52 protein-coding genes, 2 tRNA genes and 1 other RNA gene (2 of these 55 running past the window's edge) are annotated in these 57,671 nt (G+C 45.5%); 42 read left to right on the forward strand and 13 right to left on the reverse strand.

The window, feature by feature from the left end; all coding sequences use genetic code 11:
* Together BMZ78_RS02145 and BMZ78_RS02150 are read left to right on the forward strand one after the other, a co-directional pair.
* Positions 1–362, forward strand: partial view of a hydantoinase B/oxoprolinase family protein gene (locus BMZ78_RS02145; RefSeq protein WP_093227558.1) — the 3' portion only. 1,927 nt of this gene lie to the left of the window's left edge; the window shows 362 of its 2,289 coding nt (coding positions 1,928–2,289); its start codon lies beyond the left edge, outside the window; its stop codon occupies positions 360–362.
* A 16-nt stretch (positions 363–378) separates the two neighbouring features.
* Positions 379–879, forward strand: a complete 501-nt coding sequence (locus BMZ78_RS02150; RefSeq protein ID WP_093227560.1) for an acetone carboxylase subunit gamma — start codon at positions 379–381, stop codon at positions 877–879.
* Positions 880–1,036: 157 nt separating this feature from the next.
* Here BMZ78_RS02150 and mog read toward each other — a convergent pair whose 3' ends face one another.
* Complete coding sequence (gene mog / locus BMZ78_RS02155) at positions 1,037–1,513, reverse strand: molybdopterin adenylyltransferase (protein WP_093227562.1); 477 nt, start codon at positions 1,511–1,513, stop codon at positions 1,037–1,039.
* A 1,300-nt stretch (positions 1,514–2,813) separates the two neighbouring features.
* On the opposite strand from mog, the gene BMZ78_RS02160 reads away from it, so the two are divergent.
* The 12 genes from BMZ78_RS02160 (at position 2,814) to BMZ78_RS02215 (ending at position 14,384) form a co-directional block, all read left to right on the forward strand.
* Positions 2,814–3,698, forward strand: a complete 885-nt coding sequence (locus BMZ78_RS02160) for an FAD binding domain-containing protein (RefSeq protein WP_093227564.1) — start codon at positions 2,814–2,816, stop codon at positions 3,696–3,698.
* Positions 3,695–4,219, forward strand: a complete 525-nt coding sequence (locus BMZ78_RS02165; protein ID WP_093227566.1) for a (2Fe-2S)-binding protein — start codon at positions 3,695–3,697, stop codon at positions 4,217–4,219. The genes BMZ78_RS02160 and BMZ78_RS02165 overlap by 4 nt, the downstream gene beginning before the upstream one ends.
* On the forward strand, positions 4,200–6,551 hold the full coding sequence (locus BMZ78_RS02170; RefSeq protein ID WP_217644980.1) for an aerobic carbon-monoxide dehydrogenase large subunit: 2,352 nt from the start codon (positions 4,200–4,202) through the stop codon (positions 6,549–6,551). The genes BMZ78_RS02165 and BMZ78_RS02170 overlap by 20 nt, the downstream gene beginning before the upstream one ends.
* A gap of 154 nt (positions 6,552–6,705) precedes the next feature.
* On the forward strand, positions 6,706–7,764 hold the full coding sequence (locus BMZ78_RS02175) for an XdhC family protein (protein ID WP_245739696.1): 1,059 nt from the start codon (positions 6,706–6,708) through the stop codon (positions 7,762–7,764).
* Positions 7,765–7,810: 46 nt separating this feature from the next.
* A complete protein-coding gene (locus BMZ78_RS02180) occupies positions 7,811–8,311 on the forward strand; it encodes an SRPBCC family protein (protein ID WP_093227570.1) in 501 nt (166 codons plus the stop codon).
* A 34-nt stretch (positions 8,312–8,345) separates the two neighbouring features.
* Positions 8,346–9,209 (forward strand): AAA family ATPase, encoded by an 864-nt coding sequence (locus tag BMZ78_RS02185; protein WP_245739697.1) that lies wholly within the window; start codon positions 8,346–8,348, stop codon positions 9,207–9,209.
* Entirely contained in the window at positions 9,197–10,396 is a 1,200-nt protein-coding gene (locus tag BMZ78_RS02190) for a vWA domain-containing protein (RefSeq protein ID WP_245739698.1), read from the forward strand. The genes BMZ78_RS02185 and BMZ78_RS02190 overlap by 13 nt, the downstream gene beginning before the upstream one ends.
* A 393-nt stretch (positions 10,397–10,789) precedes the next feature.
* On the forward strand, positions 10,790–11,173 hold the full coding sequence (locus tag BMZ78_RS02195) for an XdhC family protein (RefSeq protein ID WP_093227729.1): 384 nt from the start codon (positions 10,790–10,792) through the stop codon (positions 11,171–11,173).
* Positions 11,170–12,006 (forward strand): XdhC family protein, encoded by an 837-nt coding sequence (locus BMZ78_RS02200; RefSeq protein ID WP_093227572.1) that lies wholly within the window; start codon positions 11,170–11,172, stop codon positions 12,004–12,006. The genes BMZ78_RS02195 and BMZ78_RS02200 overlap by 4 nt, the downstream gene beginning before the upstream one ends.
* Positions 12,007–12,363: 357 nt before the next feature.
* Positions 12,364–13,050: a nucleotidyltransferase family protein gene (locus BMZ78_RS02205; protein WP_093227574.1), complete on the forward strand. Its 687-nt coding sequence runs from the start codon at positions 12,364–12,366 to the stop codon at positions 13,048–13,050.
* 232 nt (positions 13,051–13,282) lie between these two features.
* Positions 13,283–13,687: a cbb3-type cytochrome c oxidase subunit I gene (locus BMZ78_RS02210; protein ID WP_245739711.1), complete on the forward strand. Its 405-nt coding sequence runs from the start codon at positions 13,283–13,285 to the stop codon at positions 13,685–13,687.
* A gap of 469 nt (positions 13,688–14,156) precedes the next feature.
* Positions 14,157–14,384, forward strand: a complete 228-nt coding sequence (locus BMZ78_RS02215; RefSeq protein ID WP_245739699.1) for a helix-turn-helix domain-containing protein — start codon at positions 14,157–14,159, stop codon at positions 14,382–14,384.
* Positions 14,385–14,578: 194 nt separating this feature from the next.
* Here the strand turns inward: BMZ78_RS02215 and hemQ are convergent, their stop codons facing one another.
* From hemQ to BMZ78_RS18470, 8 genes are all read right to left on the reverse strand, one after another.
* Complete coding sequence (hemQ, locus tag BMZ78_RS02220; protein ID WP_093227578.1) at positions 14,579–15,337, reverse strand: hydrogen peroxide-dependent heme synthase; 759 nt, start codon at positions 15,335–15,337, stop codon at positions 14,579–14,581.
* A 451-nt stretch (positions 15,338–15,788) separates the two neighbouring features.
* A complete protein-coding gene (locus BMZ78_RS02225; protein ID WP_093227580.1) occupies positions 15,789–16,709 on the reverse strand; it encodes a heme o synthase in 921 nt (306 codons plus the stop codon).
* Positions 16,710–16,733: 24 nt separating this feature from the next.
* Positions 16,734–17,054 (reverse strand): cytochrome o ubiquinol oxidase subunit IV, encoded by a 321-nt coding sequence (locus tag BMZ78_RS02230; protein WP_175482240.1) that lies wholly within the window; start codon positions 17,052–17,054, stop codon positions 16,734–16,736.
* Positions 17,051–17,665 carry a cytochrome (ubi)quinol oxidase subunit III gene (locus tag BMZ78_RS02235; protein WP_093227584.1) on the reverse strand — a complete coding sequence of 205 codons (615 nt, stop codon included), beginning with the start codon at positions 17,663–17,665 and terminating at the stop codon, positions 17,051–17,053. The genes BMZ78_RS02230 and BMZ78_RS02235 overlap by 4 nt, the downstream gene beginning before the upstream one ends.
* A gap of 4 nt (positions 17,666–17,669) precedes the next feature.
* On the reverse strand, positions 17,670–19,622 hold the full coding sequence (gene qoxB / locus BMZ78_RS02240) for a cytochrome aa3 quinol oxidase subunit I (RefSeq protein ID WP_093227586.1): 1,953 nt from the start codon (positions 19,620–19,622) through the stop codon (positions 17,670–17,672).
* Positions 19,623–19,660: 38 nt separating this feature from the next.
* On the reverse strand, positions 19,661–20,533 hold the full coding sequence (gene coxB, locus BMZ78_RS02245) for a cytochrome c oxidase subunit II (protein ID WP_245739700.1): 873 nt from the start codon (positions 20,531–20,533) through the stop codon (positions 19,661–19,663).
* Positions 20,534–21,178: 645 nt separating this feature from the next.
* The gene (locus BMZ78_RS02250; protein ID WP_093227590.1) at positions 21,179–21,859 is read right to left on the reverse strand and encodes a Crp/Fnr family transcriptional regulator; all 681 of its coding nucleotides are present in this window, start codon (positions 21,857–21,859) and stop codon (positions 21,179–21,181) included.
* Positions 21,860–22,092: 233 nt separating this feature from the next.
* Positions 22,093–22,296: a hypothetical protein gene (locus BMZ78_RS18470; protein WP_139203249.1), complete on the reverse strand. Its 204-nt coding sequence runs from the start codon at positions 22,294–22,296 to the stop codon at positions 22,093–22,095.
* 38 nt (positions 22,297–22,334) lie between these two features.
* On the opposite strand from BMZ78_RS18470, the gene BMZ78_RS02255 reads away from it, so the two are divergent.
* Positions 22,335–23,375, forward strand: coding sequence for a zinc-dependent alcohol dehydrogenase family protein (locus tag BMZ78_RS02255; protein WP_093227592.1), 1,041 nt, complete (start codon positions 22,335–22,337; stop codon positions 23,373–23,375).
* A 194-nt stretch (positions 23,376–23,569) separates the two neighbouring features.
* On the opposite strand, the gene BMZ78_RS02260 is transcribed toward BMZ78_RS02255, so the two are convergent.
* Positions 23,570–24,526 (reverse strand): carbon-nitrogen hydrolase family protein, encoded by a 957-nt coding sequence (locus BMZ78_RS02260; RefSeq protein ID WP_093227594.1) that lies wholly within the window; start codon positions 24,524–24,526, stop codon positions 23,570–23,572.
* Between the two features lie 333 nt (positions 24,527–24,859).
* Complete coding sequence (locus tag BMZ78_RS02265) at positions 24,860–25,612, reverse strand: arginase family protein (protein ID WP_245739701.1); 753 nt, start codon at positions 25,610–25,612, stop codon at positions 24,860–24,862.
* 809 nt (positions 25,613–26,421) lie between these two features.
* Between BMZ78_RS02265 and BMZ78_RS02270 the strand changes: the two genes are divergently transcribed.
* The 6 genes from BMZ78_RS02270 to BMZ78_RS02290 all read left to right on the forward strand — a co-directional run bounded on the left by BMZ78_RS02270 (position 26,422) and on the right by BMZ78_RS02290 (position 33,308).
* Positions 26,422–28,119 carry a protein kinase domain-containing protein gene (locus BMZ78_RS02270; protein WP_093227596.1) on the forward strand — a complete coding sequence of 566 codons (1,698 nt, stop codon included), beginning with the start codon at positions 26,422–26,424 and terminating at the stop codon, positions 28,117–28,119.
* 20 nt (positions 28,120–28,139) lie between these two features.
* Complete coding sequence (locus BMZ78_RS02275) at positions 28,140–29,852, forward strand: protein kinase domain-containing protein (protein ID WP_093227598.1); 1,713 nt, start codon at positions 28,140–28,142, stop codon at positions 29,850–29,852.
* 281 nt (positions 29,853–30,133) lie between these two features.
* A complete protein-coding gene (gene asnB / locus BMZ78_RS02280) occupies positions 30,134–31,978 on the forward strand; it encodes an asparagine synthase (glutamine-hydrolyzing) (RefSeq protein WP_093227600.1) in 1,845 nt (614 codons plus the stop codon).
* Positions 31,979–32,346: 368 nt separating this feature from the next.
* Positions 32,347–32,423, forward strand: a tRNA-Arg gene (locus BMZ78_RS02285).
* A 152-nt stretch (positions 32,424–32,575) separates the two neighbouring features.
* Entirely contained in the window at positions 32,576–32,734 is a 159-nt protein-coding gene (locus tag BMZ78_RS18670; RefSeq protein ID WP_175482241.1) for a hypothetical protein, read from the forward strand.
* Positions 32,735–32,744: 10 nt separating this feature from the next.
* Entirely contained in the window at positions 32,745–33,308 is a 564-nt protein-coding gene (locus BMZ78_RS02290; protein WP_093227602.1) for a class I SAM-dependent methyltransferase, read from the forward strand.
* A 60-nt stretch (positions 33,309–33,368) separates the two neighbouring features.
* On the opposite strand, the gene BMZ78_RS02295 is transcribed toward BMZ78_RS02290, so the two are convergent.
* Positions 33,369–34,565, reverse strand: coding sequence for a cytochrome P450 (locus tag BMZ78_RS02295; RefSeq protein ID WP_093227604.1), 1,197 nt, complete (start codon positions 34,563–34,565; stop codon positions 33,369–33,371).
* A 400-nt stretch (positions 34,566–34,965) separates the two neighbouring features.
* The gene (locus BMZ78_RS02300) at positions 34,966–35,355 is read right to left on the reverse strand and encodes a hypothetical protein (RefSeq protein ID WP_093227606.1); all 390 of its coding nucleotides are present in this window, start codon (positions 35,353–35,355) and stop codon (positions 34,966–34,968) included.
* 249 nt (positions 35,356–35,604) lie between these two features.
* Between BMZ78_RS02300 and BMZ78_RS02305 the strand changes: the two genes are divergently transcribed.
* From BMZ78_RS02305 to BMZ78_RS02405, 21 genes are all read left to right on the forward strand, one after another.
* Positions 35,605–36,060, forward strand: a complete 456-nt coding sequence (locus BMZ78_RS02305) for a MarR family winged helix-turn-helix transcriptional regulator (protein ID WP_093227608.1) — start codon at positions 35,605–35,607, stop codon at positions 36,058–36,060.
* The gene (locus BMZ78_RS02310) at positions 36,061–36,738 is read left to right on the forward strand and encodes an efflux RND transporter periplasmic adaptor subunit (protein ID WP_093227610.1); all 678 of its coding nucleotides are present in this window, start codon (positions 36,061–36,063) and stop codon (positions 36,736–36,738) included.
* 24 nt (positions 36,739–36,762) lie between these two features.
* A complete protein-coding gene (locus BMZ78_RS02315) occupies positions 36,763–37,398 on the forward strand; it encodes an HlyD family secretion protein (protein ID WP_093227612.1) in 636 nt (211 codons plus the stop codon).
* Positions 37,399–37,430: 32 nt separating this feature from the next.
* Entirely contained in the window at positions 37,431–39,071 is a 1,641-nt protein-coding gene (locus BMZ78_RS02320; protein WP_093227614.1) for a DHA2 family efflux MFS transporter permease subunit, read from the forward strand.
* Positions 39,072–39,322: 251 nt separating this feature from the next.
* On the forward strand, positions 39,323–40,192 hold the full coding sequence (locus tag BMZ78_RS02325) for a metal-dependent hydrolase (RefSeq protein WP_093227616.1): 870 nt from the start codon (positions 39,323–39,325) through the stop codon (positions 40,190–40,192).
* A gap of 294 nt (positions 40,193–40,486) precedes the next feature.
* On the forward strand, positions 40,487–41,077 hold the full coding sequence (locus BMZ78_RS02330) for a TetR/AcrR family transcriptional regulator (RefSeq protein ID WP_175482242.1): 591 nt from the start codon (positions 40,487–40,489) through the stop codon (positions 41,075–41,077).
* 86 nt (positions 41,078–41,163) lie between these two features.
* The gene (locus BMZ78_RS02335) at positions 41,164–43,236 is read left to right on the forward strand and encodes a YhgE/Pip domain-containing protein (RefSeq protein WP_093227620.1); all 2,073 of its coding nucleotides are present in this window, start codon (positions 41,164–41,166) and stop codon (positions 43,234–43,236) included.
* A gap of 157 nt (positions 43,237–43,393) precedes the next feature.
* Positions 43,394–44,353 carry a metal ABC transporter substrate-binding protein gene (locus BMZ78_RS02340; protein WP_093227622.1) on the forward strand — a complete coding sequence of 320 codons (960 nt, stop codon included), beginning with the start codon at positions 43,394–43,396 and terminating at the stop codon, positions 44,351–44,353.
* Positions 44,350–45,129, forward strand: a complete 780-nt coding sequence (locus BMZ78_RS02345; RefSeq protein ID WP_093227624.1) for a metal ABC transporter ATP-binding protein — start codon at positions 44,350–44,352, stop codon at positions 45,127–45,129. The genes BMZ78_RS02340 and BMZ78_RS02345 overlap by 4 nt, the downstream gene beginning before the upstream one ends.
* 74 nt (positions 45,130–45,203) lie before the next feature.
* Complete coding sequence (locus BMZ78_RS02350) at positions 45,204–46,052, forward strand: metal ABC transporter permease (RefSeq protein ID WP_245739702.1); 849 nt, start codon at positions 45,204–45,206, stop codon at positions 46,050–46,052.
* A gap of 1 nt (position 46,053) precedes the next feature.
* The gene (locus BMZ78_RS02355; protein WP_093227629.1) at positions 46,054–46,485 is read left to right on the forward strand and encodes a Fur family transcriptional regulator; all 432 of its coding nucleotides are present in this window, start codon (positions 46,054–46,056) and stop codon (positions 46,483–46,485) included.
* A gap of 65 nt (positions 46,486–46,550) precedes the next feature.
* Positions 46,551–47,039, forward strand: coding sequence for a tRNA adenosine(34) deaminase TadA (tadA, locus tag BMZ78_RS02360; RefSeq protein ID WP_093227631.1), 489 nt, complete (start codon positions 46,551–46,553; stop codon positions 47,037–47,039).
* A gap of 75 nt (positions 47,040–47,114) precedes the next feature.
* Positions 47,115–47,207: transfer RNA gene (locus BMZ78_RS02365), tRNA-Ser, on the forward strand.
* A 177-nt stretch (positions 47,208–47,384) separates the two neighbouring features.
* The gene (locus BMZ78_RS02370) at positions 47,385–48,908 is read left to right on the forward strand and encodes a spore germination protein (RefSeq protein ID WP_093227633.1); all 1,524 of its coding nucleotides are present in this window, start codon (positions 47,385–47,387) and stop codon (positions 48,906–48,908) included.
* Positions 48,886–49,983: a GerAB/ArcD/ProY family transporter gene (locus BMZ78_RS02375; protein WP_093227635.1), complete on the forward strand. Its 1,098-nt coding sequence runs from the start codon at positions 48,886–48,888 to the stop codon at positions 49,981–49,983. The genes BMZ78_RS02370 and BMZ78_RS02375 overlap by 23 nt, the downstream gene beginning before the upstream one ends.
* On the forward strand, positions 49,980–51,116 hold the full coding sequence (locus tag BMZ78_RS02380; RefSeq protein WP_093227637.1) for a Ger(x)C family spore germination protein: 1,137 nt from the start codon (positions 49,980–49,982) through the stop codon (positions 51,114–51,116). Before BMZ78_RS02375 ends, BMZ78_RS02380 begins: the two co-directional genes overlap by 4 nt.
* 479 nt (positions 51,117–51,595) lie before the next feature.
* Positions 51,596–53,794, forward strand: a complete 2,199-nt coding sequence (locus tag BMZ78_RS02385) for a transglycosylase domain-containing protein (protein WP_093227639.1) — start codon at positions 51,596–51,598, stop codon at positions 53,792–53,794.
* Between the two features lie 79 nt (positions 53,795–53,873).
* An RNA gene (ffs, locus tag BMZ78_RS02390) (signal recognition particle sRNA large type) lies at positions 53,874–54,139 on the forward strand.
* Positions 54,140–54,644: 505 nt separating this feature from the next.
* Positions 54,645–55,787: a two-component system sensor histidine kinase NtrB gene (locus BMZ78_RS02395; protein WP_175482243.1), complete on the forward strand. Its 1,143-nt coding sequence runs from the start codon at positions 54,645–54,647 to the stop codon at positions 55,785–55,787.
* 127 nt (positions 55,788–55,914) lie between these two features.
* The gene (dnaX, locus tag BMZ78_RS02400; protein WP_175482244.1) at positions 55,915–57,645 is read left to right on the forward strand and encodes a DNA polymerase III subunit gamma/tau; all 1,731 of its coding nucleotides are present in this window, start codon (positions 55,915–55,917) and stop codon (positions 57,643–57,645) included.
* A 20-nt stretch (positions 57,646–57,665) separates the two neighbouring features.
* Positions 57,666–57,671 carry the beginning of a YbaB/EbfC family nucleoid-associated protein gene (locus tag BMZ78_RS02405; RefSeq protein WP_093227644.1) on the forward strand. Its footprint extends 306 nt past the window's final position, so the window shows 6 of its 312 coding nt (coding positions 1–6); its start codon is at positions 57,666–57,668; its stop codon lies beyond the right edge, outside the window.

A 57,671-nucleotide genomic window follows, 5' to 3' on the forward strand; every position in this document is an offset into this window, starting at 1 on the left:
GTGGCTACCTCTTGCCTGAGTACGCTGAAAAAGTGTACGGGGCCGTGTTCACCCGCGATGAAAAAGGGCGCTATCACGTTGATCCGAAGAAGACGGAGGAACGACGCAAGCAAATCCGTCAGGAGCGACTCAAGCGAGGCAAGCCAACGCGTGAGTGGATGAAGAAAGAACGTGAGCGCATTCTGCGCAAGGAAGCTGCTGTGCAAGTTCAGCATATGTACGCCTCCAGCTTTTCCTTGAGCGAAAAGTTCTTAAATGAATTCCGCACTTTCTGGAACTTGCCGGAAAGCTGGGTGGTAACGGAAGAGGAGTTGGAAGTTCCTACATTCGGGTCCAAGTTGAAACTTACTGAAAGCATTTGATGGGGGGGAGACGTATATGGCACAGGAATATGACCGTCGGACAATCGAAGAGTTGGTCGACGGGACTATCGGATTCCCGAAGCTGAAGGAGATGCTGTCGTCCTTTAAGGATCCTGGCCGGTTTGACACCTACGTGAGCATTCTGCAGGAGCGGGTGCCGTGGGACGACAAGATTTTGCTCCCATACGGCGAGCACTTGTACGTGGTGCTGAAAAAAGACGGCTCTCGTGTAATCAAGTGCGATTGCGGACACGAGTTCGGCGATTACCGGCAGAATTGGAAGCTAAATGCCCTTGTGTACGTACGCGATGATGAACAAAAGATGGCGGAACTGTATCCCAAACTTCTGGCACCCGATCCGCAATGGCAAGTCATCCGCGAATACTACTGTCCGGGTTGCGGCACACAGCTGGAGGTAGAAGCCGTTACTCCATGGTATCCGGTTATTCACGATTACGAGCCTGACATTGATGCGTTTTATGAACAATGGCTAGGTCGACCTGTTCCGAAACCCTAAATCTTCCTAGCACAGTAGAAAAACCCGCCGCTATTGGGCGGGGTTTTTCATTGCGGTTTGTCATCTGATTCAAACATGGGGGTCCGGGTTTTTTCCGTTTGCGTCATAACGTGGTGCGGGCGATCTCAACTTCAGCCATGATCGCGGTGATGACAGTTCAGTGACGGGTATCTCCGGCGATGAGAGCCAAAGCATGCGGCAGGACATCCTCAATGACCCTAAAACATTCTTCCACTCCTTTGGGACTGCCCGGAAGGTTGATGATCAGTGTTTGATTGCGGATGCCTGCAACTGCTCGGGACAAGATGGCGTATTTTGTATATTTCCATGTGGCAGCCCGCATCGCTTCACATAGCCCGGGCGCCTCTTTGTCGATGACAGCTTTCGTCGCTTCTGGTGTGACGTCACGAGGACCAAAACCGGTTCCGCCTGTAGTCAGAATCAGGTTGCATCCCACTTCGTCGGCCAGTGTGGTGAGAGTTTCTTCGATGAGTTCCCGCTCGTCAGGGATGACTCGATGTGCGACGATATCCCATTTTGCGCACAATTTTTTAAGCAGGGCCCCGCTGGTATCCTCCCGTACACCTCTGGCAGAACCATCACTGATCGTGACAATGCCCACTTTTATTTGCATCCAGTTTCCCTCCTCTCAAATTTAAAATAATTAAGGGGAATTTCCATATTTATCTATATTTGAGTATATTTCCAGAGACGGTTAACTGCCTCCTTTCTGCCCGTCAAAACAAAAATGGCCGCTTTCGCTTCCGGATTTTTTTGCCAAAAACGTGAGGTCGATTGCTTTTCACATGTTATGGATTTTCAGTGCCGCAATGCTGGAGACTGTCAAGACTGTCAACGCTTGGCACGATGTTATTCATTGAAATGGGTTCGTATGTATTCCCTCGATAGCATGATTGGACCAGAAGAGGGGCTTTTTTCGTGCATGATTCGTACATAAAGAGTAATCGTTTGATTAGGAAATATCAATCGGAGTTTTCAGTGCTAGACAGTATTGTATTAAATTTTTGAAAAACCTATTTATACAATAACCCAAAAATAATGATAAAATCAATTGATAATGGAGCGAATCCAAGAAAAGGATGGAAAAAGTGGAGGGAATTCATTGGAAAGAAAAGCTGATCCAATGTGTTCTGGAATATTGGCAAGCGTTGAGACTTCTCTTTCGCTTTGAATTATCGAATGATTTAATATAATAAAAATATGATGTTGAAAAAAGAATAGGAGGAAAAATCATAGAAAGGGGAACCTTTAGGAATTCCCGAAATCTGGCATAAGGATTCGAAATTGGAAATTATTGATGGAGCAAGTCATGGCTTCATGGATCATTTACCAGTTGTTGAGAAGATGTAAATGAATTGGTTTTTAAGGCATTTTCTGCTTTAACATCATGAACATGGTAAAGGGAAAGGAATGCAACCTTCACTGAGGTATGTGAAATTTTTGGATGTCGGCTTTCGATTTAACTAAAACTGTAGTGTTAACCAATGATTTTTTTACTTTGTTTTTCTATAATTACAAATAGGATAAACTAATTGATCTTGGTATTTATTCGTGATATTATACATTATAGGAAAAATTCCTTATGCGTAGGGGGTGTGGTTGATTCTCCAGTGTTTGGATGGAGATAGGGATGATTGGCAGTCAGGATATGGGATGTAGGCAAAAAGAACGAGTAAGCGCTTTCTATGAGTCGAGTCCAAGGGAGATCACCTGATCTTCCTGTTTGACGTTTAGCCGCGGAAGACCCTTTGGCGGTAGTACGGGCTGGGTCATCCAAGTTGCTGTATATCATTGCGACTGGACTTTGCCCACATGGCAAGGTATCGGGGTATCCGCCAGGGCTTAGGCAATCCGATTGTCGCGGAAGTCTGATTGATGCAAAACGCAAGTTAAAATGCAAAGGAGGTTCCGCGTTGTTTCCGAACTCATTTGAGTACATAGCCCCAAAGACACTGATGGAGGCTATCGAACTGTTGAAGCAGCACGGCTACGACGCGAAAGTGGTCGCAGGTGGACAAAGTCTGTTGCCGATGATGAAATTGCGCGTGGCTGCACCATCGATCCTGATCGACATCAACAACATTGATGAACTAAAAGGTTGGCGAAATGAAAGCGGTTACCTTCGGATCGGAGCTCTGACCCGGCACGCGGATCTGGAGCATTCGGAGGAATTGCGGGAACAGTATCCGCTGTTGGCTGAGACCGCTGTATGGATTGCTGATCCTCTTGTGCGCAACCTGGGTACAGTCTGCGGGTCGTTGGCGCACGCTGATCCTGGCTCCGACTGGGGAGCAGCCATGTTGGCGTTGCATGCCCAGGTCGAGGTGGCTGGGCCTGAAGGGAAACGGCAGGTTCCTATTGACGACTTTTTCGTGGACACATTCACTCCGGCGCTTGAGGAGACCGAGATCGTCACGGCAGTACTTGTTCCGACGCCGGTGGGCCGGGTTGGCGGACGATATCTGAAGATTGAACGGAAAGCTGGCGACTTCGCGATTGCCGGACTGGCAGTCCATGTTTCACTGGCATCCGATGGAACCGTGGCTGAAGCAGGGTTTGGCATTTGTGCGTGCGGTCCGATTCCGCTGCGTGGGAAGCGGGCGGAAGAGTACTTGTTGGGCAAGAAGCTGACCCCAGAGACGATTGAAGCTGCCTCCCGCTTGGTCCCGGAAGATGCTGAACCGGCGGATGATCTGCGCGGCAGTGCGGAGTACAAACGGGATGTCCTGCGCGTGTTTGCCAAACGGGGATTGTCTGATATCGCAAAAGAATTGCAGGGAGAGGTGGTACTGCGATGAAGATCCGGGTTCGCGTCAACGGGCAGTCATACGAATCTGATGTGGAGCCGCGGAAGTTGCTGGCCTATTACTTGCGGGAGGACTTGGGGCTTACCGGTACCCATATTGGATGCGACACGACCACCTGCGGTGCCTGTACGGTACTGCTTGACGGAAAGGCGGTCAAATCGTGTACGGTGTTGGCTGTTCAAGCCAACGGACGTGATGTGATGACTGTGGAAGGTCTGGAGCAGGATGGCCAGTTGCATCCGTTGCAAACGGCGTTTTGGGAGGAGCATGGTCTACAGTGCGGTTATTGTACCCCTGGCATGCTGATGTCCGGTTACGCTCTGTTGCAAGACAATCCAAATCCATCGGAAGAGGAGATCCGGAGAGGAATTTCTGGAAACATCTGCCGTTGTACGGGATATGTGAATATCGTGAAAGCCATCCAATCGGCTGCGAATAAATTGGCTGATGCGGCCGAAGAATCTGGAGACTCTGCCAAGGAGGTGTCGACCAGTGGCTCTTCATCAGACTGAGTTGCGCCCATTGGGAAAATGCGTTGGACGTAAGGAAGACCCGCGTTTCATTCGTGGAAAGGGTCGTTATGTCGACGATATCATGTTGCCAGGCATGTTGTACATGTATTTGGTTCGCAGCCCGTACGCTCATGCACGAATCAAGAGCATTGATACGTCGGCGGCACTGCAGGCGCCAGGAGTCAAACTGGTGATCACCGGTGAAGATCTGGAGGCCATGAACTTGGCCTGGATTCCGACCATGGCCAACGACCAACAAATGGTACTGGCGACCGGGAAGGTGCTGTATCAGTACCAGGAGGTGGCTGCGGTTATCGCCGAGACACGCGAACAGGCAGTAGATGCCGCACAACTGATCGATATCGAGTATGAACCGCTTCCTGTCGTCGTCGACCCATTCAAGGCGCTTGAACCGGATGCCCCGATTTTGCGTGAAGACAGGGAGAAGAAGTCCAACCACGTTTTCCACTGGGAAGCGGGCGATCGGGAGGCCACGGAAGAGCTGTTCCGGAATGCGCCAGTAGTGGTCAAGAAAGATGTGCGATTCCAACGTGTTCATCCAGCTCCGCTCGAACCGTGCGGCTGTATCGCCGACTACAATCCGTCAACCGGAAAACTGACGTGGTATGTGACGTCCCAGGCTCCGCATGCGCATCGCACAGTCCTGGCAATGGTCAGCGGCCTGCCGGAGCATCAGATTCGCGTGATTTCACCGGATGTTGGAGGAGGATTCGGTAACAAGGTTCCGATTTATCCGGGATATGTTGCTGCCGTTGTGGCCTCGCTCAAGCTGGGCAAACCGGTCAAGTGGATCGAAACCCGCACCGAAAATATTACCAGTACCGGCTTTGCACGCGATTATCACATGACCTGCGAGATCGCTGCCGAGGAAGACGGTCGGGTGTTGGCGCTGCGGGTGAAGACGATTGCTGATCATGGGGCCTTTGACGCTGCGGCTGATCCGTCCAAGTTCCCGGCAGGTCTGTTCAGCATTGTAACCGGTTCCTACGACTTCAAGGAGGCATTGGTCGAGGTCGATGGCGTGTATACGAACAAGGCACCTGGAGGAGTAGCCTACCGCTGTTCGTTCCGCGTGACAGAGGCTGCGTATTTGATCGAGCGTGTAATGGATGTGCTTGCTCGCCGTGTGGGCGTTGATCCAGCCGAGTTACGCAAGCGCAACTTCATCCGTAAGGAACAGTTCCCGTACAAGTCGCCGACGGGTTGGACCTACGACAGTGGCGACTATGAAAAAACCCTGGCTCTGGCACTGGAGAAAATCGGCTACGAAGAGTTGCGCAAGGAACAGGCAGAAAAGCGGGCCCGTGGGGAGTTCATGGGCATTGGTATTTCCACCTTTACCGAGGTTGTCGGTGCAGGACCGAGCCACACCTTTGACATCATGGGTATCAAAATGTTTGACAGTGCGCAAATTCGCATCCATCCGACAGGCAAGGTAATCGCCCGTTTGGGGGTTCGTCACCAGGGGCAGGGGCATGAGACAACGTTTGCCCAAATCATTGCTGAGGAGTTGGGTCTGAGTACGGACGATGTCTTGATCGAGGAAGGGGATACCGACAACGCTCCGTACGGACTGGGAACCTATGCCAGCCGCTCTACCCCGACTGCCGGTGGTGCCGCAGCACTCTGCGCTCGACGGATCCGCGACAAGGCAAAGAAAATCGCGGCACATCTGCTGGAAGTGGGAGAGGAAGACGTGGTTTGGGATGGCGTGTCATTTTCAGCCAAAGGACTCCCAGGCAAGAGCGTGACAATGAAAGATGTCGCATTTGCGGCGTACACCAATTTGCCGGAAGGCATGGAACCTGGACTGGAAGCCACGTACTATTATGATCCTCCAAACCTCACCTTCCCTCATGGAGCATACATCGCGGTCGTTGACATCGACAAAGGAACGGGTGCGGTCAAAGTTCGCCGTTTTCTCGCTGTTGACGATTGCGGAACCGTGATCAACCCGATGATCGTCGATGGACAGGTGCACGGCGGATTGACGGAAGGCTTTGCGATTGCGTTCATGCAGGACATCCCCTTCGATGATGAAGGAAACTGCCTGGCGCCGAACTGGATGGATTACTTGGTTCCGACCGCGCTAGACACCCCACACTGGGAAACCGACCGGACCGTGACGCCCTCACCGCATCATCCGATCGGGGCTAAGGGGGTAGGCGAGTCGCCAAACGTCGGTTCGCCAGCGGCGTTTGTCAATGCTGTAGTGGACGCTCTGGCACCGCTGGGAGTCGAACACATTGACATGCCTATTTTTCCATGGAAGGTATGGCAGATCCTGCGCGAGCACGGAGTGACCGAGTGACGGTTAAAAAGAGGGAGGACGGCGCTGAAGAAAGGGATTCTCCCAACAGAACCGCGTGTTAGGAGCGGACGCCCTCCGGGATGTTTTCCTGCATCAATCGGTGTTGGTTAGGAGGGTGATCCGGTACAGGCAAGCGCGGAGTTCACAGAAAAAGATGGGTAAGGAGGTGGTTCCGGCGGAGATTTTCCTCTGCCGGATCACGCGAATGAACACGATAAGGGACGAGGTTCGTTTGTTGGAAGAGCGCCGGGAACCTTATGTCGTGGTGACCGTGGTTCGTCGGGTCAGACCCAGTTCGGCCACCGTGGGAGACAAGGCTGTTGTCGCTCCTGATGGCCGGATGATTGGTTTCGTCGGAGGTCACTGTACTCGAAGATTGGTGATAGAGCAAGCTCGGCAGTGTTTGGAAACGGGTCAGAGCCAATTGTTGCTCATTACCACACGTCAGACCGCTGAAGAGGTCGAGGGGGTGACGGTTTTACCGATGACCTGCCAGTCAGAGGGCGAGGTGGAACTGTTCATCGAACCCAAGATTCCGGATCCGCTCCTGCTCATAATCGGTGAATCTCCCATCGCCCTGGCGCTGGAGGAGCTGGCCCCAAGGTTTGGTTGGTTTCCTCGTCGGCTGGCGTTGGAAGAAATGAAGGTAAATGACGGCGATCCGGCAGAACTCTTAAAACGGGACGTGTTGAAGATGTGTGAGCCCGGCATGTACGCAGTGGTGGCGACAATGGGAATGTACGACAGTGAAAGCCTGCTGGCACTTCGGGAGTGCCCGTTGGCTTACGCTGGACTGGTCATCAGTCCGAAACGCTGGGGCTCTCTGCGGGAGGAGTTGTTTAGCGCAGGAGTTTCGGCAGAGTTTTGCGATTTCGTCACTGCTCCGGCCGGCCACGATATTGGAGCCGTTGGACCTCAGGAGATCGCAGTCAGTATCTTTGCACAAATGATCGAGCGGCGGCGCCGGCAGGCGGAAGTTCGCTACCATCCGCCATCAGGTACGGTATTGAAGGAGGCGACTGCCGAGGAGACCGTGACTGCGTCCACGGCACAGAAGTTGGGGACGGGTGTTGACCCGGTTTGCGGAATGCTTGTTGATCTAGACAGCACGCCTTACCGTACAATGCATGAAGGAACGATGTATGGTTTTTGCTGTCCTCATTGTATGCGAAAATTTCAACACAACCCGGAAGCGTACTTGACACCCCACTAAAAAGGGGAGGGTGTGTCAAGCCGTTTCCGGTAGGGAGGGATTACAGATGCGTACGTATCAAGGAGACTTTGTTATCGATTTGCCACGTTCGTCCGTGTGGGCGTTCATTACGGATCCAGAGCGGGTAGGGCCGTGTATTCCGGATCTTTTGAAGCTGGATGTAGAGAGCGAGACCCGCTTTCATGCGGTTGTCCGCGTCGGTGTCGGACCCGTTCGGGGCAAGTTCAAATTGTCGACTGAATTGACTGTGACCGAGCCGGAAGTGTCTGCTGAGCTCTCCATTCGTGGTGGAGGCATGGGCAGTGGCGTTGATATGAAGGCGAAACTGACGCTCAGTGATACGGAAAACGGCGGAACGAAACTGGATTGGCGCTGTGATGCCGCAATCAGTGGGCCAGTTGCCAGCCTGGGCGGCCGATTGATTGACAATGAAGCCAAGAAGATTACGGAAAAGATGTTCAACAATTTGAGCAAGGCGCTCTCGTCCGTGTCGGAGCAAGTGGCTGCGACATCGGAGGAGACGGCGGAACCCGGATTGAAGGAGTGACTGCCCGGGACCGCTTTCGCGGAGGGACAGAATCGTGAACAATCATGTGGAGAAGTTGAAGAAAAACTTACGTGAAGCCAATTACGTGGCCGATGAGGGACTGGCCATGGTTCTCTACCTGGCACAACGGCTGGGCCGACCACTGCTTTTGGAGGGCCCGGCCGGTGTCGGTAAAACCGCACTGGCCAAGGCAGTGTCGGCAGTTCGTGGCGTCGAGTTGATTCGTCTGCAGTGCTACGAGGGATTGGATGCTGCTCACGCTCTGTACGATTGGGATTATCCCAAACAGCTATTGATGACCAGAGCCACGTTATCCGGCGAGGCCGGGAATACGGCACCGGACATCTACACTGACCGTTTCTTGATTGAACGGCCTTTATTGCGTGCTTTGAAGACAAAACCCGCCCCCGTTCTGTTAATCGACGAGGTGGATCGGGCCGACGAAGAATTTGAAGCCCTGTTGCTGGAATTCCTGTCAGAGTTCCAGATTACGATTCCGGAACGGGGCTCGTTTCGTGCTGCAGAGCCGCCGACGGTGATCCTGACGTCCAATCGCACACGCGATTTATCGGATGCGCTCAGGAGGCGTTGTCTCTACTATTGGTTAGACTATCCGAGCGTGGAGCAGGAAGCAGCCATCATTGCCCTTCACGTGCCTGATGTGGCTCCGGCCATTGCCCGCCAGATTGCGCGTGCGGTGCGCCGGTTGCGCAAATGGTCATTGCTCAAGCCTCCAGGAATGGCGGAAACAATCGATTGGGCGCGTGCTGTCGCTGAACTGGCGGCGGGAGAATTGGACGAGACAGTAACCCAACTGACGCTCGGGTGCCTGTTAAAGACGCAGGAAGACATGGAACTGGTACGAGAGAAAGGACTGGCCCAATTGTGGAACGCATAGATCTGTCCGGACTGACGAAGATGACTGCAACGCTGATTCGTCAGGTGCAGGATTTTGCCCCTTTTCTGCGCAAATACGGGTTTCGTGTGGGGACACCGGAGACATTGGCTGCGCTCAAGTGTTTGGAAGAGGCGGACTTGTCGATGCCGGAGCAACTTTTTTTTGCACTGCGTTCGGTCTATGCACGCTCACCGGTCGAGTGGGCTTCGTTTCCACATCTGTTTGAGCGTCATTTTTTGAATCGGGGAACCCGGCTGGAAGAAAAGAAACGGGTTCAGTTGGAGGATCGGTCCGGGCATTCAAGGGGGCCGGCTGTGACACAAGATCACTCGTCCACTGTGAGTTTTGCCATGCAACCGGGATCCAGTCCGAATCAGGGAGAACGCTACGCCCTGCAAGCTGACTCGAATCAGTTGCAGGCGGTGTTGGCCGTCACCAAGCGGGCTTTGCGACAATTCGACAGCCCGCCGGGGAGACGGTTTCGTCGTGGCGGGCGCGATCGGGTGAATCTGCGTGCGACGATGCGTGAGAGCGTCCGTTATGCGGGTGAGCCGCTCCGACTGCGTTGGCAACAGTATCGTCCAGATCGACCGTCGGTTGTACTTTTGATCGACATTTCCGGATCGATGAAGGAGTATGCCCCGTTCATGACTGCCCTCGCATGGTCGTTTACACGCCTGCGTCTGCGCAGCGAGGTGTTCGTCTTCTCGACCCGGCTCAAGCGTGTCACGCATCTGGTGGCGCGTAAAGCCGTGAAAGGGATCACGGTGTCGGAACTGACAGAGCTCAAGGGAGGAACACGCATTGGGGAAGCGCTTGAGGAGTTGCAGCACAGGTACGGCGGTCTGCTGCGGCGACACACTTTTGTGATCATCGTGTCGGACGGGTTTGACGCCGGCCATCCCGAACGCTTGCGCTCCGCTTTGCAGTCGCTTTCCGAACGCGTGCGGCACATGGTATGGATCAATCCCCTGCTCGGTGATCCAGGCTATGAACCAATCTCATCTGGCATGACAATAGCGCGGCCGTACATCCATCGACTGGTCGACGTACATGACCTGGACAGCTGGCGGGAAGCAGTGGAAAGTCAGATTTTCCGGCCGATTTCCGATCCTGTGACACCACTGCCTCTCATTTTGGATTCCGCATCTCCATCTGGAGAGGGAGATACGAATCCTGAAGTTTGAAGCGATCCTCCACGTTCCGTTATCCCGATCATCTTATGGAGCATCTGCTCCTGTTTTTCCATGTTCTCGCTATTCCGGTTTTCTGTTGGTTCTGGGAGGAGAACGATATCGTGAGTCAGGTGGATTTCACCACAGTCCTAGGGCTCATCATGTAAACCAGTTGAGAGGATTAGCGATTTTGGACACGAATTTCGAGCATTTCCACCTCATCGTCAAATCGGATGACGACGGCCAGGAGTGATCTGGTTCAACCCGTTCTGGCCGTCTGGAGATATTGGCCTGAAGCCAGGGAGGATGAAGGCAACTCTTCCCTGCATCGACACGTTTTCGGAGGCCTGCGATTCGGCCTCCTTTCAACTGACCAAACGCATCCATGAATTGGAGGTGACGGATGTGAGAGAGAATCGGGAAATCGCCTTGGCAATGGAAGAAGCGAAGCGGGCTGGCCGGAAGATGGCACTGGCCACTGTTGTCCGCGTGAAAGGATCTGCCTATCGTCGGGAGGGCGCCAACGGTGTGATTTCCGGCGGTTGCCTGGAGCCAGACGTGACGGAAGTGGCCAAACAGGTGATGGCAGATGGTCGCCCTGTCCTCAAGCGTTATGATTTGGACGAAGATTTTGTGTGGGGTTTGGGGCTAGGCTGTCCGGGAACTGTCGACATATGGATCGAGCCAGTTTCGGACGATGGAACAGAGAAGGTTACTGACACTTCGCGGTCATCCGTCGAAGAGAATGCAGAGGGACAGGGTTTCGCAGGAAAGGAGGGGCTCTCATGAGTGGACAGAAAGAAAACAGTTCCCGTGACTTGGTAAAAGAACCTCTTGCCGCGTGGACTGTTTGCCTTAAGGAAGAGCGGGCAGCCGTGTTGAGCACGCTCTTGGAGTCTTCTTCCCCGGCTCTTCCCGTTGGAGCTCGTCTCTTTGTCCCTGAGGATGGCGAACCCTTGGGGGATTTGGGCGACGCATCCCTGAACCGGTTGGTTGTCGAGTTGGCAAGGAAAAAACTGGACACCCTTTATCCCAAGTCGGAGACGTGTCAGTTTTCCTTGCCTGGTGGCGGGCAAGCACAGGTTTTCGTCGATGTCAACCTTCCGCCGTTTGAACTGATTATTTTCGGTGCTGGTCATGATGCCATCCCTCTGGCGAAATTCGCCGTCCAGTTGGGCTTCAAAACAACGGTGGTGGATCCACGCCCGGCTTACGCTACGGAGGAGCGTTTTCCGGGAGCACGGATCATTCTGGCCGATGTGAATTCCTGGGAGGAACGGGTGAACATCGGAAGGCGGACGCATGTCGTCGTGATGAACCACCACTTGGAGCGTGACCGGGCAACCCTCCGCTTTGTACTGAACTCCCCTGCTCCCTACGTGGGTGTGCTCGGACCGCGATCCCGCTGCCAGCGGATGCTGGAGGCACTGGAAAAGGAAGGGGTCATCTTCCGAGAGGAGCAGCTGGCCCGAATGTATAATCCTGTCGGCCTTGACATCGGTGCCGAAACCTCGGAGGAAGTGGCGATCAGTATTCTGTCGGAGATCCTGGCATTTAGAAATGGCCATGCGGGCGGATTTTTGCGGGGACGGGAAAGTGTTCATCAACCCGCCCGGAGATGATCGCAACCGGGTGTACTCTCGGTTGCGATCGATTCGTTATGTAGACAGGGAGATGTCAGTATGCTGCGGTCATTTCTAAGAGAGAAATGCATCCGATTCAATGGAGAAATGATAGCGTTTTGGTTATGCTGTCTTCAGGCGGTGACATCTGACCTCATCTAACTTGAATGATCACATCCACTCCTGTTCATGTGGATGCACATTGGTTTGTGACGTCAACGGACAGATCATTGCTTGACCAAACCTATATATGGAACGAGTCATCAAAGGGAGAACCGCATAAACAGGCTCAATGAATCGAGAAGCTCGTCAACTTATTGTCAAGCAGTTCACAACTAATGCCGAAAGGTGTTGACCATGGAGACTGGCGTGTTTGCCCTAATCCTCGCTGCGGGGACATCATCGCGGATGGGGACACCGAAACAACTCCTCGACTGGGGAGGCAAGCCCTTGTTGGAGCAGGTCATCCGGAAGACGCTGACATTCCACTTCCCAGAGGTGGTTACGGTAGTCGGTCACCAGGCGGAAGAGATTCAGCAGTTGATCCGGATCAAGGACGATCGCTTCCGTTGGGTGGTCAACCAAAATTACGCCGCCGGACAGAGTACATCCCTTTTGACCGGTTTAGCAAATGTGGAAGGTCGCTACCATTCAGCAATGGTGTTTTTGGGCGATCAACCTCTGATTGCAGAAGATACGATCCGACGGGTCCTCGAAAGAGGTCTTGAAAAGCTCCATACCCTTGGGAAGCCCGAGCCCTTTGTCGTCCGGCCTTCTTTTCAGGGCATTCCCGGCCATCCTGTTTTTCTGGGAAATATCCGGTCGTTAGATTTGACGGGACTGAAGGGGGATGAGGGAGCGAAAGGGGTAATTTGCACCATACCGAACCGGACCATTTTGTCTGTGGAAGACTCCGGTGCCGTGCTGGATATCGACACCCCCGAAGCTTATGAAAGAGTCCGGCGGCTTGCCTTCCATTCGAATGACGGAAGTTCTAACGCGGGAGGAGATCTGAAAACAGAACGGCTTGAATCAGCGGAATGAACCGGGATTTCCCCGGCGTTAGTCTTACTATAATACATTGGATAAAAATTAAGGAAAGTGGAAGGAGTGTTAAACTTCCACTATAAAATTTATATCCTTGCGTGCAAGAGAACTCCTTAGCCTCAGTTATAGGGATGAGAGCGAGCGTCGGACAAGGGGGGTTTTAACCCAGGGGGTTAATCCTCTCGCAAGTCCGACATTGGTACTCATCGGATTCGAAGCGTACGAAAATTTGACCCTTACCCGTGCCCGGCCTTGGGTATCAGCTTACAAGTGGCCGATTTACTATTTTATTGCTGTTGTTTTTTGGAACCTTGTAGGCGCCGGATTGTTCGGATTCTTCATCAATCCTCCGATTGCACTTTATTACATGCAAGGACTTAACACCACATCCGTGCATGGGCATACGGCGCTATTCGGAGTGTACGGGATGTTGGGAATTGGGCTCATGCTTTTTTGCTTGCGGGGTTTGACCAAAAAACACATATGGAAAACGAAGGCACTCGCTTTCTCGTTTTGGGCGATCAATATCGGACGACTCAAACATGGGCAAGTGTGGAACACGGCACTTGGTTTGCACGTTCGGCTGAATTCATGTCGCAGGGAATCATTCACAACTTTGTATGGCTCAGGGTAATTGGCGACACCATTTTTGCGATTGGTGCGCTCGTGCTTGGCTGGTTTATCCTCGGCCTGAAAACCGGCTGGTCGCTCACTGGTGAACGACTGCCCTATGCGAGGAAGGAAAGGCCCATGCAAAATGAATATCTGCAGATCAGCCTTTAAGGGGAAAATTTGAGTTCGGAATACTCTATTGCTATTTCTTATCCTTTATTCATTCACCAGACCGTAAAGCAGTTCAACGCTTAAACGGTCTGAATCTTTTTCGCCAGAAGATCTTTTTCTTCAGAAGATAGCATGCGTTCTGCCATCGGGAACAGAACATTTTCTTCTTTCATCAAGTGATGTGATAAGATATGGTAAGCTTCAATTATAAATGAGGCGATTACTTTTGCTTTTTCGGCATTGACAGTGCGGTCACCTGATCAATCTTGGCGATAAAGGTTTGCAGATTCCCCTTTCCTTGTTATGTGCAAAATCGCGGCTTGTCCTTTCTGCTAAAGCTGGCCGAAAAATATGGAGAAAATATAAATGGCACTGTTTATATCGACATCCCTATGACTCACCAGGAGTTTGCCTGCGCCATCGGCACTACGCGTGAAACGGTCAATCGCTTGTTGAATCGATTGCGCAAGGAAGGGATTATGGAGATGGGACGGAACAAGTTTATCATTCGCGACTACAATGCACTCAAACAACATTGTCACAAGTGACTTCAGGTAACTACATTGATGACGTCCTGCCCTAAAGGGTCGGATAAAAATGTACCAAGAGCTGTTAAAGAATTTTTTGTAGAGATGATTTGTACCCGGCGTGCGCCTTGTAAAGGATCTGGGCGGCGTAAATATTCAAACCCTCGGCCTTTTCTTTCGAAAAAGTCGAGGGTTTGTCTCTTCTCATTTCAAATTTATCCCTTGATGTTTTTGCTGAGCAAATCGCTTAACCCCTCATCTGTCAATCTGCAACCGACATAAAAGGGGCCAAATTCTCCAAATCGCGCACTTACCTCATCAAACCTCATTTCATATACCAGCTTTTTAAAATTCAATGGGTCGTCTGAAAACAGGGAAACTCCCCATTCCCAATCATCGAAGCCGACCGAGCCTGTAATGATCTGCCGAACCTTCCCCGCATAAGAGCGACCGATCAATCCGTGGCTTCTCATCATTCTCCGCCGCTCTTCCGATGAGAGCATATACCAGTTATCGTCTCCGAGTCTCCGTTTGTTCATGGGATAGAAACATACATATTGCGTTTTTGGCAGGATCGGTTGGAGACGTTCCCGGAAAGCAGGATCACTTAAGGGATCTACATCCGGTGGTATCGTGTAAGAACTGAGCTCGACGACAGAAATATAGGAATATGGCGTGGAAGTTACATCTGCGAAACCTGTTTTATCAAATTGCAATTTTACTTCATTTAATTCGTCCATGGTGGGGCGAAGATGGATAAACAGGAGATCTGCTTTATGACCAAGGATGGCATATTGACCAAAACTGCCTTGACGGTCATCTTCCACTGTTGAAAATTCTCGGATCGTTTCAAGCAATTCCTTAATCATTTGTTGCCTTTCCGAGGGGTTGAGTGATTTCCATTTGTTCCAATCGATCTTGCGGAAATCATGATATGCATACCATCCTTCGTAGGTTTTTGCAGCTTCGCTCATTTTTTCACTTCCTCTTTTATTATTGATTGTCCATTATGAAGCAGGGGTTGTATCGCTCAAATTTCGTTGTAACATCAAATGCACTTTTGGTGCAACCCCATTTTTCCTATTGTTTTTCATTCTTCTGAAGTTGCCTAGGGAAAAACGGTTTCATTGTCACTTTTCCATTTTCTGTCGCAAGATCATTGAATCATTTTTCCCAGAAAACCAGATGACCAGACATTTGGTCTTCCCTTTAAAAGACCCATCCTCCCGGTGTTATGACCGTGGTCCTTTGTAATCACTTCTAGTATTTGCTTTTCATTCAATTTGTTTCCCATTTGTCTCGGGCATTCACTTTGACGACTTGTCAGTTGAAGCCGAAGGCGATTTATTTCCGGTTAGGGAAGATGTGTCTTTCGCCGGGGAAGGTGTTCACGATCGAGGACATGTCCGATCAATGTATCGAGAACTAAAATAACGAATCGATAACCATAAAGATAAACAAAACTGGCAAGTATACCAAAGAAGCAAAAAATGCTCGTTTTGCCCACATGGTGTGATCGTCTTGTTCGTACCACATGCGAATCTGAAAGTAGAAAAATGCCAATCCGGATAGAATCGCTCCCGCCAAGTAGAAACCGCCTACAGCACCAGTGAAATACAGTCCGAAAGAAATGAGCAAAAGAACAAAGGTGTAAAAGATACACTGTCTTTTTGTATTTCTTTGGCCTGAGACTACCGGCATCATTGGAATACCTGCACGTACATAGTCGTCATTTTTCACAATCACAAGCGGCCAGAAATGGGGAGGGGTCCAAAAGAAAATGATGGCAAACATGATCACGGCCGGCCATCCAAGCTCTCCTGTCATCGCCGACCAGCCAATCATAGGGGGAATGGCACCCGCACCTCCCCCTATCACAATATTTTGCGGTGTCCTTCTTTTTAGCCACATGGTATAAATCACAGTGTAATACAAAAAACCGGCAAGCGACAAAATGGCTGTAAGACCGTTAACAAACACCCAAAACCAGATCAGGGACAACAGTTCCAATCCAATACCAAAGATCAAGGCTGATTGCGGCCGAAGCTGTCCGGTGGGAAGCGGTCGCTCCATCGTTCGCTTCATGATTTTGTCGATGTCACGATCATACCACATATTGATCGACGCCGCCCCGCCTGCGGACAAAGCAAGACCGATCGTCACCAAAGCCATGGCCCAAACATCGGGCCATTCTCCTTTGGCTACGATTGCTGCGCAAATCGCCGTAAAAATCATAAAGATCGTGATTCCTGGTTTGGTAAGTGTGAAGTATGCTTTCAACTTCTTCATCGCCATCAAAAAGGTTCGATGCGATGATTGAACAGAATGTAACGATGGAGCTGACATTTTTCCCACCTCTTTCATTGTGGATCATTGAACCTGGGAATTAAAAGTCATGATCCATATTGATCCGGCAACAACGGCAAATGTAAACAGAAACCCAAGTACGATTGCAAGTGTATGAAAGGCCGGGCCACGACTTTCTGTGATATGCATAAAGAAGATCAATTGGATCAGGATCTGAAGGACGGCAAGCACCAATAAGATGGTAATGATGCCCCCCTGGGAAAAGGGGGGATTTACCGCTAACCACAATGCAACAAGAGTCAGCAGAATCGATCCCATATAGCCGATAACATGCCCCCATGGGAAACCTGTGTACTTACCAGATAATGGTTCTTTCGTTTTCATCCCATCACCCCCATCAGATACACGACTGTAAAAATCATCACCCATACTACATCCAGGAAGTGCCAGTACAGTCCAGCGTTAATAAATTTTCGGGCTGTGGTTGGCTGGATCGATTTGCGCATCAGCTGGATGGCTACAGAGATCAACCAGACAATTCCCAAAGACACGTGAAGTCCATGTGTTCCCACCAGAGCGTAGAAAGCGGACAGGAATGCACTGCGTTGCATCGTGGCTCCTTCCGACGAATAGGTGATAAATTCGTTGATCTCGATCCCGACAAATGCAAGACCCAGCAACACGGTAACCGCTATCCACCCGATCAATCTTCTTGCATGTCCATTTTTTAGTGCATGCATAGCCAGCCCACAGGTATAACTGCTGGTTAACAACAGGAAGGTTTCCAGCATGAACACCGGGATTTCAAACAGCTGTGCTTCTGTCGGCCCCCCATCCGTATGCGTGCGCAGTACGAGATAGGTAGCAAACAGACTGGCAAATAACACGAGGTCCGAAGCCAGGAAAAGCCAGAAACCAAGGACATATTTTTCTTCTTCTTCCATGCCATGTTCTTGTGGCTTCTGATCGCTAATCGTTTTTTCAGTTGCTTCCATCCTGTTATGCCCCCCTTACTGAAGCTTCTGTTTGCTTAATTTCGTCAACGGAAAGATAGTAGCCCCTATCATCTTCTAGCGAACGCCAAAGCATGCATACGATCACACCGATCAGCCCTACTGTAGCGATCGTGAATTGGTTAAATACCAGACCGAATCCGCTGACAAAGAACGCCAGGGACATCAAGAAAGGCAGAGGTGTACGATTCGGCATGTGAATCGGTTTTAACTCATTTTCCGATACCAGGCTGCCTGCTTTCCGTTGTTGTTTCATTTCCCACCAGGCATCACGTCCATTGATTGTGGGGATTTGGGCAAAGTTATAGTGTGGGGCAGGTGATGGAAGAGACCATTCCAATGTACGTCCATCCCATGGGTCTCCTGTCGTATCACGTTCCCCGTAGCGAATGCTGTAAAGAACTTGAACGACGATAAAGAGAAACCCAATACCCATCAAATACGCACCAACGGTTGAAATGAAATTGAGTGATCCCCATCCTGTTTCAGCAGGATACGTATACACTCGTCGGGTCATTCCCATGAATCCCAGCGCATATTGCGGCATGAAGCAAACATAAAATCCAATGTTGAAGAACCAGAACGCCCATTTGCCAAGGGTTTCATTCAGTTTAAAGCCAAACATTTTCGGCCACCAGTAATACATCCCTGCAAGTAATCCAAATACCGCGCCTCCAATCAATGTCTGATGGAAGTGAGCGATCACAAAGTAACTATTGTGAAGCTGGTAATCGGAAGGTGCAGATGCAAGCGTGATCCCAGTCGCTCCACCGATGACAAAACAGGGGATAAAAGCAAGCGCCCAGAGCATCGGCAATGTGACTCGGATCCGACCTCTAAACATTGTGAACAGCCAGTTAAAAACCTTTACACCTGTTGGGATTCCAACAGCCATGGAAGCAACCGCAAAGAAACTGTTTACGCCTGGACCAGCCCCCATCGTAAAGAAATGGTGTACCCAGACAAAATAGCTGATGACACTGATCAACATGAGAGAAGCAACCATGGATTTGTAACCGAAAATGTATTTCTTGGAAAACGTGCTGACAATCTCAGAAAGAATACCGTATACAGGAAGAATGGCAATATACACTTCCGGATGTCCCCAAATCCAGAAGAGGTTGACGTACATCATTGGATTTCCGCCATGTAGCATCGTAAAGAAGTGGGTTCCGAAAATTCGGTCCAGTCCCAAAAGCGCAAGTGCGACTGTTAAAGGCGGAAAGGCAAAGATAATGACAATACAGGATGCAAGAACGGACCAGGCAAATAACGGCATCTTCATGAGTGTCATACCGGGGGCACGCATCTTGAGAATCGTAACGATAAAGTTGATCCCTGTCGCAATGCTTCCAATCCCGGAGATTTGAAGAGAGAGAACATAGTAATTGATTCCGGGGCCTGGGCTATGCGACAACTCCGCCAATGGCGGATAGCTCACCCATCCAGCATCGGGAGAACCCCCAAGTACGAAGGAAAGGTTAAACAGCAATGCACCAAAGAAAAACAGCCAAAAACTTACGGCGTTCAAGAAAGGAAAGGCTACGTCACGTGCCCCGATCTGCAAAGGAACCACAATATTCATCATGGCAAAAATCAAAGGCATGGCCACGAACAGAATCATGATGGTTCCATGTGTGGAAAAGATTTCATTGTAGTGTTGTGAGTCCAAAAAATTCATATTAGGAAAAGCGAGTTGGGTGCGCATCAGTAGAGCGTCTACGCCGCCACGAAACAGCATCAACAAGGCGCAAATCAGATACATGATCCCGATCTTTTTGTGATCAACTGTAGTGATCCACTCACGCCACAGCCATCTCCATTTCTTGTAGTATGTTAAAGCGAATATGATGCCGAGGAGCGTCAAAACAATGGCTGCCGCTGACATCTGGATCAAAGGGTCAGCGTTCCGCAAGTACTCAACAATCTGATGGACCATCCTATCACTCCCACCTTTCTCATCTTTTCTATAAGGCATCAGTGGTGCCCGTGATGCGTGTAGTACATTCCACCGTTTTTGTTGACAATATCTTTATAAAGTGATGTTGGATAAGAGGAATAAAGTTGTTTGTTCGCGATGCTTGGCTTGACTAACTGGTTGTATTTTTCATTCGTTAATGGAGGTGCAGATCTCTTGACACTTTTTACCCACGCCTCAAATTCAGACTTCGGTTTGGCGACCACTTGGAAGTTCATGTGTGCAAAACCTTTTCCAGTGAAGTTGGCTCCTTTACCTTCGTATACTCCGGAGCGATCTGCCTGCAACCATAGGTACATCTCCATTCCCGGCATTGTGTACACTTGTCCACCCAACTGTGGAACCCAGAAAGAGTTCATGGGTGCGTCTGCGGTTAACACAAATTGCACCGGTACTCCAGTAGGAATTTCGACGTAATTGACAGTGGAGATGTTCGATTCTGGATAGAAAAACATCCACTTCCAATCCAATGAAACCACTTGTATAGTGACTGGCTTTTGATCTGATGGTGGACGAGTCAGGGAGAATGTGTCACGAACGGTATAAACACCAAGAATAGCAACAATGAGTATAGGGATTCCCCACCAAATCACTTCCAAAATTTTGCTATCATCCCAATTCGGCGTGTAAGGCGCCTGATTTTCAGGACGATCCCGGTAACGATAGACCACATATACCATGATGGCAAGGACGGGAATCGCTACTATCGCGGATAAAACCATTGTAAGCATAATGTTTCGATATTCGGTTTGTGCTACAGGTCCAGCAGGATCAAGAAGGACAAATCGATCACTGCATCCAGGCAATAGAAATAAAAGAACAAAACCGAAAAGAAACTTTTTTAGCTTGTCTGATACCCCCGTTTTCTTCAAATTTCTCACTCCCATCATCAACCTGGAATGTTGTCTTTGTTATCAGTAAGCAATATGGGACAAGATATGTGATGGATTTCACAAATAAGAGGTCGTTCACAGCAAATGACATGATGGTTATCATTTGGTCATTGGTCTACTTTGAAATGTTTCACACTCCCATCGTCAAACTGAAATATTGTCTTTGTTATCAGTATAAAAGAATACGGAATGAAAAAATGTGATCTATTTCACAAATAAGAGGTTGTTCACATAAAATACACAAATTACAGCTTCGTCAGAACGTTGGCGATTCCTGGGCTTATATTCTTTGAACTTATTTTCAGGATTTCCATCATGATCACCTTTTTGGCTTTCTTCCCCTAGTTCCGGCCTGTTCACCAAAGCTCAACGTGAACGGTAATAATGTCATGCATTCAGAGGTTTGTGCGGCTGATTCAAAAGCGTGTGTCATTAAATGCATATATTCCAATGTGATGTTTTTCACAAAAAATATGTTTTCTTCTTCACAATTCTATACGGCTCGACATCTTATACTGAAAGTGAGGAACGTTCCTTCAATCAGCAATAAGGAGGCGAATCTTGCGAAAAAGCAGATACATGCACTTCTGCCCGTAGTTGGAAAAAAGAGACGGGAGATGCATGTCAGACTGCAAAAAATGCGGGATCGATAATGGTAATGATTTTTGATTTGATCGCCAGTTTGCCAGAAGCCTTGTATTCCTGAAGGACATGGCTGACTGTCTCCCGGCTGGTTCCGGCCATTCTGGCCAGGTCAGTGGTGGTTAGCGGACAGGGAATGCGGATACCTCCACCATCCGTTTTCTCCCCGATGTCCTTGATGAGAAGGCTGATCAGTTGCCGCACCCGATCAGTGGCGTGTACTTGAGTCAACTTCTGGATCCGTATTTCAAGTTCATACATCTTGTCACCCATGATACGAATCAAATGAATCAGCATATGGGGGTCATTCTGGATCAGCCGTTCAAATTGGGTTGCCGGGAGATAGAGAAGTTCAACATCGGTTACGGCTTCTCCGGAAAAACGATAATGCTTGTCCTGGAACAGTCCGACATATGGGAAAATGCTATAGGGCTTAAGATACAAGAAAAATTGGCTGGAACCATCATCGTCCATGCTGACCAGTTTGATATAGCCATTTAGCAAAAAATAGATCCGATCCCGCGGATCTCCTTCCATGAACAAGATCTGTCCCTTACGATACTTCCGAAAAAAAGCGTATTCCATGATCTTCTGCATGTGTTGCCCAGAGAGTGTGTGAAAGAGTGGAAATTTGTGAAGGCAATTTTTCAGTACTGATGACATTGCATCTACCTCCAAGGATGAATGGACTGTTTGTTTATTTTAGGTTAGTGACATAAAAATAAATTCGCTTCGTCCTATCCAGTGTTAAAGCTATAAACCTTACTGTGAACACTCCTTTTTTTGTGAAATCTATCACATTTTCTTTACACAGACAATATTTCAGTTTGGCTACAGGAGTATGAAACCTTTGAAAAAAGTTGACACTCACAATGGATTTGTTTTTGTGTATGGCATTATATGTCCGGGATTAAACCATACTTAAAATGAAAACCCATGACAAACAAGGAGAGATGGCGATGGGGTGTCTGTAAATTTGCTCCCATTGATCGTTTCATGTTCGCTATGAGTTGAACCGGACATGCCACACCGGATTGGTTCCAGATGGAGCGACTTTTCGTTTGGTAACCGAAGGAAACTTCTGGGGCGACAATCTTCATCAATGTCGTCCAGGACTAAAAGCTTAGGAGGAATATTCATGAAAGCGCTTGTATTTCGTGGACCAGGAAAGATCGAGTGGATAGAGAAGGACAAGCCGAAGATTCAGAAACCGACGGATGCGATCGTTAGAATCACTAAAACGACGATTTGCGGCACGGATTTGCATATTTTGGGCGGTGACGTACCAACGGTAACCGACGGGCGAATTCTCGGACACGAAGGTGTTGGAATTGTAGAAGAAGTCGGCTCCGGTATCAATAATTTCAAGCCTGGCGACAGAGTCCTGATTTCTTGTGTCACTTCCTGTGGAAGATGTGATTATTGCAAAAAAGCGATGTACGCCCACTGTGAAGACGGTGGTTGGATTCTGGGAAACCTGATCGATGGTACCCAGGCGGAATACGTTCGAATCCCTTATGCTGATACCAGTCTGTATCACATTCCACCGGGAACCGATGAGGAAGCTCTTGTCATGTTGAGCGACATTTTTCCGACGAGTTTGGAAATCGGGGTGATCCACGGCGAAGTTCAGCCAGGAGATGTGGTGGCAATCGTCGGGGCCGGACCGGTTGGGATGGCGACACTTTTGACAGCGCAACTTTATTCGCCAGCGGAGATCATCATGATCGACCTCGATGATTATCGCTTGGAGCAGTCCAAAAAGTTCGGGGCTACCAGGACAGTAAACAGTTCTGGGGGAAATGCAGTTGAACAGGTGCTGGAATTGACAGATGGAGAGGGTGTCGATGTAGCGATTGAAGCTGTAGGGTTCCCGGTTACTTTCGATATCTGCCAGCAAATCCTGAAGCCCGGTGGACGGCTGGCCAACGTTGGTGTACATGGCAAGCCTGTCGATCTGCACCTGGAACAATTGTGGCTGAAGAATGTCAAGATCACGACCGGGCTGGTTAGCACCAGCACGACACCCATGCTGTTAAAGACAGTGCAGTCTGGAAAGATCCAACCGCAACGATTGGTTACCCATCGTTTTCCACTGGATCAGATCATGCAGGCGTATGAGGTATTTCGCAATGCTGCCAAAGAAAAAGCCATGAAAGTGATTTTATACAACGAATGACCCTCTTGGCAAAGGAACGGCTCAATCTGTTCCTTTGCCCATTTTCGCTGCTTCCATCTCTGGAAATAGCAAAAAACAGGACCTTCTCCCCATTACCTGAAATACAAAAACCCTCGGTTTTTTCTTTCGAAAAAAGTCGAGGGTTTATCTTCCTATTTCCAATTATCACTGATCAGTATCGATGCCGAAGTGATTTACTTGATCCATTTCACATTCTCTTTCTTCTCCTCGTTGACCAATAGTTGAAATACATCCGGCCTTGAATAGTGACCGACCACATCAAAATCAAATCGACTGTAAGCGATACTACGCAAATCAAGATCGGCTATAAGGATATCTTCCTTGCCAAAAACAGGTCCTTGAATATAGTCACCCAAAGGGCTGACAATCGCACTTCCTCCTGTGCACATCTCATCCGGAGAAGATGCCAGTTCGTCATAGCATGCCAAATCGGCAGGGTACATATCCTTGGTAACATACTGATTGCAGGATAAAACAAAGCATCTTCCTTCCAAAGCGATATGACGAATCGTAGATTGCCATGTTTCCCGGGCATCCGCTGTAGGGGCTATATAAATCTGGACTCCTTTGGCATACATCGCTGCTCTGGCTAACGGCATGTAATTTTCCCAGCAAATCAGTGCCCCTATTTTACCATAGGGCGTATCAATAACCGGCAAAGTGCTTCCGTCTCCCTCCCCCCAGATAATTCGTTCAGAGGCTGTAGGTTTTAATTTGCGATGTTTTCCAAGAAGTGTCCCATCTGGTCCAAAAAATAGTACCGAGCAGTACAATGTACCGCCACTGACCTCATCATCTCTTTCAATCACGCTGATTACCAGATAGACACCAGCCTTTCGCGCCGCTTCTCCCAATATTTCGGTCGTTTTACTCGGGATAGGAACAGCATTTTCCCAGTAGCGAAGCCAGTCTTTTCGTCCTTCCGGAGAGCGGCTCCCGACCTTCGTTCCAAAGGTGAGCCCCCGTGGGTATGCCGGAATGAAAGCTTCAGGAAATACGACCATGTTTGCGCCTTTTTCTGCTGCTTGCATGGTTAGCGAAATCGCCTTCTCCGTACTTGCCTCCCGATCCATGATGACAGAAGCTGCCTGGACGACAGCCACTCGTACGGTATGCTCTTGGCTGGCCATTTTTGTTCCTCCTCCTTTTATTGAGAGATGTGAGAATACAAGATTTGATTATAATAATTTTAATTATCATGATAAAGTAAATATAATGCACCTACAAGCTCGATCAACTCCGAAATAGTGTGTAAAATCCGTGGTCAGAAAGGGCGGCGCTTCGCCGTTTTGGACCAAAACGAAAAAAACCGGCTTCCCTGTCCATAGGGAAACCGGCTTGTTGTATTGTTTATTCACAGCAGCCGAACTGAGTAGTCATGATTTGCATTGGGATTTCTGCAAAATCCCGGTTGATCTGCACCTGCCGATGTACTCACTTTGCCCAAGATTTGCCTGAGCGGATTACGCACACAGCACCGATTGGAGGATGGACAGATTGGCCTGTTCATTCAACCGGAGTTGATCAGCGTGGCGCCAGACGTCGGCAGGTGGCACAGGCAATTCGCCACAAACGTCGATTCCGAGGACATTTTTCTCCCGGACGAGTGTTTGCAGTATGACGAGCAGTTCCTGCAGATGCATGTTTCCATGATCCCAGTTGGTTACGGCAAATGCGCGATCCAGTACGTCCTTGTCGATACTGATGTAAATGTCTTCAGTCGGAATCACCGACAGCAGCTTCTGCGGTTCTCCTGTATTTGGCCAGAGAACGATTTTACTTTGCGAATTAGGAGGGTAGAGATTTCGCTCTGTACAAACACCGACAATCAATGCTTGCTGCAGATGCGGAAAGCGGGCTGCCGCCTCGGCCACCCACGATCCGCACGACAACAGTCCAGGCATGCCGTCTGTAAGCTTCGCATCGGTGTGATTGTCGAACAGGATGAGGCTGAACGGCCGGTTGATTTCGCTAAGCAAAAGATATGTGACATAGTGATAGTTTCCATTTCCGATAAACGTGATGCCGCGACCGGATCGCTCGGAAAGCCTGTGGCTGATTTCTGCCAGCGCCTTGTGCGTGCAAAACAGATTGGCCTCCGTGATATCCTTAAGCTCGATCCATTCGTCAGCAAAGTCGGACAGCTTATGCTGCCAGGGATAAGCATCGTCAAAGTTCAGCAAGGTCACGTCATGATAAAGGAGTCCCATGATCATCAATTCCTTTCCTTGTGAAAACGAAATGAACGATCAGGTTTTCCTTTCATGAGGTGTTAGATATGAACTTTGGTCGATATATTCATGATACCAAACTGATGCAGGGGAGTTAAGAGAGGAAAAGCATACGGCATTTTTGCCAGTCTTTCCACTGATATTGCATAAATAGATGATAGATTTTGATGATTCCTGTGTATAAGCTGTGGATAACTTTTTTTACAATCATGTAAAACATTGAATAAATCTTAGAATATAATTATCCACAAAGTTATTGATAATCTGTGTATAAAATGTGGATAACTTGTGAATGGATATTTTTTATCCAATATTTATATTGTTATTTTGTTTGAAAAGGAATGAATCATTCATTTAAGTAGATTAGTCAGCTTGTTGACAAAGTATCCGTTATATGCCGGTTTACCTTTTCCGTTTCACTCCCGTTGCTTAAAAACGAGCAAGAAGTCGTTCAACTGGAAAAGGTAAACCGGGTTTGTCAACAGCCTCGGTTTTTTATAATACATATATATCCCTATTTATGTACGATTTGTGTACAAAATGTGGATAATCAGTGAAGTTATCCACATTTTTATTTGTCCTGTGGATAACTTGTGTATAACTTGTTGAAAAGTAACATAGGATCGTTCTCAAAAATCTTTTTGGGAAGAAAGTTCAGCCTGGCTTCTCTGGCTAGAGAAAAGTTGAGTGGATACCAGTGGCTTTTTTGGATGGTTCCATGAGAAAATAATAAAAAGACGCTCTATTCGTTTATATTGTCCCAGTCATGATTCTTTGATATTGAAGGTGAAAAAATGAGGAAAAAGAAGTTTGGCAAACGGTATCAAATTGTAGAGAAAATAGCGAGCGGAGGAATGGCGACTGTTTATAAAGGGTTGGATACATTGCTGGAGCGATATATAGCCATCAAAATAATGGATCGTGATTTGATGGGAGATGAAGTATTAATCAAGCGTTTTGAACGGGAAGCGAAAGCGATTGCCAAGCTGTCTCATCCCAATATCATTCATGTTTATGATTTTGGATATGAAAGAAGACAGTATTATATCGTGATGGAATTGGTTGAAGGCGGTACATTAAAAAAAAAGATCGTAGATCAGGGAGCCTTTTCGATCAATGAAGTCATCCGAATAGGCTCGCAGATCTTGGATGGATTGGCAGTCGTTCATCGTGAAGGGATTGTTCATCGTGATTTAAAACCCCACAATATTTTGGTTTCGTCTGGTGGTCAGTATAAGATCACGGATTTTGGTATTGCCAGAATGATGCAAGCCTCTTCGCCATTGACCCATACGGGTGATCTGATGGGCAGTGTACGTTACTTTTCACCAGAGCATGCTCTTGGGAGAAATGTTCATTTTCATTCTGACATTTATTCCATAGGGGTTATTCTATATGAAATGTTAACGGGTCAGGTACCTTTTGATGGAAAAGATGCCTATGAAGTTGCGATGAAACATTTAAAGGATTCACCTTTACCGCCTCACTACATAAAACCATATATTCCCGTTGAAGTCAGTCAAGTGATACTGAGGGCGTTGGACAAAAACCCTTCAGAACGTTACCGTTCAGCGGAAGAGATGAAGCAGGCATTACTGGAGTCCATGTCTGATGTTATGTTGATCAACCCAAATGGATTACATGCCAAACCTGCTAAAAATCAGCCTACCATTCGGATGGATCAAAAATTGAATGGTCGATATCAACTGTTAAAATATCTGGGGAATAGTGGAATGACCAAAGTTTACAAAGGATATGACACCCTTCTGGACCGATATGTTGCTTTGAAAGTTCTGGAGCTTTCTTCGGATCAACAGGAAAATGGGATGCGCCGATTTATTCGTGAAGCAAAAATAAAAGCCAAAATTTCCCATCCTAATGTTGTGCAGGTGCATGATGTTGGGAAAGATGATGATCTTTACTATATGGTGATGGAATATATAGATGGACCCAGTTTGGAAGAAGTATTGCAAAAACGAGGTTTTCTCCCTCAAGAAGAAGCTGTTCATATTGGTCTGCAAATATTGGACGGATTGGAACAGATTCATCAAAATGGGGTTGTACATCGAGAGATGAAACCTGCCAGTATTTTGATGGATTCAGATGGAAGATATAAAATTACCGATTTTTCCACGGCATGGATGCGTTCAGTGTCACCCCCCACTCAGATGCAAAGTGATCTGGAAGCAGCTCCTTATTGTTCACCTGAGCAAGCTCGCGGAGACAAGATCAGCTTTCAATCCGATTTTTATTCGTTCGGAGTGGTATTATATCGACTGGTAACAGGTCAATTGCCTTTTGATGGGGATCATATTCATTCCATTTTGTTTAAACACTTATATGAGCCTGTCCCCCATCCCAAAGCATTGAATCCCCATCTTTCAGATTCATTATGCCAAGTAATTTTGAAATCTTTGGAAAAAAGTCCGCAGGATCGTTATCAATCAGCTTCAGAAATGAAAGCGCATTTAAGTCAAGCCTTATTTTTTTAAATAGCAAGTAGGTGAACGGCATGGAAAACAAAAAATTGGACGGAAGGTATCAAATACAGAAACTGATTGGAAAAGGTGGGATGGCAAAAGTATATCAGGCAAGAGATGATCGACTTGATCGAAATGTAGCGATTAAAGTAATGTATGAAAATTTGCAGGAAGATGAAGAGTTTGTTCAACGTTTTCACCGGGAGGCCCAGGCATTGGCCAAAATATCCCATCCCCATGTTGTGCAAATCCATAATGTAGGTATTGAAGATGCGATGCACTATATGGTGATGGAACTGATGCAAGGGCCAACCTTGCGTCAGAAAATAGATGAGCAGGGGAAAATAGAACCTTTAGAGGCTATTTCGATCATGATCCAGCTTCTTAAAGGGTTGGGAAAGGCACATCAAAACGGCATTATTCATCGGGATCTTAAGCCACAAAATATCATGTTGGGTATGGATGGTCATTGGAAAATCATGGACTTTGGGGCGGCCAAATTGTTATCCTCTCTGCCGGAACTAACCAAATCGGGCAGCTTCATCGGAACCGTTCCTTATTTTTCACCCGAACAGGCTTTAGGGAAAAAAGTGGGGATTCCTTCTGATCTGTATGCTGTAGGTGTGGTTTTATTTGAGATGGTAACAGGTCGTCTCCCTTTTGATGCAGAAGAAACCATCGCTTTGGCTCTGAAACATGTAAACGAGCCCGTTCCGGATCCTCGCCAATTTCAGCCTGATTTACCCGATGTGTTATGTCAGGTGCTTTTTAAGGCGCTTGCCAAAGATCCAGCGGATCGATATCGTTCTGCGGATGAAATGATTGTGGCATTAGAAAAAGTAGCTGCAAAATTAAAAGAAAAAAGCAGCGAGCCAAGGTGGATTGAAGAAAAGAGAGAAGAGCCAGAAACGAACCCAGATCATCAACCTCCGATCGACATCAAGTCAACAAATCAGGGGAAGACAGCAAATCCAGTCACAACCGGGAAGAAAAAGATATTTTGGATGATTGGCAGCTTTTTGGTTATGCTGATTTTTATTTGGGGATATCATGTTTTCACTGTCGAGAACGAGAAAAAAACATCGCTAACTCCTGGGCAGATGGAAGCAGAAAAAGTTTTGGATCAAACGTTGGTGAACCTTGGAAAGATGAAAGGAATTCAGTTGCACATTACGGAAAAGATCCAGTTGGGAAATCAATCAGCGATCCATCAGGAGGCAGATGTCGTTTTGCAAGGGAATGAACTGTTTGTCCAGTTTCCTGGATCGGATTTGGCGGAGATGATTGAAGGGGAGAATTGCTACCGTGGGAAAGTAAATGAGGAGCAATGGCAGCGATCATTGGACTGTCTTTCTTTTGTATATAAAAACTACCATCCGAAAGAATTGCTGTCCCAATTAAAAGCAAAGTCATATATTCGGCAAATGGATCTCAAAAATCAAAACGATCATTACTTATTGCAACTGAAACTGGATGATGCCACGCAAATCTATCCGTTAATTGAGTCTTTCAATCAGATGAAAGAAGTGAAACCAGATGAAGTGGATCGATCTTCACTTCATATGAATCTGTCCATTGATAAAAAAAATAAGAAGGTGAGTGACATTCAATTCGCTTTGAATGTAAAGCATAAAGATAAGAACTGGTTTACTCAGTGGTTTAGAGAGGCCCGTTATCCTGCTGTTCAGGCACATATGAAAATAAAAATGATGGGAGAAGGGACGATCCGCTCCAGTGCCAAATAGACATAGTTTGGGAGATGTTCTTTCTTGAAATGATCAGATTCATCCATTTATCAGCTATTGGACAGTGAGGATGTTGACAAACCCGGTTTTCCTTTTCCAGTTGAACGACTTTTGCTCGTACTTATTGAGCGGGAGTGAAACGGAAAAGGAAAACCGGCATATAACGGAAACTTTGTCAACAAGCTGACTGTCCAGCCATTTGGACAGTTTTTTTCTTCATCACCGATTCATATGTATAACATAAGATAGTGGATAGATATTAGCCTAAGGTGGGATCGATTATGTGCGGAATCACAGGTTGGGTGGATTATGAACTGGATCTTCGTTTGCAAAAAGAAACCGTAAATCAGATGAATCAGCGGCACGTCGTTAGAGGTCCTGATGCGGAAGGAGTTTGGTTGGATAAGCATGTTGCCATAGCTCATCGCCGGCTGATCGTCATTGATCCCGAAGGTGGACTGCAGCCAATGGCCAAACAGCTTGGAGAAAGAAGATATGTGATTGCTTACAATGGAGAAATTTATAATATGCAGGAATTAAGGCTTAAACTTCTTTCACTGGGTTATCCGCTTCATACACGATCCGATACAGAACTGATATTAACCGCTTATATGGAGTGGAGGGAACGCTGTCCAGAGTATTTAAATGGGATTTTTGCTTTTGCTATTTGGGACGAAGCAGAGGAAAAGCTGTTTTTGGCCAGAGACCGGATTGGAGTCAAGCCGCTTTTTTATTTTCAGAAAGGTAGTACATTTCTGTTTGGTTCTGAAATCAAATCTTTACTTGCGCATCCAATGGTATCCCCCATTTTGGATGAAGAAGGTTTGGCTGAGATTTTGGTGATGGGACCTGCCCGTACTCCTGGAACCGGAGTCTTTCGAGGAATCAAAGAATGTAAACCGGGCTGCTGGATTCAATTCGGTCGAGAAGGAATGATGACGAAGCCTTACTGGGAGTTAAGAAGCAAAGATCATACCGATGACTTTCAAACAACGGCTATTCATGTTAGGGAATTATTTCGAGATGCAGTGAAACGGCAGCTGGTCTCTGATGTACCGATTGGCACCATGTTATCTGGCGGATTGGATTCCAGTGCGATCTCGGCTTGTGCTGCTGAGGTTTTTGCACAGGAAGGACGAGGCTTGCTCCCCACCTTTTCTGTTGATTATGTTGATAATGACAAGTATTTTGCCACCAACGAGTTTCAGCCAAATTCCGATGCTCCTTGGGTGCAGTTGATGGCTAAGCATATCGGTTCCCGTCATCATACCATTTATTTAGATAACCAGGAACTCATTGATACCATTATCCCGGCCATGCGCGTACGTGATTTGCCAGGAATGGCGGATATAGATGCTTCATTAATGCTGTTTTCCCGAGAGATTAAGAAAGAATGTACGGTTGTGCTTTCTGGTGAATGTGCAGATGAAGTATTTGGCGGTTATCCCTGGTTTCACCGTGAAGAAATGGTGAATGCAGATACATTCCCCTGGGCCCGTCTGGTAAGCGAGCGGATTCCTTTTATTCATCCAGATCTGGTTCAAAGAATCAAACCGTTGGAATATGTAGAAGCCAGATACCAGGAAGCCTTGGCAGAGGTTCCACGACATTCCGATGATCATGCCAAAGAAGCACGGATGCGGGAGCTGTTTTATCTGAATTTGACCCGTTGGATGCCGACGCTTCTCGATCGGAAAGATCGGATGAGTATGGCTTATGGCCTGGAGGTTCGTGTTCCTTTCTGTGATCATCATTTGGTGGAGTATGTATGGAATATTCCATGGGCGATGAAAGCATATCAGGGACGGGAGAAGGGGCTTCTCCGTTATGCACTGAAAGGCATCCTGCCTGATCAGGTAATTGAGCGGAAAAAAAGTCCATATCCGAAAACACATCATCCCGACTACTTGCAAACCATGCAAAGACATATGTTGGAGTTAACAGAGAATCGGCATGCTCCTTTGTTCCAGTTACTTGACCGGCAAGCGGTGAAGAACTTTGTGGAGCAAGATCTTTCGCAAAAACATCTTCCCTGGTTCGGACAGTTGATGAATGTACCGGCATTACTTGCCTTTTGGCTGCAGACCAATCGTTGGCTGGAGGAATACCAGGTTGTGGTCAACTGACCTTTTTGTGGCAAACAGAACGCTCCGCTAATGATCCAAGAATACCACAGATTCAGCCACCTTAAGCTTCAATTGGTCTCCCTTTGTGAGGGAGATTTTTTTTGAAAGTAACTGAACGAATCCAGAATTACCCAGTTTCTATAAGCGGTGAGATTTATTTTTGTTTTCCAGTATCTTGACTGTTTTACAGACCAAAACGGATTAAAAAAAAGATAGATTCAGCTGGTGATTATAAACCAGTTTTTTCACATTTCCTCTCTGTATCCGTGAAGATCATTTAAAAGTGTTGCAAGAATATGCATCCAATAGGTATAATTGATAATGATTTCATTATGGATCGTGAATGGATACAACTGTGTATCGATTATGCGCCCGTAGCTCAGCAGGATAGAGCAGCGGTTTCCTAAACCGCGTGTCGGAGGTTCGAATCCTCTCGGGCGCACCAATCCGTTAAAAGCCGTGGCAATACGTTGTGGTTTCGAAAGGCTAATTTCGACAGCAAAAGATTATGTTACGTGACTGAAAGACGTCTCTTTGTGTGTTTTTGTGTTTTTGTGTCTTAGTGATACAGGTACACGAAAGGAGGCGTCTTTTGTTTTGGCTAAAAAACTGGTTCTGTTCGAAGAGAACGGAAGATTTAACACCAGCCCTGCTTTTTTGTGCTTGTTTAAGACAGTATTTACGAAATTTGTTGCTGTTTTGCGTGATGGTATGAATAATAATAAAATAAAAATGAAAATATTCAACCAAATATAGGGGGTTTTCTATGCCGAATGGCAAAGAGATCCGCGTCGTGGTGGGAGCAGGCAGTTTCATCCACAATCCCGGGTGGATCCACACCCAGGAAGAGGATCTCAATCTCCTGAAGCGGGAAGACTGGATCCGGCGCTTTCAGCCAGGAAGCCTCACTGCCATCCTGGCCGAGCATGTGTGGGAGCATCTCACGTATGAAGAGGGAGTGCGGGCGGCACGCATTTGCTTCGAGTTTTTGAAGCCGGGAGGTTATATCCGCTGTGCCGTGCCGGACGTTTTTTTTCCTGATCCCGAATATCAGCGAATCGTGCAGGTGGGGGGACCGGGGCCGAAAGATCACCCTGCTGCCAGCCACAAGATTGTGTACAATTACCGCATACTGACGCAGATGTTTGAAGAGGCTGGTTTTAAGACGAAGCTGCTGGAATACTGCGACGAAAACGGACGGTTTCATTATCGCCGCTGGGATCCAGGGGATGGAAAGATCTACCGTTCGCTGCGCTTTGACCACCGCAACCGGGATGGCAAGTTAAGATCAGTGTCGATCATTGTGGATGCGATGAAGCCGCAGGAATGAAAAAAGCCGCTATGGATCTAGCGGCTTTTTGCGTGATATGGTTTTCAGATGAAAAGAAGTCTAGACCGTTTGGAATGTAACGGGATATTCTTTTAATCCATAAAGCAGAGGGGACGGATTGATCTCGACCTTGGTTCCTTTTTGCAACCGGATCTCGGTTAAACGTTTGAATATCTCTTCAAATGCGATTTTTGCTTCCAGGCGGGCGAGTGGTGCTCCCAGGCAGAAATGGATTCCCTTTCCAAAAGTGAGATGGTGGTTTGGTGTGCGATTGACTACAAACGTATCAGGATCAGAGAATACCCTTGGATCGCGATTGGCAGCAGCAACCCAAGCCATGACCACCTCGCCTTGATGGATCTTTTGCCCGTATATTTCAATCTCTTGCTTGGCGACTCGCGAGACACCCAATACGGGTGGATAATATCGAAGTGTTTCTTCAATAAATGAAGGGATCAGGGCAGAATCTTGTGCCACTTGTTCCTGGATATCGGGCTGTTCCGTTAAAAGTCGGATACCATGGGTAATCAGGTTGGTTGTCGTTTCATTTCCAGCGATCAGCAGTAAAATGCAAAAATCGATGATTTCTTTGTCTGTCAGCTTTTCTCCATCCACTTCTGCTCGCAATAAAGCGGTTATTAAATCGTCTTTCGGCTCTGTTCTCCGTTGATTCATCATATCCGTAAAATACTGGCTCAGCTCGATCTGAGCTTTTTTATGTTCCGCCGCAACAGCAGCAAGATGTTCCTCGGTATATTGATCCACCCCTTTGATTGCCACATCAGACCATTCTTTAAACAGTAAACGATCTTCTTTTGGTACTCCCAGTAGCTCCGCAATCATGATGACAGGTAAGGGAGCTGACAAATCCCGGACTACTTCCATCTGACCTTGCTGGATGATGAGATCAATTAATTGGTGAACGATTTCTTGAATACGGGGTGCAAGGTTTTGAACCGATTTGACGGTAAATGCTTTATTGACTATATTTCGCATTTTTGTATGGCGAGGGGGGTCCATGGTCAGAATAGTATTGGCTTCCAGTGTTCTTTTGCGTTCAGAAGAAAAGACAGCATGTGTTTTCAATATTTCATGAACATCTTCATATAAAAATAGATCCCAACATTGGCGTTCGTGGTCATAGCGTATCGGTGTGGTTTCACGTAGCTGATTGAATACAGAAAAAGGTTGAAGACGTTTTTCGGCTGTGTCCAGTTCTTTCATGAAAAATAAGGCAGAGCGATTCAGTACTTTCATGATCCAATCACCTTTCTCTTCGTAGAGGTAATACGAATATTTAGTGCTGCTAATTATTTATTATAATAAAATATTAGGGATACGAAATAACGGATTAAAAAGTAATATTTTGTTAAAAAAACACGGGATTAATTCCTATTTTTACCAAGGATGATCCCGGTATACAGAAACAATAAGGATGATGACAAACAAAGGAGCCCTCATTAAAAAGAAGACTTTGTCAACAAGCTTGCATGTTTTTGCTTTTTTAGAGAGGCGGTCTATTGACTCTAACGTTACGTGATCCATAACATCAAAATGATAAGCCCGTACCACTTTGATGGTGTTACGGGCTTTTTTTTGGATTTGATGGTGAATCGATCCTCTTTTGGACCGCCGCTATGTTTCATGGATTCATTTTTCAGGGAAGAAATGGTTCTTTCATTTTGTATAGTGCAAAATAGTCTTCATGGATCACCAGGGATATGATGGTTTTGCCTTTGCGAAAGAAATGAACATGTCCCATTTGTTTATCTTTTAGCTCTTCCCAACCCCATTTTCCAATTTCCTCAAAGTAGTTCTTTGGCGGATAAAGCCCTTGTTTTCCTCCAATCCCCTGCAATATGTATTTCACGCCTTTTTCGATTTTGGGGTTATCAAACTGGATAGTGGTTGGCTTGGCATTTTTGGGAACAGGAAAATCTTCATGAATGCTTGATTTTTGATAGCCAGTATCTGCACTGCCTGATGGATTACACGCACTGACGGCCATGAGTGAAAGGATGGCCAAAAGGCATAAGAATTTCTTCAAAGAATCACCTCAGTGTGATGGAGTTACTTTCGATTTAAACCATCTTTTGACATTTATTTTATCATCAACGAAGTAAGAAATCATCGACAATTGTTATTTTTGACCAAGGGGAAAGAAATGGTTCATTTATATTCTAATATTTCGTGTCGAGTAATATTTATATATTGACATTATCCTTGACAATATTTACAATCTAAATTGTTAGCATGCGAAATATTTATGATTGAATAATTCGGATGGTGAAAGAAATTGATTGAAGATCGTCAAATTAATCATTTGTTAACTTTGTTCAAGCAAATGATCAGACAATTACATCATATTGCCCGAGAGGAGTTAAAAGAACTTAATATAACGATGCCCCAGGCACAAGTAATCCGTGTACTTCGTGAAGAAGGGCCTCAGTCGTTGGTGGAACTGAGTAAAAAACTGGAATCCTCCACAAGTTCGTTGAGTGGAATTGTGGATCGGTTAGAGAAAGAAGGACTCGTTTCCAGAGAGAGAGATCAAAAAGACAGACGGGTGGTTTGGATTAGCTTGACACCCAAATGTAAGGAATTGATCAAAAAAATTCCGGATACACAAGCACAATACATTCGTAAGTATGTAGAGAAAATGAGTGAAGAAGATGTAATCCTCTTGATTGAGAAAATGGAAATATTTGTGAAAGTCCTCAAAGAAGAGACAGAAAGTAAGGAGAAGAAGTAGATGAAGCGTTTGATCCTATCTTTGATTGTCGGAATCTTTGCATTGGCCGTGGCTGGCGGTGGGGCCTATTATTGGAACCAGCAGTCCCTTTATGTTCAGACAGATAATGCCCAAGTCAAAGCGGACTTGGTTCCGATCACCGCAATGGCTGTTGGAAAGCTGAAGGAATGGTCTGTGAATACAGGGGATTCGATTCAGCAAAATGGCCTGCTTGGAAAAGAAGAAGTCCATACACCCGTGACCGTTCCAACACCGGATGAAAAAGCGACTCTTTCCTCATCCATTGTGGATATTACCTCCCCTATTTCAGGGGTTGTCCTAAAGAGCAATGTGGTTCCTGGGCAAGTTGTTACACCTGGTCAGCCGATTGCGATGATCGCTGATTTGTCTAAAGCATATGTATTGGCTTATATCGATGAATCCGATATTCACGATGTAGAGATTGGAAAAGAAGTGGATATTTATTTGGACGCAGACCCGAATAAAGTGTGGAAAGGGACGGTTTCTGAAATTGGAAAGTCTGCTGGGAACACTTTATCTTCGGGGGCTTCATCCACTTTAACAAAGAAAAAGGATAATAAAGAAGTTCAGCGTGTTCCTGTAAAGATTACATTTAATGATCTGTCTGGCACACAAATGAAACTCGGTTTGAATGCAACCGTGAAGATTCATAAATAGAGAATGGCAAGAGGGGAGATTCTCATGAAGACAGGGCGTTTGATTTTAATCAATGCAGTGGTTTTTCTTGTGATTGTGGCACTGGGGCTTGGTGGATACTACTACTATTTTGACCAAGCGAATTACATTACCACAGAAGATGCCAAAGTGGCAGGGGATATAGTGCCGATCGCCAGTGAAGGAGCTGGCAAGTTGGCCAATTGGAAAGGACAAAACGGTGCCACTTTCAAACAAGGTGAAGAAGTTGGTCAGGTAGCAGCCGGTAATCAAACCATCCATATTACATCACCAATCGAGGGAACCATTGTACAAAATAAGGCGTTAGACGGACAGCTGGTTGCAGCAGGTCAACCACTGGCACAAGTGGTTAATATGAAGAAACTGTACATTATGGCGAATATTGAGGAAACAGCGATTAAAGATGTAAGTGTTGGCCAAGAGGTAGATATTGTGATTGATGCTTTTTCTGATACAAAGATCAAGGGCAAGGTGGCACAGATCGGTTTGACAACAAACTCAACCTTCTCGTTGTTGCCCGCTCAAAATGCAAGTGGCGATTATACCAAAGAAGTACAACGGATTCCTGTGAAAATTGAAATGGAACGTTACCCGGAAGGGATCGTACCAGGAATGAATGCAACGATCAAAATCCATAAATAATGGGCCTTTGTGTGAGGAAAGGAGGGAAGAATATGGTGGAAACGGCAAAGGAAACGACCCGTTCAGAAATAAGAAAACATATTCCCTTGCTTGCCATCTTAATGTGTGGCGTGTTTTTGGCCGTGCTTAACCAAACATTGCTCAATGTGGCGATTCCTCATTTAATTACCGAATTTAATGTAACTCCAACAACTGCACAATGGCTGCTAACGGGGTATATGCTAACGAATGGCATTCTTATTCCGATGTCTGCTTTTTTCATTGAGCGGATGGGTGCACGGATTCTATTTATTGCTGCGATGGTGTTTTTTACGGGTGGATCGTTGATTTGTGGCATTGCACCCACTTTTTCTGTGATGTTAATTGGACGTTTGGTTCAGGCAGTGGGTGGCGGTATTTTGATGCCGCTTGTCATGAGTATCATTTTGGCGGTTTTTCCGCCGGAGATTCGTGGGAAAGGAATGGGGATCTTTGGCTTGGGGATCATGTTTGCCCCTGCGATTGGTCCGACTTTATCCGGTTGGGTGATTGAGCATTACGACTGGCGTTTGTTGTTCAATGGGATGGTACCGCTTGGGATCATCATTTTAGTGTTGGCTTTGTTTTGGCTACGTGATATCAAGGAAAAAAGAAAAATTCCTTTTGACTTTTTTGATGCGGTCATTTCCACATTAGGATTTGGATTGGTATTGTATGGGTTTAGTCGAGCAGGGACATATGGTTGGAGCGATCAGATTGTTCTCCTGTCTCTCATTGTAGGCACCCTTTTTATTATCTTGTTTGTGACCAAACAGCTGCGTTCATCACATCCGATGCTGAACTTTTATGTATTCAGATACAGCATGTTTTCGTTATCCAGCCTGATCAATGTGATTATTACCATTGCCATGTTTTCCGGAATGTTTTTGATCCCGATTTATTTACAGAATTTGCGCGGTTTTACTCCTTTGGAGTCCGGTTTGCTTATATTGCCAGGGGCTGTCATTATGGGGATCATGTCGCCCATTTCCGGTTCTTTATTTGATAAAATCGGTCCACGTCCATTATGTGTGATCGGAATGCTGATTACGACTGTAACGACCTATGAATTTACGCATCTCACTTTGCAAACAAGTTATACCTATATTTTAGTGTTAAACATGATTCGCTCATTTGGAATGTCCTTGTTGATGATGAGTGTGATGACAGCAGGGCTCAACCAGTTACCAGGAAACATGAACAGTCATGGAACAGCCATGTCCAATACGGTTCGCCAAATTGCCGGCTCGATCGGAATCAGTGTATTTACAACCATCTTCAGTATTCGTACCAACTTTCATATGAGTAAACTGAGTGAGGGTATGAATATCATGGATCCGGCATTCAGTCAAACATTCCATTCCACAGCGAATCAATTGGCAAATACGTCGGGAATGCCATTCGAGCAAGCGAAAGAGACATTATCTGGCCTGTTATACGGTCAAGCCTATCAACAAGCAGCTGTCATGGGAATTGATGATGCCTTTCTGTGGGCGACAATTTTTGCCTTTGTCGGCTTTGTGTTAAGTTTCTTTATTCGGGATGTTCGTAAAAAGAAAACAGATCTGCAAGCCTCAGGGAACAGCGAAGAAGAAAACACATCATCCTCTACAACCGTTACAAAGGATGGAAAAGAAGCGGCTGTTTCTGTATAACCATTGTTTATGGATCTAAGCAGCAGGAATCATGGTAAACCAAAAAGAGACTTTGCCACAAACTTGCAGTAGTCTTTAAAAAAGCTACTGCTTTTTTTATGTTTGGGGAAACGTTTTCTGGATAAGCCATTGATTCGAGGTAGGTATCTATTGGGGGATTTATAATATATATTTATTTTAAATTAAAAGGATCTAACCAATAAGATGGTATGATTTTGAATAGAGAGAGATTGGGATGGGAGGTTTGATTTTTGGATACGATTACTCATGGTCTCATTGGTTATACGCTTTACAAGATCGCAAAAAAAGATGAGATGTCCGTGGCGATGCAACGGGGATTGTTATTTACGGCATTGGTCGGAAGCCAGGCACCAGATATCGATGTGGTCGTCAGGTTAACAGAAACCGGTCGGATAATGGAACAAATGTGGCATCGCGGATTAACCCATTCGGTATTTCTGGTTCCATTGTGGGCGCTGATCATCTATGGCTGTACCCGGTTATGGTTTAAAGTAAAGGATCGTCTTCTTCTATATCTGGCTGGGACTTCTGTATTTATCCACGATACCATCGATTTATTCAATCCATGGGGCACCGGATATTTAGAGCCGTTTTCATCGATCCGTATTTCGATCGGCTCCATCCCCATTATCGATCTGGTCTTTTGGGCGATTATTTTGACTGGGTGGATATTTTCACGTGTGAAAAAAACGATTCATCCTTCCAAAATATTTCGCTGGGTAGCCTTTGCGATGCTGATCCATCTAAGTATTCAAACCATCCAAGGTCTTTGGTTAGAGTACCAAGTAAAAAATCAGTATGAAAAAACGGAATTGGTTGCCACCTTTGTTCCAGGCGTTTTCCAGATTGTCGGAAAAAAAGGGGAAAGAGTTGAAATCTTGCAAGATTCACTGTTTACTGCGCCTGAGAAAATAAAGATTCTTCATTCCAAAGAGAAAAGTGATTTGACCCCTCTGTTTCAAAAAAATCCTCGCGCGAAAGTTTTGATGCAGTGGTCACCGTTTGTGGTAGTGGTAGATGATCAGGAGCGTTTAGGGATCTTTGATCCCCGCTTTTATCGGAATGGAAAGTTTTTCATTGGTGAATATGTGCATAAATAAAAACAGAAGCGGGCGTACTTCTGAGGAGTAGCTCGCTTCTTTTGTCAGTATCATTCCATAACTTCCTGTTTATTTCATACTCCATCTAATTCATGAGCAGAAAGATCATATATAATGAGGTCATTGACAACGGAAACTTTGTCAACAAGCTGATCATATATCATGAAGTTTATGATAAGAAAAGCGAAAGCCCAATCATGGATCGAGTGATAGAGAATTAAAAAGGCAGAGATTTGAGAAAAACTCCTGTAAAATAAGAGAAAGGGATTTTTCGTGGAGCGGAGGATGGATCATATGCGTCATGAAAAAGTGGATATTATTTTTCAAGCGGCCGTGCAAGTATTTGCCGAAAGTGGTTTCGATCAGGCCAAAATGGATGATATCGCACAAGCGGCGGGCGTGGCAAAAGGAACCATTTATTATCATTTTAAAAGCAAGGAAGAGTTGTTTTCAGCTTTAATGGATGAAGGGATCGGAAATTTGATTGATTATGCCAAACGCAATATTTCATTACACTCCAATCCCATTGAACAGCTTCATGCCCTGGTTCATGCCCATATCCAATTTTTCATTGAAAACAAGAAGTTAGCCAAACTGCTCTTAAGCGAAGCATTTGGAACCAAAGAACGCCAACATCAGTTCCGGGTACGGATTCTGGAATACATTCGGTTGATTGAAAATATTTTGCGTGATGGGATTCAATCAGGAGACCTGTCGATTGTTCATCCACATGAGATGGCCAGTGCCATTTTTGGAGCAGCAAGCATACTGGTATTGCATAAAATTTACAGTTTGGAAGGCCAAGAGAAGGAAATGGAAGAATCGGCAAATGTCATGGAAGAAACCGTAAGGCATCTTCTTTTTAACAGTTTAATGAATAAATAAGGGAAATGGTTTACCAATTCCCTTGTTTTGAATATAATTTCGACTGACCAGTCAGTTTACTGATACTGGCTAGGAGGTGATGGAAGATGAAAAACAAATGGCAACAAATTGGCAAATATCTCGGCTTTGATCATTTTCATCGACTTTGGCAAATAAAATCACTTCGTTTATCTCTGTTTGGGATTTTGTTTATTCCAGTGATGTACAGTTTTATTTACCTCCATGCTTTCTATGATCCTTATGCCAATATGAAATACTTCCCGGTAGCTATCGTGAATGAGGATCAAGGAGCCGTGAAAAATCAAGAACCTATTCATATTGGGAATGATCTGGTCAAGAAACTGCGGGAAAACTCCAAGCTCAAATGGGAGTTTGTTTCTCGGGAAGAAATGAAGCGGGGATTTAAGGAAGGAAAATACTATGTAGGAATCGTTATTCCCAAAAACTTTTCAGCCTTTGCGGTGACTGTTGATAGTCCCAAACCCTTAAAAGGGGTGTTGGAATATTACACGGATGAAGGCAACAACTATCTTTCGGGGCGAATGGGTGAATCGATTATACGCAATATCGAAAATGACCTGGAACGGGAATTAACGCAAGCTTTTGTGGATCGGATCTTTGCCGAAATGAAAAAATCGACCAAAGATCTGGAGAAAGCCGCGAATGGAGCCAAAGAACTGGCGGACGGAACCCAAAAAGCGAAAAACGGCAGCAAGGATTTGGCCAATGGTTTGGATCAAGCGAAAAATGCATCCGAACAATTGGCGGAGGGGAATCGGAAGCTCAAGGAAGGATTGGGTGAGTTGGCCCCCAATATGGATAAAGTGGCACAAGGGATCGACAGTATCCTGTCTGAAGTGCTGAAAATACAGAAAGTGGCTCATGAAATAAATGATGTAATACAAAAGTGGACCAAGCAACCGCTTCCTCAGCCCCCTCAAGTCCCAAGTCCAGTACCCGGAGCTGATCATGCCAAAGACAAAATTCAAAATGCCAAAGATCAGGTCCGAAATGTAAAGAAGCAATATCAGAAGTTGCTGCAAGAAAAACCGGAGCTGCAAAATGATCCGACAGCCCAATCTTTGTCAAGAGTGATTGATCAGGCCGTTCAGTATAATGATTTGGCAAGCAAGGAACTTGGCAAAATCCAGGTTCCATCTGCTGCGGTTGGAACATCTGGCCAGGCTCAGAGTACTCAAGATATTTTGGATAAAATTTCGCAAATATCTAATGCAAAGGTAGCAGAAATAGATGCCAAAGTAAAAGAAGTAAAAAAATTATCGCAAGGTGCGAAACAACTGGCGGCAGGTGCTGATCAGCTGTATGAAGGTTCCAAACAGGTCTATGAAGGACAAAGAAAATTAAATAAAGGAATGGATCAGTTATATTCAGGGGCCACGGAACTCAATGACGGGCTCAAACGCATCAATGATGGACAACATGAACTGGCTGATGGCTTGAATGATGGAGTGAATAAAGCCAATGAAAAATTAAAAGGAACCGACGAAAAAGCGAAGACAATCGCTGACCCTGTTCATGTCGATGAGAAAAAACAGCATCCTGTTCCCAACTATGCCACAGGTTTTGCTCCTTACTTTATCTCGTTGTCGATGTGGGTAGGAGCGATGCTTTTATTTACGGTTTTAGATTTGGAGAAAGCTTCGCATCAGTTGGAAGATCGCCCCTTATCGATCTGGGTGATCGGGTTGATAGGCGTTGCACAGGCGTTGATCAGCATTTTTGTCCTTACCTGGGGATTGGATATTGAGGCGAAGTTGCCTGTATGGTTATATGTGTTTACGATTGCGATTTCCTTCACCTTTATTGCCATCAACCAAATGTTGGCTGAAATTCTTGGGAACGTTGGTCGCTTTTTGGCCATTTTGATCTTGATGCTGCAATTGACTTCTACAGGAGGAACCTATCCGATCGAATTGATTCCGGATTTTTATCAAGCGTTGCATCCTTATTTACCGATGACCTATTCCATTCATGGATTGCGCATGATTATTTCAAATGGGGATGTACATGCCATGCTCAAGGATTTGAATATTCTCTTGTCTTGCTTTATGGCTGCATTTACGGTTACGCGTGTGTACAAAATGTGGATGAAGCCGAAAATCAAGACCTATCTATTAAAAAGACTGCAAAATGCATAAAATATAAGTGGTTGGCTCAGTTTCCTGTATCATGGTGGAAACTGAGCTTTTTATCCTATAAAGCGTAATAATTACGATTTACATGTATAAAAACCTGTTATATAATGATGATAGTTTAGTAGGTATAACGGATTCATTTCTATTTGGGGGTTATCAAATGAAAAAAAGAAGTGGCATTGCTTTTATTATATTTTTGTTATGTATTTGGATAGCGGGTTGCAGTAGTTCAACAACGAGTTCACCGAAAAAAGAAAGCGAAAAATTGCAAGTCTATGTCAGTCTTTATCCATTGGAAGATTTCACCAAAAAAATTGGCGGCAACCATGTACAGGTTACCAACGTGATTCCTTCAGGGGTTGAGCCACACGACTTTGAATTGACAGCCAAAGATATTGCGAATTTAAATGAAGCCGATTTGTTTGTTTATCAGGGAGCGGGATTTGATTCCATTAAAAAAGTGGCTGACTCACTTGATCCAAACAAAGTGGTAGATGTGTCGAAAGGGATCGAATTGCTAAAAGGGGAAGAGCATGGACATGACCATGAACATGGGAAAGAAGAAAAAGAACATCATGATGATCATGGAGCGGTAGACCCGCATGTTTGGCTGGATCCGCAATTGGCCAAAAAGCAGGCGCAACAGATTCGGGATGCCCTGATCAAAGCGGATGACAAGCATCAGGCTGATTATCAAAAGAACTATGATCAGCTTGCCGCGCAATTGGACAAACTGGATCAAGAGTTTCAGGAAATGGCCAAGAAAGCCAAGCACAAAACGTTTGTGACTTCTCATGCTGCTTTTGGTTATTTGGCCAAGCGTTATGGATTGGAACAAGTCGCTGTCAATGGATTGTCTCCGACCGAAGAACCGAGCCCGCAAGAACTGAAAGAAGTTATTGAGATGATGAAAAAGCATCAAGTAAAATATATACTGTTTGAGACATTGGTAAGTGCCAAGGTAGCAGAAACGGTGAAACAGGAAGTAAAAGCGGAATCACTGATCCTCAATCCCTTGGAAGGACTTACTCAACAGGAGATCAATCAAAAAGTGGATTATTTCTCTGTGATGAGGAAAAATAAGGAAAACTTAGCGAAAGCACTAGGGGTTTCATCATGAGTCAGCCTGCCATTAGACTAGAGGATGTTTCATTTGCCTATGAAAAAGAAAAGGTATTGGAAGACATCTCATTGACTGTGGACAGAGGAGAATTTCTCGGGATCATCGGTCCAAATGGTTCCGGGAAATCAACTCTGGTCAAGTTGATTTTACATTTATTAAAGCCACAGAAAGGGAAAATCGAAGTATTTGGAGAATCAATTGAATTCCTTAAGGATCGTTCAGTCATTGGATATGTTTCGCAAAAAGCCAATACGTTTCAGCGAGGATTTCCGGCTACGGTCAGAGAAGTGGTAGCTTCTGGCCTGTATGGGAAGTTGGGACTGTTTCGCTGGATGAGGAAGCAGGATTGGGAAAAAGTGGATCAAGCGATTGAGCAAGTGGGTTTAACTTCGCTGGCTCATCGTAATATGGGAAAGTTATCCGGCGGACAACAGCAGCGTGCTTTTATTGCACGGGCTTTGGTCAGTGATCCTCAGTTGCTGATATTGGACGAACCCACAGTGGGTGTGGATGCCAAATCACAAGAGCAGTTATATGAGTTACTCACGCATCTTCATCAGCAAAAGCAGTTGACTTTGCTTTTGGTTACCCATGATATTTATTCCATCCTGTCCGTTGTGGATCGGATGGCCTGTTTAAACAAGCGCCTGCTCTTTTATGGTACAATCGACGAATTTGCGAAGCATGATCAAGAGATTTTATCCCAGTTATTTGGAGAAGGGCATGGGACGTTATCCATTACCTTGTCAAAAGGCCAAAAACAGCTTGTTTAAGTAGAGGACAGATAAGGGGGAGGTTAGCGCCTGAACATAGGCGCTCTTTCGCTATGTTAAGAGAAATCGCAGAGATGTTACAATTTGAATTCATGCAGCGGGCCTTGATCGCAGGGGTGATTGTCGGATTCATTTGCCCACTGATCGGGATATTTTTGGTTGTACGCCGTTTATCCTTGATTGCTGAAGCGCTGTCGCATGTCTCTTTGTCGGGAGTGGCAACGGGATTGTTCCTGCAGAAAGAATGGGGCTGGCTGGTTGGGATTCATCCTGTTTATGTGGGAATGCTCTTTTCTGTGATCGGTTCCCTGTTTGTAGAAAAAATGCGAAAATTGTATCATAGTTACCAGGAGCTGGCTTTACCGATTCTCCTTTCAGGCGGAATGGGAATCGGTGTCGTATTGATCAGTGCGGCAGGTGGATTTAATGCAGATGTGGCCGGATATTTATTTGGCTCGATTGTAGCCGTGAAAGAAGAACAACTGACGACCGTTGCCATGATTGGAATCATGGTCTCTTTGTTTGTTTTTGTTTTTTACAAGCAATTATTCTCCCTTTCTTTTGATGAAGAAAATGCAATACTTACCGGGATTCCGCATCGTGTCGTGAATCTGGTTTTTATTGTGATGGTCGGTTTGGTTATTTCTTCAGCGATCCAGGTTGTAGGCATTTTGCTGGTTTCATCATTGATTACGCTTCCGGTGGCCGTCAGCTTACAGATTGCCAATAGCTTTCGCCAGGCAATCATTTATGCAATCATTTTTGCAGAGATCGCTGTTTTGATTGGATTTTTTGCTGCTTATTCTTTAAACTTAGCATCAGGAGGAGCGATTGTACTCGTTTCTGTCTTGATTTGGCTGATGGTTGTGATGTTTAAGCGAATCCGTTTGATATTCAATAGAAAAGGGTTTAGGAGAGAATAGAATGGATTTGAAAGAAGCATTGGCCATTTTGAAGAAAAACGGATACAAGTATACAGACAAGCGGGAATTGATGTTGCATATTTTTCTGAAAGAAGGGCGTTATTTGACAGCCAAAGAAGTGCTGGATCATATGCAACAGGATTATCCCGGGCTTAGCTTTGACACCATTTATCGCAATTTGTCATTGTTTGAAAGGCTCGGGATTATTGAGGGAACCGAATGGGATGGTGAGAGGCGGTATCGGATTCATTGCAAGAGTGATCATCATCACCATCTGATTTGTACGGAATGTGGCAAAACCAAAACCCTGCACGTTTGTCCGATGAATGCGATTTTAGGGAAGCCCCAAGACTTTGAGATTACCGGTCATAAATTTGAGATTTATGGACGTTGTGCGGAATGTGGCGAAAGTGGGAAGCATGCACAAGTATAAAATGAGAGCAGGCTTCTGGAAAACATGTTCTTGATTTTTTGCTTTGGGTAAGGAGAGATGGGTGGATGGAGCATGAAAAATGGATGTCAGAAGCACTGGGCGAAGCCAAAAAAGCAGAAGAGCGTGGAGAAGTGCCGATTGGAGCCATCATTGTATACCAGGATCAAGTGATTGGGCGAGGACACAATTTGCGTGAAACATGGCAAGATCCCCTGGCACATGCAGAGATGATCGCCATCAAACAGGCAGCCCAACATCTGGGAAGTTGGCGATTAAACGACTGTGATCTGTATGTGACGCTCGAACCCTGTCCGATGTGTGCAGGGGCCATTGTTCAAGCACGAATTCGTACAGTCGTGTATGGGACCGAAGACCCAAAAGCGGGATGTGCAGGGACATTGATGAACTTGCTCAATGAAAAGCGTTTTAACCACCAGTCACAAGTCATTGCTGGAATTCTCCCGGAAGAGTGCAGCTCCATCCTTACCCAATTTTTTCGTCATCTGAGGCAAAAGAAAAAAGAAAAGAAGCGGCAAAGTTCCAGAGTCGAATAGGGATATAGAAAACCTCTTGACTTTTTCAATAAAAAACTGTATGATTATTTACTGCAAAGGTTCTATATCCCACATGGAGAGATGTCCGAGTGGTTTAAGGAGGCGGTCTCGAAAACCGTTGTACGGGAATTCCCCGTACCGTGGGTTCGAATCCCACTCTCTCCGCCAAAAAAGAAGTCGTCCAAGTAAGGACGGCTTTTTTATTTTGTTTCAAGTCAGGCTTAGAAGACAAAGGAAGAGACCATTGAAAATAACAGATACTTTGTCAATGAGCTGAGGACTTCTGAATTGAAAGGGACAAAATGGATATATTAAGAAGGAAAATAAATACAGGGAGAAGTAATCATGAGCTTTTTTAGGAAGCTATTTCAAAATAACCAGCAAAAAACAGGACAAGGGAATGAGATAGAAGTTTTTCCTTCTTTGCAAAAAAATATCGCTTATATCCAACAATGGTTGTTTTACACGGATGATTTGAAGTGGCGAAATATTCGATTCAATGGGCGGGATGGGGTCATTCTTTATCTGGAATCCGTCGCAGATACAAAGGAAATCCAGGCAGGAGTGATTAAACCCATTGAACAGGCGAAAGAAGGAAACATCACAGAGATTATTACGGCCGTCGATGTGAAATATGAAAGGAAACTGAATGCTATTTCACAGTCTCTGCTTCAGGGGAGTGCAGTCCTGTTATTTGATGGGATCGGCGAAGCATGTCTGGTGCAAGTGGTGGCAAGCTATCACAGAGATGTGAAAGAGCCGGACAATGAGGGAGTTGTACGTGGGGCGCATGGAGGTTTTATCGAAAATTTGTCGGTCAATCTTTTTCTCGTTCGGAATCGACTTGAAAGCCAGAACCTAGTTGTCCGCTATTATCAACTCGGTGATGCCACCAAGACCAAAGTGGCTGTTCTTTATATGCAGGATCTGGCCAATCCCGATCTTGTAAAAGAAGTGGATCACAGGCTGCGTTCGATTTCAATAGATACGATCATTTCGCCTGGATATATCGCTGAGTTAACTGAAAACAATCCATACTCTCCATTTCCGCAAATCTTGTTTACAGAAAGGCCGGACCGAACGGTTGCCCACTTGATGGAAGGGCGGGTTGCGATCCTGGCGGAAGGAGATCCAACCGCACTGATTGTGCCGGTCACTTTGTTTGCTTTTTATCAAACCCCGGATGATTTTCACAGTCGTTGGATCGTGGGTTCGTTTATTCGCGTTATCCGGCTCGCCAGTTTTTTGATCGCTTTCCAACTGCCTGCTTTCTATATTGCAGTCGTGAGCTTTCATGCTGAAGTCTTGCCCGCCAATTTGATTGATACAGTGAAGAGTAGCGTTGAACGGGTACCATTTCCGCCCATTTTGGAAGCTCTTGTAATGGAACTGACGCTTGAGTTAATTCGTGAGGCGGGTATTCGTTTGCCTAGCCGGGTAGGTCAAACGATTGGCATTGTAGGTGGTTTGGTGATCGGTGACGCGGTTGTAAGAACGGGATTGGTCTCATATCCCATGGTTATCGTCGTTTCCCTGACAGCGATTTCCTCTTTTGTGGTTCCCTCCTATGAGATGAGCAGTGCTGTACGTTTTCTGCGTTTCCCGCTTATGGCCATGGCAGCCCTGTTTGGTTTTGTTGGAATCGTCTTTGGTTTGTTATTTATCATGATTCATTTAAGCAAGCTGGAAAGCTTTGGTACGGCATATTTAGCCCCGTTTATCCCTCTTCGCATTAAAGATTTAAAGGATACATTTGTGCGTCTCCCTATTTGGTTTCTCAACCAACGTCCTCATGATCCACATCCAAAAAGATTGAATCAGGAACGATATTCAAGGGGATGGGAACATGATGATCAAGGAGAAGAGTAGAATTACACAAGGACAGTTGATGTTTTTGATATTGCAGATCCAGGTGGGCGTTGGCATTCTGTCGCTTCCTTATCGCGTGCAGGCAGTTGCCAAAGGCGGAGGATGGATTTCGACTTTAATCGCAGGGATCGTTGCGCAAGTGCTTATTCTCATTCTATGGGCCATTTGTCGTCGCTATCCCTCCGATACGTTATTTACTTTTTTGCCGAAAATAGCAGGCAAGTTTTTCGGAAAGCTTCTCGGATTTGGTTATATTTTCCATTTTCTATTTATAGCAGGAATCATTTTGATTTTATTTACGGATATTGTAGGAAAATGGATCTTGATGGACACACCGAGGTGGGCTTTATTGCTTTTGATGATTGCGACAGGTGTGTATTTGGCCAAGGAAAGCATTCGCGTGATCGCCAGGCTATTTGTGTCGGTTTCTTTTTTTATCATTGTCATGGTGCTGTTAACCATGGCTGGTTATACAAACGTAAATTTTACATACCTGTTTCCGATTACAGAAGCCGGATGGCCCAATATTTTAAAGGGATCCAGTGAAGTATTGATCTCATTGGTGGGTTTTGAAGTGTTATTGGTTGCCTATCCTTATGTGGAAGGGAACAGTGCAGGGAAACTGAAAGCGGCTTCATTGGCGAATATGTTAACCACGCTCTTCTATGCCTTTGAGGTGTTTACCTGTTTGATTATTTTCAGCCCCGCAGAGTTTCCGCTTATTTCGGAACCCCTTATGTATATGCTGAGGTCATTTAGTATTCAGATCGTTGAACGAATCGATCTCTTTTTCCTATCCATCTGGGTGATTATTGTTGCGACTTCTTTTGTCGGTTATTTGTATTTGGCTTCAACCGGATTGGGCTATTTTTTTCATCGTGGCGAGCATAAGAAGGCGGTCTATTATGCGGCGTTTGTCTGCTTTATCCTGGCCATGATTCCACAGGATCAGAAAACCGTGGAGCTGATGAACCAGATTGCTACCATCTCCGCCTATACGTTTGCAGCTGGCATTCCTTTCATTTTGCTGGTGATTGCCTATTTTTCCAGAAAGAGAAGGATGGAAGAAAGATGAGAAGGGTTATTCTTATCCTTGTGAGCATGTGGATCCCCCTTTTTCTTTCAGGATGTTGGGATCAGGATCTGTTACGGGAAGTTCGGTTGGGTTATGGAATAGGGTTTGATCTCACGCCAGAAGGAAAATTATTCGCGACCCTGGTGGTTCGTGATGTGCCATCAGGTGAGCAACAAAAACCAATCGATGATATTTTTTCTGCTACCAGTAGGACCCCAAGGGAAGCGCGGGATAAATTGGATAAAAAACTGTCTGGCAGGCTTCGCGGTTACAAGTATCGAGTGGTTTTAATCAGCGAAGAACGGGCAAAACAGGATATCTATCCACTTTTGGACGTTTTTTATCGAGACCCCAAAATGCCTTTAAATACCCGGATTGCCGTGGTAAAAGGAAGGGCTGCTGATGTACTGTTCCTGAGAGAATTGGGTGGCACCGTGCCGATTGCCAAAGGAATCGATGAGCTGATTGCAAGTGAAGAAGAGCTGACATCGGTTCCTAAAATAAATGTCCGATCCATTTGCCCTGTCATGCTGGATCCGGGAGAGGATTTTGTTCTGCCTTATCTCATGAAAAAAGAAGAAAGAGTAGAGGTGATAGGGACAGCTATGTTCCACCAACATCAAATGGTTGGAACGCTTAGTCCCGATGAATCGACCGTATATCTGCTGTTAAAAGGAAAAAAAGCGGAGTTGGCGAGATTTACCAGAAAAGTGGAGGTTGAAGGAGAGCGAGAAGGAGAAAGCCCAAGCCCATACGACTTTATTACGATAGAAGTAAAGAAAGCAAAGCAGGAAATGAACGTATTGGTGAATAAGCAGGAGAAAATCAAAGTTCAATTGAATGCAACATGGAAAGTAAACGTCATTGAATATCCAAGAGATCAGTTAGATGAAGAATCCAACGTTGCCAAACTAAACAAGATCCTTTCCAAAGATCTGACGCGGTTGGCGAAGCAAACGATCCAGAAGATGCAAAAGGCTCGCTGTGATGGATTTGGGGTCGGAAGACAGCTCATTGCCTTTCATCCTGAAGTGTGGAAGAAAAAGGAAAAGAACTGGGCGAGTGAATATCAACAGGTTCAGTTTGATACCAAGGTAGAAGTGGAAATCACCCAAAAGGGAATTATTAATTAAATGGGGGAAAAGATAATCCGCTTTTTCTTGGGGTAATTGTGTTTTTTTATTTATGGATCAGGCATAAAAAATAAATGATCAGTTTGTTGACAAAGTTTCGGTATATGCCGGGTTTGTCAACCATCAGAGAGATGAAAAAGTGTTCTGTTTTCTATCAAGCGGAGGGATGGGTGACTTACGGAGTGACTGGTCGTCACGGAGGAACGAACCCATCCCGACCGCGGGAGAAACGGATCCATATTTCCAGCTTAGTCCCATTAATTATCGTTTGTAGAGAGAGAGTTGTCTGTGATATGATGCAATATGAATCAACTGTCAGAGGGTTCTGCAAAATCAATCGTTGAAAAATACGCCGGATATATTCAGATAATAAAAAATATTTATAAATAAAATAATACATAATCAAAGTGAATAAAATATATTTAATTTTCGAATTAAAAATATCTATTTCGAAAGCTTTCTTTTTATGGAGGTTCCTTATGGGAGAGTTACAGTTAAGAAAAGATATCTATGTACGTAAAAAGAAGCATCTGAGCCGAAGAGAGTCGATCCGTTGGACAGAAAGACAAGGGAGAACCAAATTGGTTTGGTTGAAATGGTTTTTGCTGGGATTTATGGTTATGCTGATCATCAGTGTAATCAGTATCGCGGCCATACTCCTTTCTGTGAAAACCCTTCCGATCGAGAATATGAACGATGTGGATTATTCATCAGTGATTTATGATAGGAATGGACATGAGGCAGCCAGACTTGGAACCGAAGAACAGGAATATCTGTCTTTGGATCAGATTGAGAAACTGAATCCGGACTTGCCCAGGGCGATTGTCAAAGTAGAAGATCAACGGTTTTTCCAGCATCACGGTATTGACTGGGGAGGCATTTTGCGGGCGATTTGGGCGAATATCAAAGCCGGTGGGAAAGCGGAAGGCGGGAGTACCATTACGATGCAAGTAGCCCGAAATGTCGTGCTGGAAGATCAGACGAAGAGTTTTTTTCGCAAGCTAAAAGAGATGAAAGCGGCTTGGGAATTGGAAGAAAAATATGATAAACGAAAGATATTGGAGACCTATTTAAATCATATTGACTTTGGCTATCAAGTCAAGGGAGTTCAGATGGCTTCGAAGATTTATTTCGGGAAAGACTTGACCAGACAAAAGTTGGAGCCGCATGAAATTGCTCTTTTGGCTGGATTGCCCAAAGCCCCTTACGGATACAATCCTTATGGAACGAAAGAACAACAGGAAAAGGCATTGAAGCGACGCAATGTGGTTTTGATGAAAATGGCTGAGAATTCAACCTTGCCACCACTGATTACGACACATCAGAAAGAGGCATATCAGAAAAAGGATTTAGGTGTCAATAAGAAATATTTACAACGGTATTTGCGGCCGAAAGACTTTGGTGCCTATAAAAACCTGATTCGGGAAGAGATGAAAGAAAGGTATCATATTCAAGAAGAAGAACTGATCAGTGATGGATATCGGATTTATACAGGAATGAATCCGGTTGCGCAGCGAGTGGTGGAGCAGGCTTTGAAAGATGAGCATTTGTTTAAGAATAATCAAAATGAAAAATGGATCAATGCGGCAGTGATCATGATTCATCCTCAAAACGGACGGATTGAGGCGATTGGTGGAGGGAGAAACTATCATGCGGGCAATAACAACTGGGCATTGCAGCCGATCCAACCTGGAACCGTGATTCAACCCCTTACCGTATTTGCTCCTGCTGTACAAATCAGGGGAATGAATGAGTACTCGAAGATTCGTTCCAGTTTGGGTGGGCGCTCGATTTCATTTGGAAAAGTGGTTGCCCGATCATTAAGGGAGCCTGCCATTTCAGTACTAAGACAATCGGTAACGGTGAAGCATGCCTTTGCATATGGAAAATTGCTTGGTTTTCCTTTGTCAGAACACGAGCAAACCATGACTTCTTTGGCAATGGGTTACTGGAATCAGGGAATCAGTCCGAAAGATTTGGCTCAAGCATATACGGTCTTTCCCAATCAAGGAAAAAAGGTAAAAGCGCATGCGATCATTAAAGTCGTGGATAATCAAGGTAACGAAGTAAAACCGAGAAAAGGACAGGAAATCGATGAATGGGGGAATCCGGAGCGTGTATTTCAATCCAGGACTGCCTGGTATATGACCCGGATGTTAAAGGATGCAGTGATGGATCCAAAAGGAATGGCTGTTCAGGCAAGGATTCAGGATGGTCGCCCGGTGGCTGGATATAGCGGGAGTTTGCCTAACAAAGACAATGGTTGGTTTGTGGGTTTTACCCCTGATCTGGTCACAGCTGTTGCTGTGTTTAATGAGACATACGAAAACCGGAGAGGAAAAGCGGAAATTACCGGTGAAACGATTCCGGCACGCATTTTCAGCCGGGTGATGTCAGATGCCTTGAAAGGGAAAGAAATGCAATGGTTCCAAAAGCCAAATGGTGTGAAAGATCCAAAGCCACTCATACCCAAACTTTCGACTCCCCCAAAGACAAAAGTACCTGTTTTCCAGCAGGAATCATCAGATAGCCAGAAACCTTCACGTCCGGTTCATTCAGAGGATCCGCCCGGCAGTGAAGAACCGGTCGAGCCAGAGCCATCTACACCGCCGAATCATGAAGAGCCGGATAATGGCAATTTTGAGATACCTGATATCCTGCCGAATCGCAGGCGCTAAAGCAGTGGCATGAAAATGATGGGTGGGAATTGAATCCAGTCGTTGCTTCCTTCTTGTCATTTGTGATATATTATTAATACCGCGCTAGACGGGGAGCTAGCCGTGCCCTGTAGCCCGCAATCGGCTTAGCGGGGTCGAATTCCTGCCTGAGGTCCTTTTTGTGTAAGGTCTGGTTTGCCTTGAAGGTGTTGATGATCGGGTCCTACGCAACGAGAGCTTTCGAACCGTGTCAGGTCCTGGCGGAAGCAGCACTAAGGAAGATTTCTCGTGTGCCGTAGGGGTGCCTGGTTTGAGCTGGATAGGCAAAGTCCGCTTGGGCAAATTGGATCGGAGGCAGGTGCGCGGTAACATTATACATAAGAGCGAGTGTCGACTGGGCTGAAAAGCGAAAACCAAGCAGTAGGTTCAGTTTTACCATTCGCAAAATCAAGCTGGGTTAAAAACCCGGCTTTTTATTTTATTTTTTACAGGTGTGTGAACTGTCAAGACTGATTCATTTCCATCAGGAAGTGAGTCAGCTTTTTTATAAAAAAATAAACAAAATCATTGACAAATTTTAAATGGCATGAAGGAAGTATGTGTTTCAAGGCGAATAAGAAAATTAGGATTATTTTCCTATATTTGTATAATTAGGAAAAATAGGGATAAGGAGGGTTCGTATGTGCCCATACCGTTTCATCATCAGATAGATTTTAAGAAATTAAAATCTTGGGTGAAGCGATTGTCCCGAGTGGTTTTCATGTCAGAATGCAACCAAGTTGATAGGGGGATCTTATCAACTCCGATAAATAAGCAGGTAAAAGATGATCAATTATCGTTTCAAGGTAAGCGATTGAGTGGTGGTATAAATATGATGAAAACGGATGTAGAGATGGTAACAGGAGCGCAGAGGCAACATTCTTATCAATTTCTGTCCATTTATCCTGTCGAGTCGTATGTGAATATGGTATCAAAGTTGATTTCTCATATTCAGGTAGGAGTCATGTTGCTGGATGGCCGAAAAAGGGTGATGGAAATCAACCGGATGGCCAGTCAGTATTTAGGATTGGAAAGATCTTCGGTATTGTATCGTTCTTTGGATCATGTCGTATCGCATTTGAATCCGGAGCAACCCGATTTTGAACGTTTGGTTTCCTTTTTGGCATCTACGGTAGAAGATCAAAAACAGTTGGAGATCAAATGGCACACGAAGGGAAAAACAAATCAGTTGCTGATTACAGCGATTTCTTCGGAAAGGCTGGAATGTGACTGTAAAGGAACCTATTTTTTTATTGAAAATATTACCAAAGTCCGCTCTCTGGAAGAACAGGTCCGTTGCAATCAACGCTTGGCAACCATTGGCCAGATCGCAGCTGGAGCAGCACATGAAATTCGTAATCCGCTTACATCTTTGCGAGGCTTTTTGCAGGTAATCGGGTATAAACTCAAGGAAATTGGCCAGAAGAAAGAACAGGGTTATATCGACATCATGTTAAAGGAAATCAATCGAATTAATCACCTGGTCAGTGAATTTCTATTACTTAGCAAGCCAGGGGAAATGCATTTAAAGCCTGTCAGTGTCAACAAAGTGTTGGGTGAAATTTTACCCATTATAAAAAGTGAGGCGATTTTGCATAATATTGATGTAGTTGTGGAAAAAACTTGCAAATTGTCTAAAGTGGTTGCAGATGAAGAACTGTTGAAGCAGGTATTTCTCAATATATGCAAAAATGGTATGGAAGCGATTGGCCAGGGAGGTTTATTGACGATTCGGATTCGTCAGGATGAAGAACAAGACTACTTTATTGTCGATGTGATTGATACAGGACCTGGAATTCCTGAGAACTTGCGAGGAAAAATCTTTGAGCCATTTTTCACGACAAAGGAAAAAGGAACCGGTCTGGGTCTGTCGATCTGCCAACAGATTATTAAGGAAATTGGCGGAGCCATTCAAATGGAAACGGGTCCATATGGAACCACTTTCAGCATCTACCTGCCAGCGACCATGTTATAAGACTCACAGATGTAGATTTGTCAACAAGATCAACCTGCATCTGTGGGTTCTTTTTTTGTAAAAAGGTGAATCAGTGTAGTATGATAGGGTAAGTAATATTTAGTCCCTTCAAGGGATGGCTGGAGTGATGAGTGTGTCCTACCAGGCATTGTATCGTGTGTGGAGACCACAGCGATTTGAAGATATTGTCGGACAAGAACATGTCACCCAAACTCTGAAGAATGCCTTAAAAGAAGGTCATCTCTCCCACGCCTACCTGTTCAATGGACCACGTGGTACCGGGAAAACGAGTGCAGCGAAGATTTTGGCTAAAGCAGTCAATTGCCTTCAGGGCCCCAGTTCTGAGCCCTGTAATCAATGCGAAGCATGTCGGAGGATTACAGAAGGTTCTTTGATGGATGTCATTGAAATTGACGCTGCGTCAAACCGTGGAGTAGATGAAATTCGTGACCTGAGAGATAAGGTGAAATATGCTCCAACAGAAGTTCGATACAAAGTGTATATTATTGATGAAGTTCATATGCTAACAACGGAAGCGTTCAATGCTTTGCTCAAAACACTTGAAGAGCCTCCGAAACATGTGTTATTCATTTTGGCAACAACTGAACCACATAAACTCCCAGCAACGATTATATCCCGCTGTCAACGATTTACCTTTCGCCGTATTCCCTTTCTGAAAATCGTTCACCATTTGCAAAACATCTGCGAAGCAAAACAGGTTTCTTTTACAGAGCAAGCATTGTTTGCGATTGCCCGTGCTGCCGATGGGGGTATGCGAGACGCTCTCAGTTTGCTGGATCAGGCGTTAGCGTTTGGTGGAGATGTATTGGAAGAGGAAACGGTATTAAGTGTAACAGGATCCGTTTCCAAAAGTGCAATGGTAGCACTATTGCAATCCATTGCTTCAGAGCAAACCTCTGCTGCATTACAGCAGCTGGATGAGCTCATTGTACAAGGGGTTGAACCGGAAAAAATTATTCAGGACCTTACCCATGCCTGCCGGGATCTTCTCTTGGTCAAAACAGCACCACAACTGGAGCAAAGCCAAGGATTGGTTCATGACGATGAGGCCCATCATCAGCTAAGCAAACAATTGTCTGTTCAACAGTTAAGTGAAATGCTGGATATTCTTATCCATTATCAGCAGCAAATGAAATTTGTAGCCAACCATCGCATTTTGCTCGAAGTGGTGATTGTTCGACTTTGCCAAGCATTTGCGGATTTTCGCCTCACAAAAAAAGATGCAGAAGTGATAAAGAGACTGGAAGAACGAATTGAGCAGTTGGAACAAACGATTGAACAATTGCAAAAAGGATCTCAACAAGGGAAAACCTTTTCCCAAGCGACCACTGTTTCTTCTGATTCCAATAATTCCGTTTCTAAAGGAAAAGTAGAGTCATCTCAACCATCGAGTCCCCTTCTTCACGGTGAATTTATAAAAAAATTTTCCAAAGAGCAATTAACACGTGTAAAAAATGTTTGGGGAGAAATTCTCCGGCAAGTGAAGAAAGAGCGAGTGACTGTACATGCCTGGTTGATTGACGGTGAACCCGTTGCCGCAACAGATAATATGATTCTGGTAGCCTTTCGAACGAAAATCCATCGACAGACCATTGAAAAGCCTGAATTAAAGGCGCTGGTTGAAAAGGTGATGACTCGTGTACTGGGTTCCAGTTATCGGCTGCAAACAATCATGACCCATGAGTGGCAACATTTGCAGAATAACTTGACGGAACAGATTCCTTCGCCTCAAACCGCTTCTTCAGAGAAAAAAACAAACCATATCCAGTCGGAAGATGATATAGTAAAAAGAGCGATTGACCTGTTTGGTAAAGAATTGGTGGAGATTTTAGAGTGATTTGAAGGAGTGATTCTTTTATGCGT

The organism is Thermoflavimicrobium dichotomicum (assembly GCF_900114055.1).
Classification (GTDB): domain Bacteria; phylum Bacillota; class Bacilli; order Thermoactinomycetales; family Thermoactinomycetaceae; genus Thermoflavimicrobium; species Thermoflavimicrobium dichotomicum.

Coding starts and splice junctions, on each gene's coding strand:
- BMZ78_RS02150 (WP_093227560.1), top strand. CDS start 379: ATGGCACAGGAATATGACCGTCGGACAATCGAAGAGTTGGTCGACGGG.
- mog (WP_093227562.1), bottom strand. CDS start 1,513: ATGCAAATAAAAGTGGGCATTGTCACGATCAGTGATGGTTCTGCCAGA.
- BMZ78_RS02165 (WP_093227566.1), top strand. CDS start 3,695: ATGAAGATCCGGGTTCGCGTCAACGGGCAGTCATACGAATCTGATGTG.
- BMZ78_RS02175 (WP_245739696.1), top strand. CDS start 6,706: ATGGGTAAGGAGGTGGTTCCGGCGGAGATTTTCCTCTGCCGGATCACG.
- BMZ78_RS02180 (WP_093227570.1), top strand. CDS start 7,811: ATGCGTACGTATCAAGGAGACTTTGTTATCGATTTGCCACGTTCGTCC.
- BMZ78_RS02200 (WP_093227572.1), top strand. CDS start 11,170: ATGAGTGGACAGAAAGAAAACAGTTCCCGTGACTTGGTAAAAGAACCT.
- BMZ78_RS02205 (WP_093227574.1), top strand. CDS start 12,364: ATGGAGACTGGCGTGTTTGCCCTAATCCTCGCTGCGGGGACATCATCG.
- hemQ (WP_093227578.1), bottom strand. CDS start 15,337: ATGAGCGAAGCTGCAAAAACCTACGAAGGATGGTATGCATATCATGAT.
- BMZ78_RS02225 (WP_093227580.1), bottom strand. CDS start 16,709: ATGTCAGCTCCATCGTTACATTCTGTTCAATCATCGCATCGAACCTTT.
- BMZ78_RS02230 (WP_175482240.1), bottom strand. CDS start 17,054: ATGAAAACGAAAGAACCATTATCTGGTAAGTACACAGGTTTCCCATGG.
- BMZ78_RS02235 (WP_093227584.1), bottom strand. CDS start 17,665: ATGGAAGCAACTGAAAAAACGATTAGCGATCAGAAGCCACAAGAACAT.
- qoxB (WP_093227586.1), bottom strand. CDS start 19,622: ATGGTCCATCAGATTGTTGAGTACTTGCGGAACGCTGACCCTTTGATC.
- BMZ78_RS02250 (WP_093227590.1), bottom strand. CDS start 21,859: ATGTCATCAGTACTGAAAAATTGCCTTCACAAATTTCCACTCTTTCAC.
- BMZ78_RS18470 (WP_139203249.1), bottom strand. CDS start 22,296: ATGAAGATTGTCGCCCCAGAAGTTTCCTTCGGTTACCAAACGAAAAGT.
- BMZ78_RS02255 (WP_093227592.1), top strand. CDS start 22,335: ATGAAAGCGCTTGTATTTCGTGGACCAGGAAAGATCGAGTGGATAGAG.
- BMZ78_RS02260 (WP_093227594.1), bottom strand. CDS start 24,526: ATGGCCAGCCAAGAGCATACCGTACGAGTGGCTGTCGTCCAGGCAGCT.
- BMZ78_RS02265 (WP_245739701.1), bottom strand. CDS start 25,612: ATGATCATGGGACTCCTTTATCATGACGTGACCTTGCTGAACTTTGAC.
- BMZ78_RS02270 (WP_093227596.1), top strand. CDS start 26,422: ATGAGGAAAAAGAAGTTTGGCAAACGGTATCAAATTGTAGAGAAAATA.
- BMZ78_RS02275 (WP_093227598.1), top strand. CDS start 28,140: ATGGAAAACAAAAAATTGGACGGAAGGTATCAAATACAGAAACTGATT.
- asnB (WP_093227600.1), top strand. CDS start 30,134: ATGTGCGGAATCACAGGTTGGGTGGATTATGAACTGGATCTTCGTTTG.
- BMZ78_RS02290 (WP_093227602.1), top strand. CDS start 32,745: ATGCCGAATGGCAAAGAGATCCGCGTCGTGGTGGGAGCAGGCAGTTTC.
- BMZ78_RS02295 (WP_093227604.1), bottom strand. CDS start 34,565: ATGAAAGTACTGAATCGCTCTGCCTTATTTTTCATGAAAGAACTGGAC.
- BMZ78_RS02310 (WP_093227610.1), top strand. CDS start 36,061: ATGAAGCGTTTGATCCTATCTTTGATTGTCGGAATCTTTGCATTGGCC.
- BMZ78_RS02315 (WP_093227612.1), top strand. CDS start 36,763: ATGAAGACAGGGCGTTTGATTTTAATCAATGCAGTGGTTTTTCTTGTG.
- BMZ78_RS02320 (WP_093227614.1), top strand. CDS start 37,431: ATGGTGGAAACGGCAAAGGAAACGACCCGTTCAGAAATAAGAAAACAT.
- BMZ78_RS02330 (WP_175482242.1), top strand. CDS start 40,487: ATGCGTCATGAAAAAGTGGATATTATTTTTCAAGCGGCCGTGCAAGTA.
- BMZ78_RS02335 (WP_093227620.1), top strand. CDS start 41,164: ATGAAAAACAAATGGCAACAAATTGGCAAATATCTCGGCTTTGATCAT.
- BMZ78_RS02340 (WP_093227622.1), top strand. CDS start 43,394: ATGAAAAAAAGAAGTGGCATTGCTTTTATTATATTTTTGTTATGTATT.
- BMZ78_RS02345 (WP_093227624.1), top strand. CDS start 44,350: ATGAGTCAGCCTGCCATTAGACTAGAGGATGTTTCATTTGCCTATGAA.
- BMZ78_RS02350 (WP_245739702.1), top strand. CDS start 45,204: ATGTTACAATTTGAATTCATGCAGCGGGCCTTGATCGCAGGGGTGATT.
- BMZ78_RS02355 (WP_093227629.1), top strand. CDS start 46,054: ATGGATTTGAAAGAAGCATTGGCCATTTTGAAGAAAAACGGATACAAG.
- tadA (WP_093227631.1), top strand. CDS start 46,551: ATGGAGCATGAAAAATGGATGTCAGAAGCACTGGGCGAAGCCAAAAAA.
- BMZ78_RS02370 (WP_093227633.1), top strand. CDS start 47,385: ATGAGCTTTTTTAGGAAGCTATTTCAAAATAACCAGCAAAAAACAGGA.
- BMZ78_RS02375 (WP_093227635.1), top strand. CDS start 48,886: ATGATGATCAAGGAGAAGAGTAGAATTACACAAGGACAGTTGATGTTT.
- BMZ78_RS02380 (WP_093227637.1), top strand. CDS start 49,980: ATGAGAAGGGTTATTCTTATCCTTGTGAGCATGTGGATCCCCCTTTTT.
- BMZ78_RS02385 (WP_093227639.1), top strand. CDS start 51,596: ATGGGAGAGTTACAGTTAAGAAAAGATATCTATGTACGTAAAAAGAAG.
- BMZ78_RS02395 (WP_175482243.1), top strand. CDS start 54,645: ATGATGAAAACGGATGTAGAGATGGTAACAGGAGCGCAGAGGCAACAT.
- dnaX (WP_175482244.1), top strand. CDS start 55,915: ATGAGTGTGTCCTACCAGGCATTGTATCGTGTGTGGAGACCACAGCGA.